Consider the following 57,671-nt stretch of genomic DNA (forward strand, 5'->3'; position numbering starts at 1 on the left):
ATGCTCACGGTTCCAAAGTGGCGATCCAAATCGCTCACGCAGGACGAAAAGCACAGGATGCCGAGCAGCCTGTTGCACCTTCTGTTGTAACGTTCCCTGGGGAGAACTTCAAGACGCCAAGAGCGTTAACGACAGAAGAAGTTGAAGAGATGGTACAGAAATACGCAGACGGTGTTCGCCGTGCGGTTCAAGCAGGTGTTGACGCGATTGAACTTCATGGGGCACACGGATATCTGATGCATCAATTCCATTCCAAGCTGATGAACCATCGGGAAGATAAATACGGCCAGAACTTATCCCAGTTTGGCGTTGAAGTGATTCGTGCAGTGAAAAAGGAAATGCCATCGGATATGCCGCTTATTCTGCGGATTTCGGCAGTAGAATATGCTGATGGTGGATATGATATAGACCATACCCTTGAGATGTCTCGTGCTTATCAGGAGGCCGGTGTAGATATGTTCCACATCAGCTCAGGTGGTGAAGGGCCTACAGGACAGAGAAAACCAGGTAATTATCCTGGCTATCAGGTTCCTTTTGCACGCCGTTTCCGCGAGGAATTGAACGTTCCTGTCATTGCGGTAGGGTTGCTTGATGAGTATGCATTAGCCGAAGCGGTTATCGGTAACGGTGATGCAGACTTGGTCGCTATAGGCAGAGGTATGCTACGTGACCCGTATTGGGCAAACCATGCAGCACTAGCACTTGGCATTACGAAGAACCAGGCTGGAATTGCGGAGCAATACTCTCGCGGGTACTGAGATTTCTAAGGAGGAGACAGTAATGGAATCAGCAAGTGCATTGCCGGATATTCGGCAGCAGGTACTGCTTCATGCGCCGGTAAGCAAGGTGTGGGAGATCGTATCCACAGCACAAGGTATGGGACGTTGGTTCATGCCTAGTGACCTGGAAGCAACTGAGGGGCATGAATTCATACTGGAGGCTGGACCTTTTGGGCAATCCCCATGCAAGGTGATTGAAGTCAAGCCAGAGCATAAGCTTTCTTTTCGTTGGGGAAAGGATTGGACGCTTTCATTTGAACTAGAAGAGCAGTCTGAAGGAACTCAATTTACGTTAATTCATAGTGGTTGGGATGCGGATCAATTGACCGAATTCGGACAAGCGCATGCCATCGTACGTGAGCGTATGGAGCAAGGCTGGGCCGGAATTGTACAGAAGCTTGCACAAGAGGTTCAATAATTCACCATAATCCTATGGAATTATTGAGGAATAACAGCACAAATATAGTCAGAAAGCTGCAAATTCGAAGCGGGCAAGCATGCCGGTAGACGAATTTGCGGCTTTTTGTTTTGCAAAAATAGATGCGCCAACTATTTCCGTCAGCACGAGAAACGTGTAACATGGATTTATAACGATCAAACGACAAATTTAGACGTTCTTCTCTAGAGACGGAAGGATTTAGGATGAAAAAACACTGGATTATGCTCACGATCAGCTTTATATGCATTGTGATATTTCCGCTGGGTTGGGTAGCACATACCTTAATATCCGATCGGACCAATCCAACCGTCCAGGATGGATTCATAGATCTATCTCAATGGGACTTTGACCAAAAAGGGTCTGCAACACTTGACGGTGATTGGAATTTCTATCCGAATCAATTGTTGACACCCGTTGATTTGGAAGCTGATCGATCTGGACGTAAGGCGTTATCGCCTCATTCACAGATGAAGGTTCCCTCACAGTGGAATAAGACCCTTGGTCAAGCACATGGATTCGGTACATATCACGTACGCATTAAGATTAATCCTAATGTTATTAAGAACGATTATGGAATACGCTCTCAGAATATTCGCATGGCTCATCGCATTTTTTTGGACGGCAAAGAAATTGGGGGTAAAGGTCTGCCTGGAATAAACCCAGATATCGATATCCAGCTCAATCTGCCTTTCACCGGCTTTACATCGATTGATGGAGAGAGTGCGGATATTCTTATTCAAGTATCTAACTATAGCTACTCCTCCGGCGGGATTGTTGCCTCAATCTTATTCGGGGATGAACGCAGCATCCAGAATAGCCAGCAATGGAGCTGGCTAACCGATCTTATGGCTCTCTTCGGTTTTCTATTTCCTGCGGCATTCTTCTTACTCTTATTCCGATTAAGGCAGAATGAGAGAGAACTCCGGTATCTTGGCTTGTTCAGTCTCGCCGGTGCGATGTATGCATTGACCCATGGAGAGAAATTATTAGGTACATTTCTACCCTTTCTTCCAAATAACGAGATCCTGCGAATTCAATTCCTTAGTGCAGCCCTTGCGTATTATTATCTGCTTCGGTATATCGATGTTATTGTTTCGGGCGCGGTGCATCAATGGTTTGTTCGACTAGGTGTCATATTGGTTATTCTTCAGTGTGTGATCGGGCTTGCGTTACCACCAGCCGTGTTCTCGCGTCTGACGCCGTATATGTTACTTATTTCTCTCATTGTCATCCTATACTCGCTTAGAGCAATGGTATTTTGGTTGAAAAGGAGAGCTGATGATAGTCATTTTGCATTACTTAGCATGATGAGCCTAATGATGGTTGTGGTGCTGCATACCGTGGGTGCCTTTACCACATGGGATACATCGTTTCTAGCATTGTATGAGCTATTATTATTTATTTTCATACAGATGATTCTAACAGCCATTCGATTTGCGGAATCCTTTCGTGAGGTTGAGGCATTATCTGAGCGGTTGCTTGTTATTGATAGTCTCAAAGATGAATTTATGGCTAATACCTCTCATGAGCTGCGCACGCCACTACATGGCATTATCAATATCGCCCAATCCATGCTGGAGGGTGCGGCAGGTGAGGTTACGAAGAAACAGGCCAAAAATCTCTCTATGATCACCTCTACAGGCAAACGACTCTCCTTGTTAATTAACGATATTCTTGATTTTGCCAAGCTCAAAAATAGTGAAATTGAACTGAAGCGAGAAGCAGTCGATCTGGAATCCATCGCGCGCACAGTAGTGGAGGTATCCGACTTCACCTTCGGAGACAAACCGATCGTGTTGCTCCAGCAGTGGCCGCAGGCTATGCCGCTTGTGGAGGCGGATGAGGATCGTTTACGACAGATTCTGTACAATCTGCTGGGAAATGCATACAAGTATACTCATCAAGGTGAGATTCGCTTATTTGCGACGGTTGAGGGTGAACAAGTGACCGTCTCCGTTGCAGATACGGGTGTAGGTATCGCTGAAGATAAGCTGGAAGATATTTTTCAATCCTATGAGCAGGGGAATGGGACAAGTGAAAATGTCATGGGAGGTACGGGGTTAGGGCTGAGTATCACACGTAAGCTTGTTGAATTAGGCGGAGGAACGATATGGGTTAAATCTGTTCCCGGCGAAGGCTCAGTATTCCATTTTACATTGCCTGTCGCACAGACCCACCTGCTTCGAGCGAGCTTTAAACCCTCAGCCGCACAATATGTAGCTGCCACCCAGAGTGCTGAGAAGACCAATGGGTTCGTTGATGAGCTGGATGAGAACGATCGTGTTTTTGAAGCCGATCACACGATTCTGGTTGTGGATGATGATCCGGTTAATCGCCAGGTATTGATTAACTTGTTATCGACGCAGCGCTATCGTGTCATTGCAGCCGATAGCGGAGCCGCAGCTCTGAAGCTACGGGAGAAACACCCTGGCATTGATCTTGTGGTAACGGATTGGATGATGCCTGGCATGTCAGGGATTGAACTGTCCCGTAGATTGAGGGAGCGTAGTTCATTGTCTGAGCTACCTATTCTGATGTTGACAGCGCGAGGCTTGCCTGAGGATATTAAGCTAGGTTTCCAAGCCGGAGCGAATGATTTCCTGAGTAAACCTGTAGATGCAGGCGAACTCCGCGCCCGGGTCAGAACGCTGATCGAGATGAAAGTCTCCGTACAAGGGGCAATTCGTACGGAGATGGCCTTCTTACAAGCACAGATTAAGCCGCATTTTCTCTATAATGCACTCAATGTCATCATTGCCACATGTGCGGTTAATCCAGATAAAGCAACCGACTTGCTGATTGAGTTAAGTCAGTATCTGCGAGGGAGTTTCGACTTCCAGAATAGAGACCAGCTCGTTCCGCTGCACAAGGAGATGGAGCTTGTTGAATCCTATGTTCATTTGGAAAAGGCCCGATTCGAGGAGAGACTGGTTGTTCTCTACGACGTGGAGCCTGGCATTCATCTCTATATCCCTCCACTGAGTATCCAGCCTCTGGTGGAGAATGCTATTCGCCATGGTGTAATGGAGCGTGCGGCTGGAGGAAAGGTATCTCTGAAGATTGCTAGGATAGGGACTCGTATCCTGGTACAGGTCGAAGATGATGGTGTGGGCATATCGCCAGAGCGGCTAGCACAGGTTCAATCAGGAAGAACCGAAGGGCCAGGGGGCGTAGGCTTGAAAAATATTAATCGGCGCTTGACCTCACTTTATGGCACAGGTCTAGAGATTCAGAGTCATTTGGGAAAAGGGTCAATTATTCGGTTTTATATACCCTTAGAATAGTTAATTAATATAAAATAATAACTATATATTGGACTTTATATGTACATGTCACCAAACCAGTGTTTGGAAGGTTGTTCGGCATTAAAATGTTCCGTGTAAGTCGTCTTTAGTCCATTGTATATAGTTAGGAGGTTAGAGGAACGGTGAGAGCGATTGTAATCGATGACGAGAAACCCGCGCAGCTGCATTTGGAGCGCCTGTTATTGTCGGACGGACGGATTACACCTGTGCAATGTTTTTCGACAGCTCGTGAAGGTATTGATTTCCTGGCTAAGAATCGTGTAGATGTCGTATTTCTGGACATCGGAATGCCTGAGATGAATGGATTGGAAGCGGCTGAATATATACAGCAATTGGAGTATCAGGTTCAGATTATATTTGTAACGGCATATTCTGACCATGCAGTAGAGGCATTTGAATTACATGCCCTGGATTACGTCTTGAAGCCGTTAAGCTCTGCCAGATTAGCGAAGACAGTAGACCGAATTATGAATTTTGGTGCGGCTCATTCCCAGATTGCCGCCGCGGCCGAGATTGTAGAGCCCGATGCTAAGGATACACAGGCTCACACAGATGTCCCTGGGTTACTCACCTTTAAGCATCTGGATATTTACAGAAGCCTAGCGCCTGAAGCGAAGAAGCATAAGTGGCGTACGACGAAGTCGCAGGAGCTGTTTGCTTTTTTGTTTCATCATCGGGGTGAGTGGGTAAGTAAAGAGGTCATACTGGACAAGTTATGGGCGGACGTCTCTCAAGAGAAGGGTCTGACTCATCTACATACATCGGTGTATCAGATTCGCAAGCTTCTGAAGGAATGGCATATGACGGGCAAATTAGAATACAATATGAACCGCTATCGTCTTCTTGCGGGTAATCTCGTAAGTGACATAGAACAGTTCGAACAGGGAACGAGTTATAGTGAAGTCACCGAAGAGAATGTGGAGCAATTACGTGAATTCGCCGCACTCTATCGAGGAGACTATCTTGAAGAGCATGATTACCAGTGGTCTCAAGCCAAAGCGCGTGAGCTTAAACGGAAATATATGCAGCTCGTAATGGATATTGCCAAGTGGAATATGCATCATGGACGGGGTAAAGAAGCGATTGAGCAGTTGATTCAATTACAAGAACGTGAGCCATATGCCGAGGAAATCTGTCGCCTTATGATGGAGGTGTATGCATCTATGGATGATCAACAAGCCATACTCAAATTGTATACCTCGTTCACACTTACGATATTGGAGGATCTTGGTCACCAACCTGAGTTGGAGACGAGTCAACTTTATCATAAGCTGACGACGAAGTAGTGTAGGCACAGCAGGAGGATATCAATGAAATTGTTCATACATCGTAAAGATCTGCGAACAGATGACCTGGTGGGATTCGATTATTTGCGAGATCAGGGAGTAGAGAGTCTACATGTGTTTATCTATGACCCATTTTTGCTGCGTCAGGGCCGTGATGAGGAACACAGTGGTGTGAATTTTCTACAACATGCAGCAGATCTTGGCAATCAGTACCATGAAGCAGGACAGCATTTACATGTTGCATACGGTAAGCCGGCTGAAGTCGTGGAATACATCTTAGAGCAGATGGAAGGCCGTATCGATGAGGTGGTTGCCCATCGAGACATGACCCCTTATGCGATGGAGCGAGATCGTAGTATACGCAAAGTTGCGGAAGAGCGGAAGGTCACGTTTACCCTTCTAACAGATCATCTATTGATGGATCTTGCAGGTTTTGCGGCGTTTACAGGTAAGTCTGAGCCTTACAAGGTGTTTGCGGCATTCCATCGGCGCTGGGTCGAGTTCATGAATGAGCATCCGAACCCACCCTCAGCAACCACTGTTGCAGATCTGAAGGTAAGTGAGCACAAGATGGAATTTCCTGAATCCATGTCTGCGCCTGAGCATCTATTAACAGATACTATGGTGGAAGATCCATTCCCGTTGATGAACGATTTCTTGGCAGAGCGAGTAGTGGACTATGGGGATCATCGGGATGAGTATGAGGCATATGAGCCCAGTCATCTAAGCTCATATGTGGCTGTTGGTGCGATATCGATCCGTAAGATGTATGATGCTGCCAATCGAGCAGAGAATTCCTACGAATGGATTAGACAGTTATGCTTCCGAGACTTCTATTTGTATCGTGCGGTGTATGAGAGTCACTATTTTACGTATGAGAAGGTATACGATCTCTCGGCATTACACAATGAGCATTTTGAGAAATGGTGTAAGGCGGAGACAGGCATACCGATTATCGATGCAGCCATGACAGAACTGAATGAGACTGGGCGTATGCCGAACAGGCTTCGTATTCTGACAGCGATGTTTCTGACCAAAAATCTGCAGTGTCCCTTTACGTTAGGCGAAGCCTATTTCAGACGTAAGCTGCGAGATTACGACAATATCCAGAATCGGGGCAATTGGTTGTGGTGTGCTTCGCTGGGCGAGAACGCTGCTCCCTATTTCAGGGTGAATAATCCAGTAACACAGTCTGAGAAGTATGACCCTCAAGGGGACTATATTCGCAAATGGCTGCCTGATCTGAAGGATTTGCACAGTAAAGATATCCATCAGCCGCGAGAACATGCCATTGTCGATCTGAAAGCTTCGCGTCAGGCTGCCATTGAGGTTTATAAAACGATTCTAACTAGTCGTCCGAAAGAGAACTGAGTTGTTATACTAGGGATTCTTAGAGCTCTTTAGAGAAATACAGTCCCGCAAAAAGCTTGGTGAGACAGGCGATATATAAACTTTACTCCGTAATGATCTCTTGTGATCTTACGGTTTTTTTTGTTTTTAAGATGAATCGTGATAGTGGTTTTATAGTCTTCTGACAGGCGCCAGATCATTTTGAAATTTATCAAAAATTACAGTTATTTCAACTATATTTGATGTATAATTGTGGAGTGAATTACTAATTCCTGGCTGAAAATGAATTATAAATCGTGAAAGGATGAATGTTCATGGAGCAGGTAAATAGTGTGTTTGAATTAGTGCATAAAGAGGCAAGTGTGGTGGTGGGTATGAAGTGGGAAGGGACTTTTGCCGAGGCAGGAGCCGGTGGCATTCGTGCGGTGCAGTCGGAATTTAAACGTCTGTTGGGCGAGATTCAGCATGTGCTGCATCCGGATCAACTCCTCGGATTATCTTATCACATGACGGAGACAGGGTTCACCCATTATGTTGGCATTGAAGTCGATTCTATTGTTGCACAGGAGATTCCCGAGGGAATGGAGCGTATTGAGGTTGCTTCAAGCCATTACGCTAAGCGTAACCACAGGAAAGGCCAGAATATCGAAGCTTCATATAACGAGTTATATGCGGGGATTGAAGCTAGTGAATATCAGTTAGCCGGAGGTGCGCTTACGCATTACGAAGTTTACCCTATGAATCAGAAGGCGGATGAGTCTGATCCTGAGTTTACCATCTTCATCCCGGTCATCCATAAATAATAATACATATACTATCTGACCCTAAAGACCGCGCTGTGGCGGTCTTTTTGCTATGGATGGACATGAAAAACATGTGAAATCTGTTTGAAAATTTAGAAAATGTTAAGAAAATGGACTACCCATATTAAGCTTTATGCTTTTTAATAGAGAGAGTGTGTTTATTGTATTAAGTCATATCTGACATATCGACGAACAAATGAAGGAGAAACGCTAAACATGAGTGAAACAATCAAAAGAGAGCGGATTCCAGAGCTAAATCTGGTACGTGCCATGGCTATTATTGGCGTGCTAAGTGTGCACTCCACTTCATACGCCACCGTAGACATGACCGGCTCAGGATACTACTGGCTGTATAATTTTATTAATATTTTTATGAAATATGGTACGCCGACCTTTATCTTTATGAGTAGCTTTGTGCTGTTCTACAACTATTATTCTCGTCCGCTAGACAAGAAGTTAGTAAGTAATTTTTACAAGAAAAGATTCGTGTATATTTTACTTCCTTATTTCCTGTTTTCGTTGATGTATTTTGTATTGCTGCATTACATCCATTATCAGGGTCGTCCATTTGGAGAGTCAGCCCTTAGCTTCATCACCAAGCTCTTCACGGGTAAGGCATATACGCATCTGTACTTTGTGTTTATTAATATGCAATTCTATCTGTTATTCCCGTTTGTGCTCTGGTTGCTCAAAAAGCACCCTTCGGTCGTGAAGTGGTCTGTGCCGATTGGATTACTTATTCAGTGGGCTTTCATCGTGAGTAATAAGTATGGATTCCAAGTTCCTAACAAAGGTAGCTGGGCGTTCTCTTACTTCTCGTACTTTATGCTAGGTGCTTTCATCGGCGTGTACTTCCCTAAGATCAAACAGTGGTTTGTCATTAGTCGTGCCAATGCAACCAAAGGGCGAGTGGTTTCATGGGTATTACTCTGGGCTGTATGGATCGGTGCCGGTCTTGGGCATGTGTACATTTATTATCTACTGCGCCTGAAGATCGCAACCTATAATACATTGTGGTACGAATTCTTCTGGAATCTGCATACCTTCGCTTGTGCACTGGTTCTGATCCAGATTTCTTATCTGCTCTATCGCAAAGGGTCAGCATTGATCGTTAAGCCACTTAATCGACTGGGTGCGCTGTCCTTCGGCATTTATCTGATTCATCCGTTCTTCTTGCTCGTTTATCGGAATTTCCCTCCACAAACGGGTACATCTTGGCTGCTTCACCTCTGGTATGCTGGAGGGTTCGGGGTTGCCTTGATCGCATCATGGATTGTCGTAGGTTTGACAGCAAGATTCATTCCATTCGCATGGGTCTTCTTCGGTAATCTGCCGAAGCCTAAACCACGCCTCGTGCCACAGCAAAAGTCAGGACAACTGGATGCGTAATTATATTTATTTCCCATCATAGGAATATAGATCCGTTTCTTGGTCGACCTTAGGGTTGAGCGGGAAACGGCTTTTTCGTATGTCATACGATACTGCGATATGGGGAACGAATGTTTCTTTTTCGCGTACGAAGGGTAATGAGACATCGGAACACGATTACAAATTCTTTTTGATGAACAGGAACAAGGTGAGATAAATGACAACATGTCAACAATGCGGGAGACCGATGCAAGATATATTAGAATACGTAGAACATATCCTTCATGAATGCGAGCAACCGCAGGAATTCGTCGCTGAGGAATATCAATCAGGAGCTCATGAGGGTGTTCGTGAGCAGATGTGATACAATAGAAAGAAACCGGATTCATAAGGAACCGAGGTGACGACATGGAGATGGGCACGGCCCCTTTCCGGCAACATATGACTGAACATGAAGCGCAGCAGACGAAGACATGTATGTATTGCGGGCAAAAGCGTCCGTTGTCCGAATTTCGGCGCAGAACCGGGAAACGCGCCGGCCCTGGCGCCAGAAGAGGAGCCTGCCGAAGCTGTCGGAAGTCTGGTGTACAGGCAGCCGTCAGCAACATCTCCATGCCACATGTAAGGCATTCCGAACGAGCGAATAATGAGAAGGACGTTATTACATCTGTGACTGTACCAGCAGTTTCTGCTGTGCGTTCAGTATCCGTGCAAGCGAGCGAGGATAGCTCTGCTTCACCTGTGAGTGAATCCATTTCGGACAAGGAGTCCTTATCATTGACTGAGCCTTCCTCTGGACACCGTAAGAAGAGAAGAAGGAAGAGAAAAGCGAAACGACCTGATGCTATCCTGGAAAAAGGACAAACAAAATCAGAGCCTGACCAACAGTCGGATCAGCAGCTGACTGTAGCGAATCCGGAGCTGAAGAGTTCAAATGAAGACTCAGCTCGTGTGACGATACCGACACATCGGACAAGCTCACATGGGACTCGCAATCGTGGGTTAAGTACAGATCGTCGTCAGCGCCGTCAGAATTCAGCAGAGCCTGTAGCTATTGATCCGGAAGATCCATCTTCCCTTCGAACCAACAGACAGGGACTCATCCGAATGCGTGGCAAAACGGACAAGGGACGCCGCTGGCATCAGGAGATTGATATGGAGCTTGCTGTCACGCTGGTGAAGGAAAAGGCCGCAGTGGTGGTCAACCGATATACCATTCGCAGATTATTCAGCAATAAGGATTTTAAACGGTTTATTCTGAATCGTGATCAGTACACGTGTTATTTCTGTGGATCGTATGGAGACACCATTGACCATCTACTTCCCCGAGCCAAAGGCGGACATACGACACCGCTCAATTGTGTATGTGCCTGTAATCTATGCAATCAATCGAAGGCGGCTATGGATGCGGATGAATTCATGCAGTCTGGAATTCCGGAGTGGAATGCAGCACATCAGGAGGAATTGATTCAGATACAGCTACAAGAGGCGCAGTTGGATTAGTTGGTTATTTAATTTCAATCTATAAACGTTTTGAAGATACGTATAATGTAGAGCACACCTGAACTTGTGTTGGGGTGTGCTCTTTGTGATGTCAACAAGTGTCAGTAAGTGATGAACTGTCCACGATGAACTGTGAATATTTCTTCAAATTAACAACGGTGGGAAGTACATCTGTACGTTATACTGAGAGTAGTATGGTGAGAGCTTTTTGTACGAAAAGAATAGAACAAAAGTGTTATGTAGAATCGGTACCCGAACCAGAAGTAACTTAAGACAGTATAGATTGGAAGGATGCAGATGAGCTTGGTACCCTTGGACATTATGTCCTATATCACGGAAGAAAATATACGTTATTGGTTAGAGCAGTTTCGCTCGCTTGGCCCATTACCAGGGATTCTGCTCACCTTTATGAAGTCATTTGTACCACCGCTGCCCACATTGCTTATTGTCGGAGTGAATGGCGCGGTGTATGGACTATGGGCAGGATTTATATATTCATGGATCGGAATGGTATTAGGTTGTACAGTTACGTTCTTAATTGTAAGAGAAATCGGTAAATCTGCCTTTGTAGAGCGATGGGCGAATAAACCACGAGTACAACGCAGTATGGTATGGATTCGGCGGAATGCGTTTAGTTATGTATTTTTACTTAGCATATTTCCGGTTGGGCCATTTGTTATTATCAATGTTGCGGCAGGTATTGCCCGTATGCGGTTGCTATCATTCTTGCTCGCCGTTGGCTGTGGTAAGGCCATTATGATCTTCTGTGTAACGTATATCGGTTCTAATGTCGAGCAGTTCCTGGAGCATCCTATTCGCTGGGGTGGCGTATTGTTGTTTGTTGCCGCATCTCTATGGGCGAGTCGTAAGTTGGAGCGTCACTTTACTCGTTCGTCGTCCAATTCTGATGGAGCAAAAGGAGAAGTCGTATGATTGAAAATGTATTTGAATTTGATCAAGAATTGCATCGTATGAATGAGGATGAGCTGCGTATATTGTTACGTGAGCTATATCTTCGGGCAGATATGGCAGTCAGTCAAGAAGTAGATACAGGTCGTACGGATGCTTTTGCTGCTAAAGTTCAGTCGTTATTTAATAGATTGAGCGACCAGCGAAGTCAGGATCAGGCTGAGAAGCAGGTATTGGAAGCACAGAAAACGCGTGAAATACACATTGCATTTGGAGACTCACCGTTAGGTAGTATTAAGGTAGCGATGGGCAACGTTCCTGGACGTTCAGGGCGACGGTTTTTCTCGATGAATGACTACTATGCAATTGGACCATTGAGTGATCTAACGAACAAATTAAATGTGCAGCGCAGACATCTGTGGCTGCTTGAGCGATTTCACATGAGTGAACATGGTAGGTATGCGGCTCAAGGGATAGACGAGCTGCTTCACATCAATCAGACGATCAGCTCCATTGAGGAAGAGACACGGATTACGATCTGGTATGCCAATAATGGCCATGAGCGAACAGGGCTCTTATATGCCATGTATTTGCTGCGTGACAGGAAAAGCCCGATTTATCTAATTGAAACGAGAGATTTATATCCGAAATTGTTTAATACACCTGAAATACAGTACGAGGTTCGCGGTACAGGTGAGATTCATTCCGAGAAATTACTGAAGATGTGGCATCACTGCGAGCATGATGAACCGTTATCATCTGAGGAGCGCAGACAAATGGAGCAAGAGTGGCTGCATCTGTCTGCACAGCCTGGACATTTGCGCTTAATGCAAGATGGGATCATCCAAAGTGTCTCTGAGGACGCCATTGATGAGTTCATCCTGCAGAAGTTTACGGAGGTGGCGTCAACAAGACAGCCTGGGGAATTCATTAAGTCAGCTCGTATTGTAGGTGAAGTGCTGGGTCATCTGGAACAAGCTGTCGGCGATACTTTTATTGAGTACCGTATACGTCAGCTTATTCTACAGGGACGATTCGACATGGAGGGCATGCCTCATGCAATGCGATTTTATAGTATAAGACTTGCCGGCAGCTAGTCTAAAGGGGATTACGTTTGATATCCAAGGAAGCCGGGACTTCACCCAATTTGTTTATTTGGGAGTTCGGGAAGTTCTTCAGTCTTGTTTAGCATCTGTACGTTTACCCCATAGTTTCAGCAGTGGACCATCAGATCCGTACACCGGATCGTTATCGGGTACAGGAACCTGCTGAATCTCACGCAGAGCTTGGAGACGTTCGCTTGGATCACCGGTGCGCGTATTATAATTCATGCCAGCGGGATAAGCGCCTGCGATACGGAAATCGAGGCTTGCCTGTAGCCGTTTATGCCCTGTTCCAGCAGGAAGTACGACAACATCACCCGCTTGTAAAGTAACAACGTGGCCATCTTCACCGCCAAGAATGACCTGAACGGAGCCGCTAATGACGGCCAAGGCTTCATGCGCATTACTGTGATAGTGGTGATAATCAAACACGCCATTAATCCAGCTATTGCCCCAGTGATGAACGTTCATCGTCTGTTCTGCCAAGGATGGATTGTCTACCCACACCCCTTGGTATATAAGTACAGGGAGTGTAGGATGGTTAGGGATTACCCCATCATCATGTAGAAATAACGTCTGTACCTGTGAATCGGTCTGCTCCATATATATCACGTCCTTCTGCTATTCATTCTAGGTTACTATACGATTCAATCGTGATAATCAATCTATATCGACTGAGATCGCCTGAGCAAAATCGTAACAAAAAAAGCCAGGGAAGGGGTAGTACGAACACACCTTCCTCGGCTTTTTTGCACCTCTGTCCCAGGACTGACCTGATGCTAGTTATTGTTGGACAGGGGGAGTTATGCTATATCTGTTACCCATCTAGTGAAGACCATGGAATGACTCCTTAAGTCTGATAAACTAGATTGCAGGAATCAGATGTATTAGTGATGTTTTTTCACATCAGCAATTTTGTCCTGAACAGCACCTTTGGCTTTATCCTTTTTACCTTCAGCCTGAAGGGATCTGTTATTCGTTGCATTACCGATCTGATCCTTCACTTCGCCTTTAGCTTTGTTAACGCCTGCTTTGATTTTATCGCCAGTTGAATTACTCATATCGAACATCTCCTTCGTTATCTGGTGTAGTCCTTATTAACCGGGTTGTTGGAATTCTAAACGATGGCTTATTCATAAGAGTCAAACTACATACTAAATTCAAGCTAAATAAAGATGTTCATATCCGGAATAAGGGCGGCTTCCTCGCCGCATAATAATGGGAGTGACCAATTTCGTTGCATAAAAAACGAGGTTTTGGGAATCTTTTCCTTTAAAAAACAAATGAATTGTTCCTTCGTTGCGTACATATCGCACATATGGCCATATGTGATCTCGTCTACATACCACATGTGGTAGAAATGCGGATCTTGGACTGGAGGAAAGGTTCGCTTGACGAGGCCGTAAACCTTGACAAAATAATCGATTTTGTTACAATGTTCACAATATCTTCACAAGTGTAAAAAATTTCTTTTTCATGTTGATGTGTAAGAGGTGTAATATAGGGGTATAGAGTTCGGTTTCGGCCTGCTTGTCGTTTTGTGCGTCAACACATGTTGCACGCAATAGATCCTAGATACAATACATCATGTGAGAGCGGCTTACGGGATTCGCTCATTCTATTGTGTGAAATTTGGTACATTTAGTTGTATTGATGTATTTGTGGTTCGGCTCTGCTTGACAGGCATCATGAAAAGTTGCGGACTTCTATCCCAAAGTAAAGGAGGACTTTCTCTTATGTCACAATCGCCTACTCAACAAGAGGTGCCGGTTACAGAAGGTGCCGACGTTTCCCAACGCCAGTCCTTGGATGTACTGGATCAACTGATGAAGCCTGAGGTACAGGAGTCTTTGACCGTTCTGGTGGAGAACCTGCCTAAATTGGCTGAAATGGTTACTGCAATGACGAAAGCTTATGACTTTGCACAAAGCGTAGCTACAGACAAAGTTCTGATTAGCGACACAATGAGTGCAATGGGTGAATTCGCTAAGCCTGTTGTAGACAAAGCTAAAGGTGTAGCTTCCGCTGCAATCGAAGCAAATGATCGTGCGCAAACAGAGCAAACTTCGGTTGGCTTGTTCGCTATGCTCAAAATGCTTAAAGATCCAAACGTACAACAAACGCTTCGTTTTGCTCAATCATTCTTGAGTGTCCTGAACGAGCGTCAACAACAGCAACGTTAAGATTAGTAGAACGGAGGATGGATATGTCGAAGCAAATTTTGATCTTGGGCGGAGGTTACGGCGGTCTGTTGACTGCGCTGACTGCGCGTCAATACTTGACCCCGGAAGAAGCGACTATTACAGTCGTGAACCGTTACCCTACGCACCAAATTATTACGGAACTGCACCGTCTTGCAGCGGGAAGCATTGCTGAAAAGGCTGTTGCACTTCCACTGGAAAAATTGCTGCGTGGCAAAAATGTTAACTTGAAAATCGATACGGTGGATACAATCAAGCCGGACGAGAAAAAAGTTCTGATGACTAGCGGCTCCACATACTCTTACGATGCACTTGTCGTTGCTCTGGGTAGCGAAACAGCTTACTTCGGAATTCCGGGATTGCAAGAGTACAGCTTCACGCTGAAATCTGTTAGTGATGCAAACCGTATTCGTGCACACGTTGAAGCACGTCTGGATGCATACAAACAATCCGGCAACAAAGCAGACGCTACGTTTGTTATTGGTGGCGGCGGCTTGACTGGTATCGAGCTTGTCGGCGAATTCGTTGACCTTCTTCCTGGCGTATGTAAGGAAAAAGGCATCGACTTCAACGATATCTCCCTGTACACAGTTGAAGCAGGTCCTTCTATCCTGGCTGGTTTCCCGCCAGAGCTGGTTGATCGTGCGAAATCCAGTCTCGAAAAACGTGGCGTTAACTTCATCGTTGGCGTAGCGATTACAGAGATGAAAGAAAACGAAGTTCTGTTGAAAGACGGCAGCTCCATCCCTACGAACACACTCGTATGGACTGGTGGCGTTCAAGGTAACGCGGTTGTTGCTAACAGCGGAATTGAAGTGGATCGTGGCCGTGCTAAGGTTACGGAAGTTCTGCAATCCACATCCCACAAAGATGTGTTCGTTGCTGGTGACAGCGCAGTGGTCTTCCCTAGCGAAGGCGCTCGTCCATACCCTCCAACAGCACAACTCGCTTGGCAAATGGGTGAGACTATTGGTCACAACTTGGGCGTAATGTTCAAAGGTGGCGCAATGGAATCCTTCTCACCAATCTTCTCAGGTACACTGGGAAGCCTTGGACGTAAAGATGCTGTCGGCATGATCGGTGGCAACCAAACTCGTCTTAAAGGTCTGCCTGCAACAATGATGAAAGAAGCAAGTAACATCCGTTACCTGTCTCACATTCATGGTTTGTTTGCACTGGCTTACTAATCAACATATCTTTAAAATGCAAAAGGACGCTCCTACGGGAGCGTCCTTTTTGACATATTTGTTCGTGATGCTTAATTTAAGGAAGAACCTTCATTTTGATATAGTGAACTTTGGGATACGCTGTGGTATCGGCAATCTGTTCAGGAACAATGCCAATGCTAATAGATGCATCTGAATAGGCTGAAGCGAAAATAATATATTCTTTCTCAGACAGGGTCTGTTCAAATACTTTAACGAGCCCTTTGTGGGCAACGGATTTCTTTTGAGGTAAAGGACGGTATATCGTCTTTTTCGAAATGACCCCTCCATTTGAATACAAGAACGTGTAATAAGCATTCCCTCGATCTACATCGCTAAGAACGGTAGTAACCATGTAGGGGGGAATACCGTCCGCATTGTCCACAATCTTATATCTACCCAAATCCTCCTGATGCGTAAGCTCCCCATAGGTGTACTCTTCAAATAAAAGCTCAACGGCTTGATTAACACTGCTGAACTCAATGATAGAGTGGTTATCCGTCGTATTACTTAAAATCTGATTGACTGAATCCTGCGAAGAAATGTATGCCGTATCATCTGGTTTGAAAGAACATCCCTGTTGCAGTATCAACACTAGAGTAAAGATGATAAGCATAATTAAATTTCGATCACTTCTTTTTACCATAATTATGTACCCTTCTGTTTGAAGAATGTAGAAATTCAGACACTTAGAAAAAAATGACATCTAAATACTAATTTTACATGAAATATATGCTAAGCAAAAGTGATTTTGAATCTTTTGTATCTTTTTATTATCTGGAGATGTGTGGAGAATATTAATATCCGAAGTGTGGCTTGTGTCTAGTGAGCTTCCAATCGAATAACTGATAACGTGTAACTTGGAATGACGTAGAAATGATAAGGGTACGTATGCAGCAGGTTAAATTTTTCGACTTTCGTTTAAATTAGAGATATATCGTATGACTGATAAATTACTAAAGGAGCGTGTGACATTATGAACGTATTAGTGATTGGAGCAAATGGACAGATTGGTAAGCTGTTGGTGGAACAACTGGTGCAGGAAGGCAAGCATCAAGTCACGGCGATGATCCGCAAGCCAGAGCAGGCAGATGCGCTGAAGGAGATCGGTGCAAATGTCGTAATGGGCGACCTAGAGGGAAGTGTTGATGATCTGGCTCAGGCGATGAAGGATCAGAACGCGATTGTGTTTACAGCGGGATCAGGTGGCTCCACGGGATCGGACAAAACACTGCTGATTGACCTTGATGGTGCGGTAAAAACGATGGAGGCTGCTGAGCAACAAGGAATCTCCAGATACATTCTGGTTAGTGCATATGGCGCGGATCAGCGTGATAAATGGCCTGATGAGATCAGACCGTATTACGTGGCGAAGCACTATGCGGATCGTGCGTTGTTTGCAAGTGAGCTGAATTATACCATTATCCGCCCCGGCGGCCTGAAGAACGAATCAGGTACAGGTCAAGTTGCCGTTGGCACAGATCTCAAACCGGGAAGCATTGCGCGTGAAGATGTAGCTCGTGTCATTGCTGCTTCCTTGCAGGAGGAAAAGACATACCGCAGAGCCTTTGATCTGATTGTGGGGAATGACTCCGTTCAGGATGCGTTAAGTACGTTATAAAGCGATACGGAAGGTTGTTCTGTTATCGGAGTGCTAAGTGAAAATAAATATAGTTCAATCAGTTCAACTATATTTTTTTACACGGGAACGGAGAGGACAGAAATAACATGAAGAAGCGGAGCGCTCGCCTTTATCACCGGATTTTCCCATGGAAGAAGGGAATCAAAAAAATCTGGGGATAACAGCGATCGGAAGGTTATTCTGTCATCGGAGTAGTAAGTGTAACTATTCTTTAGTTGAACGTGGATATGTTGTATTATACGGGAAAAGGAATGTGGGAAGTGAGGGGGAGCTCTGCATGAATGAAGCTGTATTGGTGATTGAGGATGAACCTAAAATATCGCGCCTGCTTGAACTGGAACTGCAATATGAGGGGTACCAGGTAGGTAAGGCGGGCAGTGGAACAGAGGGACTCGAAATGGTTGCGGACAGGCAGTGGGATCTAATCCTGTTGGATATTATGTTGCCTGGATTGAGTGGGATTGAAGTATTGCGCCGTATTCGCGCGAAGGATGCGAGAATACCAATCCTCATGCTTACCGCTAAAGATTCGGTGGAGGACAAAGTGTCTGGGCTTGATCTCGGAGCCAATGACTACATTACCAAACCATTTCGAATTGAAGAGCTGCTTGCTCGTGTGCGGGCAGCACTGCGATTAAGTGCGGCAGCATCAACTGTCTCATCTACCTCTGAATCGACATCACCGGACATGAATCATGTTTCTTCTGCGAGCTCCCCTGATCTTACTTCAGGCTGGCTTACTGCGGCTGGACTGAAACTACATGAAGGTACACGGGAGGTATCCCGGGATGGTACACAGATTGAACTTACGCCACGTGAGTTCGACCTGCTTGTATACCTGCTTCAGAATCAACGTCAAGTACTCAGTCGGGAGCAGATTGTACAGGCTGTCTGGGGATATGACTATTATGGAGATACCAATGTGGTAGATGTATATATCCGATATGTGCGCAAGAAAGTAGATAACGGCTTCATGCCGCCACTAATACATACCGTTCGGGGCGTCGGGTACGTCCTGAAGGAACAGTTATGAGCTTGAAAAGTAAGATTTACGGATACTCTTCCGTACTGTTTGCTGTGCTGTTAGTTGCTGTTAATTTGTCCGTATATATTGTATTTGAGCGAATGTCGATGAATAACGAGATGAAGCGGATTGAAGGAGAAGCGGAGTCTATTGTAAAAGGAGTGCGTCAGTCTGCCGGATCGATTCCGCCGGACGACTTGTTGCGTGCCTACGCGCCGCTGGACGGCATGCTGCGGATTGTAAATGAGGACGGCACCAGCTCCGCACCGGTAACGACAGAGTCAGGAGAGCAGCTAAGCAAGCTCTCCTATACGTATGAAAGTGAGAAAAGATCCGAGTACCTCCAAATCGGAAAGATCGGATATGTCTGGGTATCACTACCTGTCATTTGGCCGGATGGTGAAGTGGTGAATGTGCAAGTTACCGAGAGCATCGCCGAGACGGAGCGCGGTTTATCTGTGCTTCGAACTGTTCTAGTTGCAGTGACAATCATTGCGTTGATTCCCGCCATCATCTCCAGCCGGATTCTAGCTAACCGGATGACTAGGCCAATCCAACAAATGACACGTACGATGGGGGACATCCAGTCTAGTGGTCAGTTTAAACGTCTTCCACTGGATGCCAAATCCAAGGATGAATTGAACACGATGGGACAGACATTTAATCGCATGATGGATCTGCTGGAATCGAACTTCGAGCGGCAAGAACGCTTCGTTTCCGATGCCTCTCATGAATTGAAAACACCGCTGACCATTATTGAGAGCTACGCGAGTTTGCTCCAGCGGCGAGGGAAGGAACGTCCTGAGGTATTTGACGAAGCGGTTGAAGCCATTCTGTCCGAGTCGATCCGTATGCGGGAGATGACGGAGCAGCTGTTATTGCTAGCAAAGCAGCCAGAGCAGTGGAATGTGCAACTAGAGCGAGTGGATATTAACCGACTCGTGCAGGATTCCACGAGAGCATTCCGTGAAGCCTACCATCGTGAGGTGATCTGTCACGATGCAGGACGTATATGGGCTATCAGCGATGAGAGTAAGCTGAAGCAGCTCTTGTTTATTTTGCTGGATAACGCCCGAAAGTATAGTGAGGAACAGATTGAAGTTCATGTTAAGACACATCATCAGGAAAGCTGGATACAGATTGTGGATACAGGGATCGGCATGAGTGAAGCGGATCTAGCCAAAGTATTTGATCGATTCTACCGCGTTGATCCAGCGAGAACGCGTGGTAGCGGAGAGAGCGGATCGGGTCTCGGCTTGTCTTTGGCCAAGGATATTGCCGGAGCGGTTGGTGCACGTATTGAGTTGACCAGCACAGAGGGTGTTGGGACAACGGCTACAATTATTTTGCCATCTTCTGTACAGCGCGGCTCACTCTCATGAAATTCTCATTCTTCTCTTATATACTGATGACAGGATAACGTCTCGGATAAATAGAGCGTATTGAAGGAGGGAAGAGCATGGAGGAATATCGGAAGGAGCCTGAAATGAAGCGAGAGGAACATCGTCTTTTGAATAAATCGAGGTTCCAGCGTCCGGTATGGTGGAGCCTGGCGGCACTGGTGCTGTTGTTGATATTAGCAGTTAGTTGGTGGAAGCCGTGGCAATCTGGGCGTACAATGTTGACGGCAGAGGCTGCCGAGCAGTCGGTGCTGACTCAATATCCTGGGGGAGAGATTGTGAACTCTACGTTGAAGGATGGGACGTATCTCATGCAGCTTCGAACCGAAACAGGGTTATATGACGTTCAACTTGATGCGGTAACCTCTACGGTGAATTCCATTAAACGACTGGAGTCTAACCCACAAGCCGAAGAGAAAACCTTGTGGAGCCGCGAGCAAATAAAGACTGAATTACAGAAACAAACGGATGGTAAATTGGACTCACTTGAACTGGTTGAACAACAGGGTAGCCCGGTATATAACGCTATATTGATTATGAAGGACAACAGCCGTGAGCAATGGACGGTTGATCCCTATAACGGGCAGAAGCAGTCTTCAAAAGTATTGGATGCTCCTGCGGTAAACGAGCCTGCCCAAGAAAACAAACCACAGTTCTTGAGCGAGAAGCAGGCTGAGCAGAAGGCGCTTGCCAGGGTGCCAGGGGAAGTGGATGATATTGAACTTCGTGGCACGAATAGCGGTAATCCGTATTATCTGGTTGAAATTGACCTGGTAGATGGCAGGGAAGCGATCGTACAGGTGAATGCAATCTCTGGCGCAATCCGTTCCGTAACATGGGACGAGGATGAAGATTAACGGGTTCTCCTCATTTTCTCATCAAATTCTAATGTGTCTCTCGCTGAACTCTCATTCGCACAGGTTATTCTATAACTGTAGACGAGAACGAGAACAACACAACCGAGGAGATGAATGATGATGAACAAAACTAAACTATGGATTGGAAGCTTATCAGCAGCCGTATTATTGGGAGGGTCAGCGGTAGCCGCGAGTGGAAGTGTGAACGGGCAATCCGTACAGACGACACCAACATCTACTTCACAATCGGCAACCCAGAACCAGAGCAATACTGGAAAATTACTGACGGTCACACAAGCCAAAGCAGCGGCTCTAAAAGCAGCCGATGGCAATGGTAAAGTGGACGATGTGGATCTGGAACGTCGCAATGGACAGATCATCTATGAAGTAGAGATCGACAGACGAGGAAGCAATGACGTTGTCGTTCGTTTAGATGCTTACACGGGTAAAGTCCTTGCGGTGGTAAATGACGACGACGATGATGACGATGATTATAAGGGTGCTGTAACCAACAATTCTCCCAGCACATCTGCATCGAATCAGGTTAAATTAACGGTAGCTCAGGCTTCCGACATCGCATTAAAACAAGTGACAGGTAGCAAAGTTACTAAAGTCGAGCTGGATCATGACGATGGTCGTTATGTCTATGAAATCGAGTTGAGAACTGCACAAGGTGAAGCCGATGTGGATATCGATGCAAACACAGGTAAAGTGCTGTCATTCGACCAAGACTTTGATGATGAAGATTAAGAGCTTTGAATCATTTTGATTCTTGGTTTAAATTAAAAGTTGTGCAACAGAAGATACACTTGCAGAGGGCGCTTCGTATGAAGCGTCTTTTTGCTGTGTAGCGGCAGTAGCGTATGTCCACTCGCATTGTGTAGCATGTTGTGCAATAAGATATTGGGTTCACCGTGAACGACTACCTGTCTATACATTATAGTATCGAGTATGTAGTGCAAATGCACATCGGTCTGATCATTTTTGTAATTTAATGTGCATTCGTACATGTTCCGCAGAATTGTTCACTATTCAGTAATGAAAAATATGGATACAATTGGAAACAGGAGGTGGGTGCTGAACCAATATACATGGAGTAAGCTGCGACACACTGAATTGAGGAATTGCACAGGAAGAGGAGGCATCTTAATCTCTTTTGTAAGCGCTTCACTAAAATCATTGGAGGTGTAGCTGTATGCATATTGCTCATCATCAACATATTGATCAAATGAATAAGAAAGGTCGTCGTTTTTCACGCTATTTATGTTATCTTCTCGCTCTAATTCTAGCCTTTCAGGCGCTAGGGGCACTCCTTGTTCCGGGATCTTCTGCTTCAGCAGCTCCAGTCAACATAACAAATGGGATTCAGTTCAAGGATACCAATGGTAACGTGATCCATGCTCATGGCGGCGGGATGATCCAAGCAGATGGCTTCTATTATTGGTTTGGAGAAAACCGCAATCCCAATGGAACATTTAAGGCCGTGTCCGTCTATCGCTCATCGGATCTGAAAAACTGGGAATATCGCAACGATGTGCTAACAAGTCAATCGGCAACAGAGCTGAACATATCCAACATTGAACGTCCCAAAGTGATTTACAATAGTGCGACAGGAAAATACGTGCTCTGGATGCACAAAGAAAATGGGATCGATTACGGCGAAGCCAAGGTAGCGGTAGCCACCTCAAGCACAGTGGATGGGGACTACACTTATGTAGGAAGCTATCGTCCACTTGGTTATGATTCCAGAGACATGACCGTATATAACGATAATGGAACGGCGTATCTCATCTCAGCTACTCGTGTGAATGCAGATCTGAATATATACAAGCTCACCCCAGATTTCCTCGGTGTGGAATCATTAGTGACTACATTATGGCCTGGGCAATATCGGGAGGCACCAGCCATTTTCAAGAAAGATGGCGTGTATTTCCTCATTACGTCTGGAGCAACCGGCTGGAATCCGAATCAGGCCAAATATGCAACAGCTACAAGCATTACCGGTACATGGAGCGGGCTGAGTAACTTTGGAGATAATACCACCTATGGATCTCAATCGACGTATGTACTTCCGGTGGAAGGTTCGCAAGGAACGTCGTATCTTTATATGGGTGATCGTTGGGCTGGTGCGTGGAGTGGTCCTGTCCAGGATTCCAAATATGTCTGGTTGCCGCTATCCTTCCCAAGTGCAACGAGTCTAGCGATGAATTGGGCAGGCAGTATTACGGTTGATACAGCTACAGGAACGATTACGGGGAATAATGCTCCCGACGTATGGGACGCGAATGCTTCCTACCAGTTCGTCAGTCGGAAGAGCAATAAATTGCTGAATGTCATCGGTGGATCGTCTGATAATGGTGCAGATCTGGAGCAGCGTGCAGATCAAGGTAGCACAAGTCAGCAGTGGCAGATCACGGATGCAGGAGGTGGGTATGTCAAAATCATCAATCGTGCCAGTGGCAAACTCATTGGTGTTGAGAATGGTTCCACAGCCGATGGTGCTGTCATTGAGCAATGGAATGACGGAGGCTGGGCGAGTCAGCAGTGGCAGCTCGTCAGTGTCGGTGGAGGATATTACAAATTGAAAAACCGTAGCACAGGCAAATTGCTCGACATCTCAGGACAATCCCTTGCCGATGGTGCAGCCGCAATCCAGTGGACAGATAATGGCGGCACGAATCAACACTTCCAAATTATTAAGGTTCAATAATCATCTAAACTAGTCACCAACGCAACAAGAAGATGAATAACCGAAGAAAAACACACGATTAAATCATCAAATGACCAAATCACCAAATGAAAAATGACCAATGCCAGCTCCTTATCCATTCATGTACAGGATACGGAGGCTGGCATACAAGCATAACTATGTTATTAACGCACGATCACTTCCGCTATGGAGAGGTAGAATGACCGCGATTATATTAGATGGCACCGCACCTCTGCGATGACCATTCACTTGCGCTCTCTGCGAATCCAGAACTGGAATACATCACTTCTCAAGTAATCGAAGGAATACAATACTTCTCGATTCTGCTGATCATAATGCAATTGCTTCATGAGAAGCACAGGAGTCTCTTCCATATGATTCTGCAACCGTCCTACATATTTGTCTTTCTTCGGGGGAACCACCAGCTCCGTGTCTGCTCTAGCGATATGAATCTTGCGCGTATCCTCTAGAAACTTGAATAATGACCCCGAGAAGTCCGTACGTTCAAAAGCATCTCCTACCAATTCCTTAGGCATAATATTAATGGAGTAGGTTACAGCCTCCCCATCTGCATATCGGACTCGCTCAACCTTGATTACTGTGGAGCCTTCTTCGATATTTAGCGCCTCAGCCCATTCTTGCGTGCATGTTACCTCTCCGATCATTTCCTTCGTATCCGTTTCGGTTAAACCTGCCAGCTTAATCATCGTACCAATGCTCTGTAAGAACTCTAGCCGGCTAGGAATGCCCGGGAGTGGTTTAATGACAAAGGTACCTACACCATGCCTCACCAGCAGCTTACCCTCTTGCTCTAATAGCTTGATTGCTGCACGAAGGGTCTCTCTGCTAACGCTGAAATGTTTAGCCAGTTCATACTCGGAAGGCAATTTTTCTCCCACATGCCATACCTTGTTCTCGATCATCATTTCCAGTTCATGCTTGATGTGCTGGTAACCACTCAATGAATCAAACCTCATCTCCTATAGTTTTAACCGCTTCACTTAACAAGTTCCACTGTTCCTTCGGTCACGTCTACACGAACGATTCGATGCTCCGTGGATAGCCCTTCCGTGTAAAATAGCTGTGCATCCGAATGCTCGTGAATCAGTGGCTCCATCGCTGCATGAGGAAGCTGATAAGTCCCTTGATCATCTGCGCTGATAACGACAGCGTGTGGTGTCCATGCCCGAAGGTTATCTTCGGAGAGGTGGCTCGCGTCACCATGATGCGGGGCTTGCAGGGTGTGAACCGCTCCGATCTCATCGGCATAAGGCTCCCAATAATCAAGTCCTACATCCGAGGTAAGCAGTGCTACGGAGTTGCCTTTGTTTTTAATGAGTACCGCTAATGATGCATGATTGAGCATTCGGTCAATGGTGGTTAATCGCTCTTTCTGCTGATCCAGTTGATCCAAATTTAGTCGATCTAATTCCTCGGTGAGCTGTGTCCATTTGTGCTGGCTAGGCGTAAGGATTCGGAACTCCATATCCTGTTCAACAATCGTATGACGTTTCTTGATTTCCGTTTTTTTGATGCCCAGTTCATCTATGCGATTCAAAATGGCAGCATACAGCGTGAACGAGCCTAGAATTGGTGTGGAATAATCGTTTAATGCACTTTGTTGAACGTGCCCAGGCAGAGGTAGATGCAGAATGACCTCCTCGATAGGGACATGACCCAGAATAGGGAGTACACCGCCAACATGATCTCTGTGAAAATGCGTTAGAACGAGCACGTCAATCTTCTTAATCTCATATTCTCGAAGATACTGCTCTAGACTACAACGACGCGGATTGGTCATCGGGTTCACGTCTCCACCGTCTACTACGAGGCAGTAGGTGCAGTGTTCCTCCATCCGCCGAATAACCGTTGCTTCACCGAAGCCAACATTAAGGAAATCAATGAACCATTTCATGCTGTTCCTCCCATCGAACGTTTGATATAGAACACAGAGAACACCAGTACCAGCATCACCATGATCACCGATGCAGCCGCGCCATATCCAATCTGGAGATTGTACACGCCCTGCTTGTAGATATATTGAGTAATGGTCGTTGTTGAATTGGCTGGTCCACCACCGGTCAGAATGTTGACTTTATCGAATAACCGGAACGTATCTATGGTACGAAGCAAAATGACCATAAATAAGGTCGGCATAATGTTCGGCAGTGTAATGTGGAAAAAGATGCGCAGCTTGCCTGCCCCGTCTACTTTGGCTGCCTCGAATTGTGATCGAGGAACGGATTGTAGTCCTGCATATAACAATAGGAAGGCAAACGGTGTCCATTGCCAAATATCAATGAACAAGATGGCATTGAAGGCAATGTTGATGTCCATCAGGAAGTTAAATGGCCCCACACCGAACCAGTGAAGCAGATGGTTGACGATACCGTTGTGATTGCTGAGCATCATTTGCCAGATCAGAGCCACCGTAACCGGCGGTAATAAAGATGGAATAAGCATCGTGATCCGCAATACTTTCTGTCCGCGTCTCATGCTCTCGATGAGCACGGCAATGCCAAGCCCCAGAGCCGTTTCGATGGAAACGGCCAGGAACATGAATTTGAGCGTATTCCAGACGGCTTGACGGAACTGCTCGTCCTGAATGATTTTGACATAATTGCTGAATCCAATGAACTGCTTCGCATCACTTGCCAAATAATAATAGTCCGTGAAGCTGTTGGTCACGGTATAGATAAATGGGAATACGGTCACGCAGATTAACAGCAACGTTACAGGTGCCAGCATCGCCCATTGAAAGACTCGTTTACTTGCCAAGTTCATTGCACTCCTTTCCGATGAATGAACCTTATTGCATAATGTCATCCATTGCCTTATTGGCGTCTGTCAGAGCCTGCTCCACTGTCTTCGTTCCAGCAATAGCTGCGGACAATTCAGCACCGAGTGCTTCTTCAACTTGAGACCATTTGGCTGTTCTTGGTCTTGCTACCGAGTTCTGCAATGCTTCTAACATGACAGGGAAGTGTTTATATTTTGCAGCAAGCTCTGCGTCCTGATAGACACTTTTGCGAGTAGGTACGCCGCCGTGCTCAACCATCAGCTTCTGTGTGTCACTGCTGGTGATGAACGTCAGGAACTCAGCAGCAAGCTCTGGGCTTTGTGAATTAGCAGCTACTCCCATCATCCAGTTGCCAATCATACCTGTGGAGACGGATGCAGCATCAGATGAAGCTTTGGACGGAATTGCCGTGTAATCTGCACTAGCTGTCTCGCCTTTAATGAACCAAGACGGCCATCCGAGTGCCATTGCGGCACGGCCTTCCGATACGGAGCCGACAATATCAGTATTTTCATAGTTTTCGCCAACAGCAAGCAGTCCAACATAGGTGTCTAAAGCTTTGCGGCCTGCCTCAGAGTTAATCTGTGCTTTCCAATTATCATCGAAGATCTGTCCGCCGTATGCCCAGAACAGAGGCAAGAAGTCAGAAACGATAGGGTTACCCTGTTGACCACGAATCACGTAGCCTGCAGAACCATCCTCTGCTTTGATTGCTTTTGCGGTCTCAAGCACATCTGTCCAGTTCGTTGGAACTTCATGGTTATGACGTTCAAGTAGCTCTTTGTTATAGAAGAACAACTGCACATTACCTGAGAAAGGCAAGGCATATAGATCTCCTGTCGCATATGGAGACTTACCGAGAGCAAGAGAGGACTCTTCAAAGTCAGAATCTTCTTGGATTCCAAGGTCGGATAGCTTAGCGAAAATTCCTGCTTCACTGAATTGAGGCATCCATGGATCGTCGGCCATAATCAGGTCATATGCACCTTTGCTGTTCTTCGCATCAAGAGAGATTTTCTGCTTCAAATCTGCCGCTTCCAGCCCAATAATATCTACCTTCACATTATGTTCCTTCTCAAAAGACTCCTTTACGGCATTCATCGCATCCACATGAGAGCCACCTCTGGCGGCAATGACTAGCTTGTCTGTCCCCTGACTAGAACCTTGTCCCGAAGCCTGCCCCTGAGACTGACATCCAGTGAACAGTACCGCGGTTGTTAACAGCAAGCTCAGCATATACGACATCTTTTTTCTCATTTTCTCTCATCTCCTATTCTTTAACTGCACCGGCGGTTAAGCCGCTAATTAGATGTTTCTGTAGAAAGATCGCTGTGAGTAGTACAGGCAGCACGGATACGAGACCGCCACCCGCAACCTTACCCCACTCCGTTAACTCTTGCTCACTGTTCAGGGTGGCGAGTTTGAGTGGAATAGTGAAGCTGTCAGGGCTCTGAATGAAAATTACGCTGTACAGGTATTCGTTCCATGAAGCCATGAAGGATAAGATGGTTACGGCAGCTATGCCCGGTACGACCAGCGGCAGCATCACTTTGGTAAAAATCATGAACTCGGATGCACCATCCATACGGGCACTTTCCTCAATCTCACCCGGTACACCGTAGAAGAATGCCATCATGAACCAGATGACGAGCGGCAAATTCACCAGGACATGTGCGATAATAATCGGAATCTTGGTGTTCAGCAATCCAGCATCATTCATCATGATGTATAACGGGAGTGCAAATGTAATTGGTGGTAGGACACGAACGAGCAAAATCCAGATCATCAGCGAGCTTTTGAATATTCGGTAATGGCTTCGGAACGTTCTGCGCCCAAGCACATACGCCGAGGACAATCCGAACACAAGGACAATCAACAACGAGCTGACGGTGATGATAAAGCTATTGATTAACGGACCCATGTACTGGTCTTGCACAAAAATGTTAACGATATGTTCCAAGGTGAATGATCTTGGAAATATGGATACTTTTGTGAACAAATCAGAAGATTCTTGCGTAGTAATGACGAGCATCCAATAGATTGGAAACAGCGTCCATAGGAGTAGAGTGATGAAAGTTCCATATTTTAGACCTGCGCTTAATCTGTTCAATCTGTTCTCCTTCCCCCTTATATGTCTAGACGTCTATACGACTACTATAAATTTGATTTATTTGCTGAATATCATCGAAATATTAAGCAGTGTTAATTTACGGTGGATTTCTTGCGCATCTGTGCCATAATCCAAACTGTGGTAAACTAGTAGAATTGTAGAAACGAATGTAAAAGTGAACGTTCAAAAAGGACGGTTTTCAGTACCGCCCTCTAAAAGACGATACCAATCAAGATGGGAGCGAGTAACAAGATGAGAGAAGAACAAGTGCTATCCATTGAAGGCTTACGAATGAGATATGATGGACGATATGTATTGAACGGGATTGACCTTGAAGTGAAGCGTGGCGAGATGATTGGATACATAGGTCCGAATGGTGCGGGCAAAAGCACAACCGTTAAGATACTGCTTGGGCTGGTCGAGGGGTATTTGGGCACGGTGCGTATTTTTGGCAAAGATATCGAAGATAGTGGTGTGGAGTATAAACGTAGAATAGGGTATGTCCCAGAAGTTGCCGAGTTATATGAACAGCTTACTCCAGCAGAATATCTAACCTTTACAGGAGAACTGTATGGGTTGTCCTATGAAGACGCAGATTACAAAGCGAAGCAGCTAATGGAATGTTTCGGTCTAGCCCAGTCGTACAATGCTCGTATTGCCTCATTCTCCAAAGGAATGCGTCAGAAGGTGCTGCTTATTTCGGCATTATTGCATGATCCGGATCTATTATTCCTTGATGAACCACTTAGCGGACTTGATGCAAATAGTGTGATGGTGGTGAAGGAGATTTTGTCTCAGTTATCGGCAAAAGGGACAACCATCTTCTATTCATCACACATTATGGATGTCGTTGAGAAAATCAGTAGCCGCATTGTGCTCATTGCGGAAGGCCGCGTGATGGCAGATGGCACATTCCAGCAATTGCAGCAGCAGTCGATGGAGGGGTCACTGGAGGAAGTGTTCAATCAACTGACTGGCTTCAATGAGCATAAGGCGATTGCAGAGCGGTTCGTCTCGATCGTGCAGGAGGTGTACTGATATGGCGGAATCCTCCGATTTCCGCTCGCTCAAGGTTCTGGATCGTTTCCGGCATGTGATCGCGCGAACCGGAGCGGATTACGATGTGTTGCGACTTATTTTGCGAGTGAAGTTCCAGATGGATCAGCGCCGTGTACCTACAGTTTTGTCGTCTAGTTATGGGAACAAGAAACAAAAGGAGGGGAATCTATACCTTCGTTCGTTATGGTTATATGCCTTAATGGGATTGATTATGGTGCCCTTTATTGTCTGGGATACGGGACATTACATGCTTCAGATGAGTATTGTTACGGCGATGTTGATGTTCATGATTATGACATCTATGGTCTCTGATTTCTCTTCCGTGCTACTGGATATCCGGGATCGGAATATCATCATGACTAAGCCAGTCAAAGCTCGTACCATCGGCATGGCTCGCGCCATTCACGCCGGAATCTACCTTTTTCTATTAACAGGTTCGCTTTCTATTCTTCCACTGGTGGCAACGCTCATTCGTTATGGGATTGGATTCTTCTTATTGTTTGCCGTGGCGCTTATTCTGATCAATATGCTGATTCTGGTGACCACCTCACTGGTCTATCTGTTCATGATGAAGTTCCTGGATGGGGAGAAGCTGAAGGATATGATCAACATGGTGCAGATTCTATTATCTGTCGGCATTGCCGTTGGGTATCAACTGGTCATTCGTTCATTTAGCATCGTTGACTTCAACATGGTATTTACTCCGGAATGGTGGCAGCTATTCCTTCCTCCAGTATGGTATGCGGCTCTGTTCGAGTGGATCTTTGGCGGGGGTGGAAATGCATGGCTGTATGTCTTCTCGGCGCTAGCCATTGTCGTTCCAATCATCAGTCTGATGATCTACGTGAAGCTTATGCCGTCCTTTGAATTATATCTGGAGAAAATGGCTCACGCCGGTCAGACCTCAGGTCGCAGACGTGGAGGGTGGGATCGGATCATGGCTAGAATATTCTGTAGGACGCGGGAGGAGCAAGCGTGCTTCCGATTGTCTGCCAACATGATGCGTAACGAGCGTGAGTTCAAGCTTAAAGTGTATCCTAGCATTGGCTTGTCTCTCGTATTGCCATATATATTTTGGTTTACGTTTATGCAGGACTCCTCATGGGCTGAATTAAGGGAGAGTGCACTCTTTTATACCTTATATATTATGTTGTTTGTCGTAGTAACTGTGGTGATGATGCTGAAATTTTCAGGACATTACAAGGCGTTCTGGACGTTCCGCGCGGCTCCACTTGCTAATGACCATGTACTTTACAGTGGGACGTTAAAAGCCTTTTTGTGTAATATGTTTATGCCTGTCTTTATGATCAATGCGGTTGTGTTCCTCTGGGCGTTCGGTTTGCGAATTGTACCGGACATTGTGATCATCCTGTTGATAGGTACAGCGCTCATTCCGTTAACCAGCAAACTGTTATTACGTAAGCCTCCGTTCTCGGAATCATTCAGTATGGCACAGCAAAGTGATGGGTGGCTTGTGTTGTTGGCTTTACCGGTACTCGGTTTGTTAGCGGGGTTACATTTCTACGTTCAATCCTTACCCGCAGGAATCTGGATATATATTGCGTTACTCGTTATAGCGAATACGATGCTCTGGACGATGTTATATCCGGTGAAGGGCGATCGTAAAGTGACAGCTCATTGAGATGACATTCGTAAAGAAAGAGAAGCCAAGGATGGATTGTTCGAATCCGATTGGCTTCTTTTGTTAGTATAAAATTTATTACTTGTCAGGGCACTCGCCCCAGAGTACGTGAGTCAGTATTTATGAGCTCAACGTTGGGGAGCTTTCCTAGGATATACCGCTTTTGCTAGAGGAAGCTACACACAATAGTCGAATGGACGCCGTGAACTGAACCTGACAACGTTGATCACCTTCAATATAAAATAAAGCGCTGTGTGCTGGTGCTTCACTTAGATCATGAACGGGGAGTCTTGCCACTTAGTCTGGCTTCAGCCAGTTGATCTGCTGCATTAACAGTGGATATACCACTTGTTGCTGCGGCGCGGTAGGCCGCGGAGAGCGTATCCGCAATACCCGCCACCTTCTGGCGGATTGTATCCGGCTGCGCGCCTTCCAGCTCGTAAGCAGTGCTGATGATGCCTCCGGCATTCAGCACATAGTCAGGCGCGTACAGAATGCCGCGCGCCTGCATCCGGCCAATAACCAGTTGCCGCTGGCTAAGCTGGTTATTGGCCGCCCCGGCAACGATGGAGCAGCGCAGCTCCTCCACCGTTGCCGGGGTTAACACGCCCCCTAGGGCACAGGGGGCGAACACTTTGCAGTCAGCAGCGTGAATATGGGCCGGATCGGCCGAGGTGGCGCCGCTGAACTGCACAAGGGCACGTTGTACACGTTCCGGTACAACGTCTGCCACAATGAGCCGTGCCCCGGCTGCATGCAGGTGACGGCACAGGGCATACCCGACCTTGCCCAGTCCCTGGACAGCAATGGGAATGCCCTGCAATGTGGCGATGCCCTGATGGCGGAGCGAGGTCACGATGCCGGTGTACACACCGTAAGCGGTCATCTCGGCGGTGAAGTCATCCTGTGCGCCCAGTGATCCGGTCATATCGGTCACATAGGCAGTCTCCAATCGGATCTGATCCATGTCAGTGGACGTAGTGCCTAGATCAAGACCGGTAATATAGCGACCGTTAAGTCGTTCAAGAAAACGTCCAAGAGCTCGAAAGATATGGGCTCGCCCTGTGTTAGTGTTGGGAATGATGAGTTGATGGGAACTAGAATCGGAATCCACGACGTTCTTAATGGGGAACGAAGAACTGGCTTGGGATTGAGACTGTGCAGGGGAACTGCCCACCTTCCACTCCGTAGGGATATTCCAGACCACCGCTTTTCCGCCGCCATAGGGCAGACCGGATACGGCTGATTTATAAGTCATTCCTTTGGCAAGTTGGATGGCGTCGCGAATGGCATCTTCTTCTGAAGCATATGTCCAGCAGCGACATCCGCCGAGTGCTGGCCCGAGTGCCGTACTATGAATCGCGACCACTGCTTTCAGCCCACTACCTGGGTCGTGACAAAATAGGAGTTCTTCCATCCCTTCCTGCTCCATCTCCTGCCATAGCTGCATGGATGCTCCCCCCTTTGATTTATCGTTGATGGATATCGATTATTCGCATAATGTGTCCCATTGTATTCGGCGATTACTGATGTTTCAGCATATTCAACGATAGAGCCTTTCGCCCCTAGGTCTGTTGCCGGGTTGATAATCGCAGTAAACAATTCTATAATGGCAGTTCTGGCACTGTACAGATTGAAAGTAGACCGTTTAAAATGACCCCATAAAGTCCAATGATGAAGATAAGAGATAATAATACTTGGCTAGCATGAGATTAAATGTTGGATCAGGAACTTAGGCTGGCAGCAACAGGTCTGATCATTAGGACGTGTCTAAAAACTCACTGAAGTGCATCTTTCACCGCCTTTTCGCTCCCTGCTGCGTCAGTTTCCCTTGACGTGCCCCGGCACGCCTGCGGAAAACTTCCTGACTTGGAACGAAAATTCGGCAAAGTCTGTGTCCTTCGAAGCTTTCGAACACGCCCTAGGAAAGAGGGATGCAAATTGTTCAAAATACTCGTTTTTATTTTTCTGATTCAAATTGTCTACGTATCGGCATACACGCTGCGTATGATACTGACGCTTAAGGGTCAGAAATACATCGCCGCACTGATCAGTACGGGAGAGATTGTGATCTATGTACTCGGATTGAATCTAGTGCTCAATTATCTGGATCAGACGATTGCACTCATTGTTTATGCGGTGGGATATGGGCTTGGTGTGTTACTAGGTGCTTGGATTGAGGAGAAGATTGCGCTTGGCTATGTTACCGTGAAGGTGATCTGTAATCAAATGGGCGGAGATGTAGCGAATGCGCTGAGAGACAAGGGATATGGTGTTACCGCTTGGGTAGGTAGTGGTCGTGATGGGGACAGGCTAGTTATGGAGATTTTGGCGAAACGCAAAAACCAAAAACTGCTCTACCAGACGATTCTCGGGTTAGACCCCAAAGCCTTCGTCATTACGGTCGAGCCGAAACAATTCCATGGCGGCTTCTGGACACGTTCTATCAAAAGGTGAATTAAAAAATGTAAAATGGAGCAGGTCTGCAGCAGATGCAGTCCTGCTTTTTAGTTTCATTCATTTTGCATTCCCCATCACGGTAAGTCGATGTTACTCGTGTGGAATAATCAGGTTAACTAAGTACGATTCAAGGTTGCTTCTGGTACAGTTGGCACTACATCAAGCTGTATAACCTGAATGTGATGTAGAGATTATTGTTGTAATCGCTTTCAAAATATACAGTGAGGACATGTCCTTCATGACACGACGTGGCAGCAGGGCACGAGCCTTATCACATATAAAATGGGAGGAATGAATGGGATGAAAACAAAATTAAGAAGCTGGTGCAGTGCAGCCTTGGCTGTAACGTTGGGGCTCACACTAATATCGGGTCCTGCAAGTGTGCAGGCAGCAGGGGATGCAGACTACAATCTCACAGGATTCTCCCAAGGTAACACGGGAGGTGGCATCATCAGTGAGTTGAACACGTCCACGTATAAGAAGGTATACAATGCAACTGACCTTGCACTGGCGTTGAAGAAGAACTCCGGCGTCAAAGTCGTGGAGATCATGAATGATTTGAATCTAGGGTGGAACGAAATTCCGAGTGCAGCGCAGAAGTCACCTTTTGCCAAACACAATGATGCGTTGACGCATCCTGTATTGAAACAGACCGGCGTAAGTAAGCTTACGATTGACGGTTTTAACGGGCTCACTATTTTCTCCGCCAACGGCTCCAAAATCAAACATGCTGCGATCAGCGTGAAACGAAGCTCCAACGTCATTATCCGTAATCTTGAATTCGATGAGCTCTGGGAGTGGGATGAGTCCACCAAAGGTGACTATGACAAGAACGACTGGGATTACATCACCCTGGAGGAGAGTAGCGGTGTATGGATTGATCACTGTACATTTAACAAAGCCTATGACGGACTCGTTGATTCGAAAAAAGGAACCAGCGGTGTGACCATCTCCTGGTCTACCTTCAAGGGCGATGACGGCAGTGCAAACAGCTGGGTTACACAGCAGATTAATGAGCTGGAAGCCAATAAAGCTTCCTATCCGATGTACAATTACCTGCGCAGTAGTGCAGTGGGTCTCAGTAAAGCGGATATTATCGCCATTTCTGGACCACAGAAAAAGGGGCATCTTGTTGGTTCAACGAGCCTTGAATCGGCGAACGCTAATCTGTCCATGACGCTGCATCATAATCTGTACAAGGATATTCAGGATCGGATGCCGCGTCTGCGCGGAGGCAATGCACATGCCTATAACATTGTGATGGATGCTACAGCAGCGCGGGCTGCCAAAGCCAAAATTACGTCTGCGATGGCAACTGCCATTGCTTCCAAAGGGTATAAATTTGATATCATCAGCAATGGTGCCATCTCGACTGAAAGCGGAGCGGTTCTCGTTGAGAAATCGGTCATCAAGGATGTGCAGTTCCCCGTTCGCAACAATCAGACCAATCCAGCAGATGCAACATATACGGGCAAAATCCGTGTAACGGATACGATATATGCGCTGGATGGAGGCTTGTTCCGTGGCGACAGTGATACTTCTGGCAGTCCACTCGCGCCAATTCCAGCCGTGGTGAAGATTTTCTCTTGGAACGGCTTCGCGACTCTTCCATACAGTTATCAGGTGGATGATCCCTCCACGCTGAATGCACGCCTCACGGGCTCCAACGGCGCTGGTGCAGGCAAGCTCACCTGGTCCAAGGATAATTGGCTGAAGACTACCTATTAAGCTTCAGGCATTTGGCGAGCAGCAAACAAGCTACCCGTAGTTCTTGGCGAGGTAGCTTGTTTATTCTTATGACCGTTGCACGTACAAACCTGACTCATGACGGCATTACAGTCTAATTTAATTCTTCAACTAATACAATATTCCTTTCACGCACCTTAAGAAGAATATCTGCTTTGCTCTTGAAATTCATATCATTCGAGATAATAAATTTGGTAGCTTTCGTATTTCTTATTTTTTCGAAAATTTCATATCTATTGTTTTTATCAAGATAACTGAATGCATCGTCCAACATGAGAAAATCCTTACCATGATGAACAGCTCTGGCGATGGCCACACGCTGTCTTTGACCTTCTGAAATCATATTACCTGAGACTCCCAAATATTGTTCATCAGAAATATTAAAAATATGATCTGTTCTTATATTGGCAATATGAAGTGCTGGTTGAGCCTGATCCGCATTTTTTAGAAGAGTAATGTTATCGATTAGAGGTAGATTGAATAAGTTATAGCGCTGAGGTACGACCCCTATTTGATACTCTGATAAATTGTCCACAATTGTCCCATCCACGATGAGTTGACCACTATATGATGAGAAGCCTAAGAGGGCATTGATGAACGTGGATTTCCCCATCCCAGTTTCTCCAGAGATGACTACTAAAGAACCTTTTGGGATAACTAGATTGGGGAGGGGCTCATGATTTGAATTCATTGCAAAGTTTCTAAAAATTAAATACGAGTGGTGCTCTATTGTGTCGTCTTGATAACCGACGTTTAGTTTGCTAAAGGTACCTAGGCTACTGTTTTCAACCAAATGATCAACTTTATTCACAATATGCTCGGTTTGTTTATGTGAATTCAGTACGGCTGCAAATAAGTCTAGATAAGCAAACCCAAAGCCAATATAACTAATAAAGAGTGTAAGGTCACCAATGGAGAGCTCGCCACTTTTTAGATAACGAATAGACAGCATTAAGACGACAAAGATACTTAGGTAATTAACAAAGGTAACCCCTGTAGTAATAGAGAAGGAGAACAGAGTTTGTTTCAACTGGGTGGATAAACTTTTCTTCCCCAACCATTTCAATCGATTACTCAGTAAATTCTCTTGATCCAGATACTTATACGTATCCCTATTGGACATGACGTCATGTACGAATTGTTGATAGTTAAGAGCGGCCGTGCGATTATCTGCAAACTTATCTTTCCATTTGTTTCTGACAAAATAAATGCCGATATTAAACAAGACAAGCGGAAGGATCGAATACAATGTTAATCTCCAATTAATCGTGCACATGATCATTAAAGCTACGATAAAAAATATAATTTTATTTACCAATTCCAGTATGCTGCATAGCTTGTATTCAACTAATTTGAAATCGCTGTTAGTTATTGTTAATGCGGTTGAGGCTGTTACATCTGCTTTATTTTCGTTAAGTAAAATTCTATTGATGAAAGAGACCACCATAGTTTTGCTTGCTCGAAAACGAATCTTGGTTTCAAGTAAGCCCAGTCGGTAGAATAAGAAGTTTTGAAGCACAATCAGAAGTAAAATGACTAACAATAGTAATGACAAAGACTTGAAATGATTATTATTTAATTGATCAAATACAATTTTAATAACCCAACCGAGTAATAGAGGGATCAGACTGCTAACTAACCCCAATATAAAAGTAATTGTGTATTGCTTAGGCGTGATTAAAAGAAGCGACTTATTAATAGAATCCTTTGTACTACTCATGCTTCTCCCCCTGACAAATGCAAACCATGCCGTTGTCTATAAAGTCTATCTAATACAGTGTGTGCTTTATCGTTCGCAATGACCTTCCCTTTCTCCATAACAATGATATTGTTGCAATTTCTCAGTCGCTCAACGTTATGTGAAATCATAATTAAAGTCGTATCCTCACTAATTTCCTTCAAAATATCAAAAAAATAATATTCAATTTTCTCATCAATGTTAGATAACGCCTCATCGAAGATTATTAGTTTCTTTGGTTTGAAAACCAACCTAAAAAGATAAATTAATTGCTTTTCGCCTACTGATAATTCCTGTAACTCTATTTTTTTGTGTAGCAAATCATTTTGCTCAAATGGCTTAAAATAAGGGCTTATTTGCTTGAATTTATACTTTTCTATGAAGTGCAGTACCTGGTGATCTGAGATCCCATCATCAAATAAAGTTAGATTATCTTTTAATGAACCTTCAAATAACTTATCGTTAATGCTCATCAGACAAATATGTCTTTGGATCTCTGTCATACTTAATTCATTGATATCAACGCCAGAGATATACACACTATGATTAGGGCAAGGTAGTTGCTTGGTTAGCAACAAACTTAGCGTACTTTTCCCGCTGCCAGAGACACCGATAATACCCATGGATTCACCGGCCTCAAGAGTGAAGTTAATATCTTCTAGTACGGACTTGTCGTCGTAGGAAAACTTTAACTGCTTTACAGTTACATTAACTAATCCTTCAGGTAAATTATAATTCCCCTGAGCTACACTACTTTGATATTCCAAAATATCAGTTAACCTACTCATAGCTTGCTTTACGAGTAGATAATTATTGATATGATACTGGATGGTCTCAAGAGGTTGCTTCAGTTGTTGACTGTAGTTGTACACCAGATATACGGTGCCTAAAGAAATAACCCCAAAGAAGTAGAGTGTCCCACCTAGTCCCAAAGCTAATACGTTGGTTAATGAAATGAAAAATAGAGAGATAATCCAAATCGTATAAATATACTTTTGCGAAGCTAATTTGTAAGGAAATAATCCGTCCATAGAAGAAGCAAGCTTGGATGTGAAAGCATTAACTCCGTTCATGGATTTGATTTCCTTCCTTGCTAATACAATTTCATTGATCAGACTTGAAATCTCAGATTCAACCGCTCTTTCTTTGCCCAATACATTGCTTTTTTTATTTTGTGTTCTATAAATAACAAAGGCTGCAAAACTAAAGTAAGTGATAAAGAACAGGCCTAGAACGAAGCTTTCGTTAACAACTACGATCACAATCGCAAGCATAGTAACCGCATCTATAATTGTGGGCAATAATGTTCTAGTAATAAAATAATTAATTTCCGAAATGTCTGTTGAGAGATAATCCATTATTTTGCCAACACCGTATTTTTGTTCAAAAGCTTTGTCGTAATGTTTCATTCTATTAAGGCATGTAATACGAATTTCTTCGCAAATGTTCCAAGTGACCCTATTGGAGTAATAAGCGTTTACTATTTTCAATACATAATTAAAAAAAGTAATGACTAGAAAACTGATGGCTAACTGAAAAAGCTGCAAGACCTCTGCGCTTGTTGTTGCATTGTCTATAAATCTTTGAATGATGATTGGAGTGATTGTTTCACAAACACCAATAACGATAAGTAAAAGAAGTAATGCACATAATTGTAGTTTGTTTTGTTTTAACAAGCTTTTGAACCAACGGGGTAGAATAACTAGTTTTTTCGCCACGAACCTTGTTCTCCTTCTCTTTACATGAAATTGGGATCGGATATGTGCTAATGAGATTGAAGTATGTAATAAAATATTAAATTTAAATTAAAATCCAATATATACTATTATTGTTAATATGAGAGTCATATACCTAATTTAGACTTGATACAATGATTAGTCAATGTGAGATTTAGAATATTTTCATTTCAAACTACAAACCAAAGATATCTATGCACGGTAATCAAGAGAATATATGAACCCACTAAAAAAGTGCTCCCAGCCACTATGGCCGGAAGCACTTTTTATCTTTTATAACGAAGATGGAGATTGAATTTTCAAAGTTTCAGGCGCAGCACTAACGGAATCCCGATAGATGATGTTGCCCTTCACATGTACGCGGCCGAAATTGCGGTTCGGGTTGTCGACTTTCTTCAGCATCGACTGAACAGCAGTGCGTGCCATCTGTTCTACATCCACCTCAACGGTTGTCAGTTTTGGTTCGGAGAGCAGGGCATAGATATCGTTATCGAATCCAACGACGGAGCATTGCTGAGGCACCTGAATGCCCAACGATGTCAGCTTCTGAACAAGCAGATGAGCGACCTGATCACAGTTGCAGACAAAAGCTGTAGGCAATGAGTCAGGAAGATCGATCTCGATGAACGTCCCGCGTTCGTCCCGATCATTCAGGATGAGGTCAGGGTTCATCGGCATACGATGCTCCAAGAGTGATTTGTAATACCCCAGGAAACGATCTTGAATACTGCTGGTGGAGTATAGATTACCCACATAAGCAATACTGCGATGTCCTTGTTGTACCAGAACATTCGTCAGTTCATAAGCAGCATAGAAGTTATCGGTTACAACAGAATCGATATCAGAATGCTCATCATAGAAGTCGAGGAACATTTTGGGGACATCCATTGAACGCACCAGTTCAATGTACTCTTTGCTGATCTGACCGAGCACGATGAAGCCATCAACCTTATTGTCACTGTACAGCTTCGGCAACGTTAATCCTTCTTCATCCTCTTCATTGAGAATGTGCAGAATGCCGTAGTAGCCCTGATCCTCTAAGTGCCTTGTGATGCGTTGGAACACGCGTACATAGAACGATTGCGTAGGCCCGGTAAACCGTTCGGGGATAATTACCCCGATATTATGAGTTAGGCCTTCCTTCATAGAGCGGGCAGTGGCATTATACCGATAGCCCATCTCTACGGCAAGCACCTTAATCTTTTCTTTTAATTCGTCACTGACACCATCTTTATCATTCAACGCTTTCGAGACGGTCACACTGCTGACCCCGAGCCTGTCGGCGATATCCCGCATGGTGATATTGTTCTTCAGCTTTGGTCGCCTCCTTCAAGCTGGTCTAAGTACAATGTGCTGTCATTATGAGGTTTCGCTCTTTTAAACATAATAACAATCCATACTAGAGGTAGTTCAAAAAGTCCGCTTTTGATTACGAAGGATGCCTGACGGCATCTCAGCGTCGAAGTTGGAATTCAGCCGAAATGTCCGTTGCTCACGTAGCTCCATCTACGCTCCGCTACTCCATTTCTAGCTTTATCCCATCTTCTCGGTACTAAAAACCGACCTTGTTGAACACGCACTAATAGTATACCCTGTTACTTCCTTCGAATAAAGCAATTTCCGGTCGTTCTATTATGATTTTTAGCATAAATGGAGTCCCGATGAAGGCGGTTGCACTCAATTGAAGTTTATTGCTTCTGTAGAAGTGCTGGTATCCAAAGCTTACTTTTGAACAACATGTAGAAGCTTCTCATTCTGTTCGATCAGATCAGCACGCTGGATAGCACAGTCCAGAGAACGATACGGATCAGCAGGTGTGTTGAATGTGTAATCTACCAGTTGTTCCAGCGTTGTTGTTGCCACATGACAACGTGTATCGCTGGACGCGTAATAGATAAAGACTTCGTTCTTCTCATTTACGACAGCACCATTGCAGAAAATGACATTGGATACATCGCCTACACGCTCGTCGTCATAAGGTGCGATAAAATGTCCGCCTGGCTTAGCGATAATTTTAGCTGGATCAGCTAGATCTGTGGCAAAAGTGTACAACACATAACGTAAGCCAGCTGCCGTATTACGCACGCCATGTGCAATATGAATCCAGCCACGATCCGTTTTGATAGGGGCAGGCCCCTGTCCGTTTTTGACTTCATACACGGTGTGATACTTACGCTCATCAATGATGGTTTCTTCATCAATAACGGGATTCAAGATGTCATCACACAGACCGAAGGCAATGCCGCCACCGCTGCCTGTCGAGATGAATCCGTCCTGTGGACGAGTATAGAAGGCATATTTGCCACCAACGAACTCGGGATGGAGCACGACATTTCGCTGCTGAGGGGAGTTGGTTGTAATGTTAGGCAGGCGTTCCCAGCTTACCAGATCACGAGTACGTACAAGCCCAGCTTGAGCGACCGCACTGGATGTGTCGAAGGCAGGGGCATCCGGGTCTTTGCGTTCTGAGCAATAGATTCCGTAAATCCAGCCATCCTCATGCTGAACGAGTCGCATATCGTATTGATTGGTCTCATCTTTATCGATATCTTCCCAAACTAACGGCTTACCCGTAAACCGAAACCCATCAATCCCGTTATCACTTTCGGCAAGCGCGAAGATCGACTTGCGATCAAGCCCTTCTGTCCGAATCACCATAACGTATTTGCCATTGAAATAGATGGCTCCCGGATTCAATGTTGCATTGATGCCCAGACGCTCCATGAAATGTGGATTGGTCGTTTCATTCAGATCAAATCTCCAGTGCAAAGGCACGTGATGGCGGGTGATTACGGGGTAAAGGTACCGATCATATACGCCGTTATAGAAGGATGAATCGATTTCATTCGAACGTGACAGAAGCTGCTCCTGTTTCTCCAATAGCTCATTGTATTTCGGGTGTATCATGCTTATCCCATCCTCTCAATTAGTTCAATGCAAAATCGGCTGTTGTGATACGGGCATTTCCAAGGTCCGGCAACCTCGTGCTGATCGGGTGTACCGTTTCCGTCGACTGACCAGTGCCATTCCCCACCTGCGCGATGATCAACGATGTGTTCTTTGGTGTAGGCCCACAGCCGTTCGACTCTCTCTAGAAACTGCGGATCACCCGTGCGCTGATATGCGTTATAGAAACCAACCATAGCTTCGGCCTGAACCCACCAGATTCGCGTCTCATCGACATGCTCGCCCTCTTGTTCATTCATTAGCGATCCATCTGCTTGCACAGCGATGTTCGAGATATTGTAGGCGATATCTGTAACCATCTCAGCATATGTGGGGTGTTGTTCGAGTCCCAGCACGGTTAGGGCGTCGTCAATCAGCCAGCTTGCTTCAATGTCGTGTCCGAATGAGCGTAGGTCAATGATGGATTCCCACTGTTTGTTGAAAAATACCCCGAGAAACTTCGTATCCTGGTCATATACACGTTCATACAGAATAGCGAGCAGGCGCTCCAACGCCGCCTTCACTTGTGCATCCGGCCATACCCTGTAGAGGGTGGTGTAGGCTTCTAATACATGGATATGTGTATTCATCGTATAATCCGCAATGACCCCGTTTTCGCTTAACATTTCATTCGGTTGTTCGTTCCAGAATCGATCAAATTGCTCTCTGTAGGCAGGTATATCTGCGTGCAATCCCTTCGTTTCAATTAGGACAAAAAGCGTTTTCGCAAGTTCCAGCGCTGAGTCATCTCCAGTCGCCCGGTAGTACTCACTCAATGCGTACACACCAAACGATTGCGTATAGACATGTTTGCTCGTGTCCAGTGGTTCTCCTACAGCATCAACCATCCAATACATCCCGCCATACTCCGGATCCATCACATGGTCTGCGAGAAAACGATAAGCATGTTCCGCATGATCGCGCCAGATGTCTTGCCCGGTTACCCGGTAGGCTGCTGCAAACGACCAGAGCTGCCGTGCTGTAGCAATCCCGCCCTTGGGGGCCTGGCGATCGACTTGAAGATCGTTACCCACCCAACCGTAGAACCCACCGTTCGTTGTATCCTTCAGATTAGACCAGAAAGGTAAAATTCTCTGTTCCCAATGCTCCGTTATCTCGGATTGAAGCTGAATCATATTTACAGTCATTCAGAGCGCTCCTTCAATAGCATACATAATATAAAAATAAATGAATTAAGTTATCGTTAACTTTATACGTTAATATTAGTGCGCTTAAATTTGCTTGTCAACGGATGAGGGTTTAAATTTTCTATAAAAGATATGAAATAAATCAATTGACAGGTAAGCGTTACCATAATAGAATCGAACTTGTAACCTTAACGATAACTTAACAGATTCATGAAAGGGGTCGAAACAATTGAGAAAAAACAAAGGCTGGATGATGCTGCTGACAATGCTGCTCATTACTTCGCTACTTGCTGCATGTTCATCGGGAGGTGGATCTCCACAAGCGGGAGAGGAGATTAGTACAGATCCGGCGGATATCAAAGGCGAAATCACCGTGCTGACGCAACGTACAGATATTGTTGATACCGTATTCAAGGATTACGCAGCTGAGTTCAATAAGGAGTATCCGGATGTGAAAGTAAACTTCCAGGCTCTGGCGGACTATGAGGGACAAGTGAAGATTCGGATGAGCACCAAGGATTACGGTGACGTACTGATGATTCCGACGAGTGTTCCTATCGCTGATATCCCAGACTTTTTTGAACCGCTCGGTACTTACGATGAATTGAAAGATAAATACACAGCGATCGAAGAGCGTATGGTGGATGGTCAAGTGTATGGTATTCCTACGGTCATCACATTCTCCGGCATTATCTATAACAAGCAAGTATTCAAAGATGCAGGTATCGCTGAAGTACCTAAAACGCCTGAGCAATTCCAGGCAGCGTTGCAACTAGTGAAAGACAACACGGATGCAGTTCCGCTGTATACGAACTATGCTTCTGGCTGGGCACTGACACAATGGGAAGCTGATCTGCCAACCGTTGCAGGCAGCATCGATTACGTTAACGTGGATCAACCGAATACAGATGATAACTTTGTTGCTGGGCAACCGCACTATGAGTTGTACAAAGTACTCTATGATGCAGCGAAGAGTGGCCTGATCGAGAAGGATCCAACGACGACAGACTGGGAAAGCTCCAAAGCAGACTTGGCTAATGGCAAAATTGCGACGATGGCGCTGGGTTCATGGGCAATTACACAGATTCAAGGGTTGACGGATACACCGGATAACATCGGATTCTTGCCTTTCCCTACGAACGCTAGTGATGTCATTGTTCCGTTGTCAGCGGATTACAACATCGGTATGAACGTGAACAGCGAGAACAAACCTGCTGCCAAAGCATGGATTGACTGGTTCCTTGAGAAGTCCAATTATGCAGTTGAACAAGGTGGAGGTATGAGTGCAGACAAGAGCGCTGAACTGCCACCAATCTTGGATCAATACAAAGATGTACAATTCTCTACGCTGACTCCTGCCAAAGAGGGTCAAGAAGGCTTGATGGACAAAATTGACAACGAAGCTGAGATCGGTCTCTGGCAGCCTGACTTCAAGAAACGCATTATCGAAGCAGCCATCGGCAACCGTAGTGAATCGTATGACGACATCATGAAAGACCTCAATGACAAGTGGGTAAAAGCACGTGCAGAAGTCGCGCAATAAAGTCCGCTTTTGATTACGAAGGATGCCTTGCGGCATCTCAGCGTCGAATATGGGATTCAGCCGAAATAAGTCGGATGCTTACGTAGTTTGTTTCCAGCGGAAACAATGTAGTTGCTCACGTAGCTTAATCTACGCTCCGCTACTCCATTTCTATCTTCATCCCATCTTCTCGGTACTGAAAACCGCCCTTTTTGAACGCGCACTTAGACGGAGGCAAGTGTAAGAGTAGCAGATGTACTGTGGGGAGTATACGGTTAAGGATAGGCACCGAGAAACTTGAAGGTTGTTTTTCTATAAACTGCTCCCCGCAGTTATTCCGCATATTATAGAGAGTTTTTGATACAAAGCGGTAGAACCGCTTGGAGGTGTGGAGAGAATGAAATACTTGAAGTTATCCAACTGGGGCTACTCAGCGCAACGCATATTTATTATATGTGCCTTCTCAATCATTCCACTGGCACTGTTGTTCACGTTTGCCTACTTGCCTGTTATCAACATGTTCAAGTACAGCTTTACGGACTGGAATGGATACAGTAAACGATTTGACTACGTCGGTTTTGAGAACTATACCCGAATTTTCAAAGACCCCGAGTACTTTAAAGTATTTATTGTCAGCCTGTACTATTTCGTAGCCACGTTTGTACAGATGGGTCTGGCGCTTTATTTTGCAACGATACTAAGTTTCAAAGTTCGTGGTAAAAACTTCTTCAAAGGTATTTTATTCTTCCCTTACTTATTAAATGGTGTTGCGATCGGATTCATCTTCCTGTTCTTCTTCAAACCGGACGGTACACTCGATACCATAATGCAAGCCGTTGGACTTGGACAATACACCCAGCTATGGCTCGGTAATCCGAACATCATTAACGTATCTCTCGCAGGTGCATCCGTATGGAGATACATGGGATTCAACTTTATTATTTTCCTGGGTGCCATCTCTTCCATCCCGAAAGATGTATACGAAGCATCGGATATTGACGGTGCCAACCGTTGGCAACAGTTCCGCCATATTATCCTGCCGAGTATTACTCGCATCCTGCAGCTCAATCTGATTTTGGCGATTAGCGGCGCAATCAGTGCGTTCGATATTCCATATATTATGACTGATGGTTCAAATGGCAGTATGACCTTTGTGATTCAGACGGTTCATCTGGCCTTTAAGTACGGCAAACTGGGACTCGCATCAGCCATGGCCGTTGTGCTGCTTCTGATCGTTATTCTCGTTACGCTCGTTCAGCGTGTCACCATGAAAGGAGATGAATAAACGTGCACCAATTCAAATACACACTTGCAAGCATCGTTAAGTATGCTTCGTTAATTCTCGCAGCGTTTATTGCGCTTCTGCCCATCGTGGTGATCCTGTTCGCATCCCTCAAGACCAATGCTGAATATGCGACTACCAGCCCGCTTACACCGCCAGCCGACTGGCTGAACTTTGCCAACTATTCCAGAGCGTTTGTGGATGGCAATATGCTCGTTGGTTTCAAAAATACAATTATTATCCTTCTCATCTCGATTGTGGGTGCAACCTTAACCGGCTCCATGATTGCGTATGTACTGGATCGATTCAAATTTAAGGGCAAAAAAATTATGGTTGCTGCATTCCTGCTGGCTACCCTGATTCCAAGCGTAACGACACAAGTCGCCACGTTCCAGATCATTAACGCACTCGACCTGTTCAATACACGCTGGGCAGCCATTGTGATGTATCTGGGTACAGATATCATTGCCGTATACATCTTCCTGCAATTCCTGGGCTCCATATCCAACTCACTCGATGAATCCGCGATGCTGGACGGGGCTTCATACTTCACAATCTATTGGAGAATCATTCTGCCACTGCTGAAACCGGCTATTGTCACGGTCATCATCGTAAAAGGTGTAAACATCTACAACGACTTCTATACACCGTTCCTGTATATGCCGAAGGACAGTTTGCAGGTTATATCCACCGCCTTGTTCAAGTTCAAAGGGCCCTTCGGATCACAGTGGGAGGTTATTAGCGCCGGTATTATGATCGCCATTGTTCCAACCATGATCATCTTCCTGATGCTCCAGAAATACATCTACAACGGCTTCGCGCAAGGTTCAGTTAAATAAAAATCGTGAATGAATGCTGAAATAGAATCTGAAGGGAGAAATGAGAAATGACAGTTGCTGAAACGAAAAAGGTACACATTGTTGGGGATGCTTTGCCAAACATGCCGTGGGAGGAAAAACCGGAGGGCCTGGATGCACCGGTGTGGAGACACTCGGCGAATCCGGTTATACCGCGGAATCCGGTGAAGGGTGTTGCCCGTATTTTCAACAGTGCTGTGGTTCCATATGAAGGGAAGTTCATCGGTGTATTCCGCGCTGAGACCATTAATGGTCGCCCTCATCTGCATATGGGCTCAAGTGAAGACGGATTGTCATGGACAATTGAAGAGGAACGCATTGCTTTTGTCGATGAGGACGGTAATCCGTTCATGCCGAACTATGCCTATGATCCACGTCTGGTGAAGGTAGAGGATACGTATTACATCATCTGGTGTACAGATTTCTACGGCGCTGCTCTGGGACTCGCGAAGACTGACGATTTCAAAACGTTTGTACGTCTGGAAAATCCGATGCTGCCGTTCAACCGCAATGGTGTGCTGTTCCCGCGGAAAATCAATGATAACTATGTGATGCTGTCCAGACCAAGTGATAGTGGACATACACCGTTCGGAGATATTTTCCTTAGCGAAAGTCCGGATCTCGTATATTGGGGCAAACATCGTCACGTCATGAGCAAGGGCGGCCAAGGTTGGTGGCAATCAGTCAAGATCGGCGGCGGGCCTGCACCGATTGAGACGTCTGAAGGCTGGCTGATGTTCTACCATGGTGTAACGGGAACTTGCAATGGCTTTGTATATAGCATGGGTGCGGTGATTCTGGATTTGGATGAGCCGTCCAAAGTTAAATATCGTTCATCTAACTTCGTGTTAACTCCAGAGCAATGGTATGAGGAACAGGGTTTTGTTGATAATGTTGTCTTCCCGTGCGCAACTTTACATGACGCCGAAACTGGACGTATCGCAATCTATTATGGTGCAGCCGATACATATGTTGGCGTAGCTTACACAACTGTCGATGAGATTGTGAACTATGTGATTGAGACGGATGAAGTTATCGCTGGAGATCGTGAGGAAGGCAAGCTGTAATTGACATGAAAGGGGCTTTACCTTAGCAATGCATATGGATTACATCAAGGGATTTACATTTGGTTGGATGAGTGGCAAGGGAGCTTTTCGTAAGCCGGAAGCCAAAGAGTCCTTGCGTCTACTGGCTGAGCGAACAGGCAGTTCACATGTTATTTTTGCACTAGCGGCACATCAGGATCATCCACAAGCTGTGGAGGTGAAGTATCGAGGTGACCATCTGGTCGAGGATGACGAATTAGTCGATATGATTCGATATGCCCGCACCCTAGGGTTGCAGGTCATTCTGAAGCCAACGGTTAACTGTACGGACGGTACATGGCGTGCGCATATTAATTTTTTTGATATCGATGTGCCTTGTGAGCCGAAATGGAAGGATTGGTTCCGTAGTTACACTGCATTTCAGCAGCACTATGCAGCCATTGCAGAGCAGGAGAAGTGTGAGATGTTCATCGTTGGCTGCGAGATGGTGCAGTCTGAGCGTCGAGATCAGGAGTGGCGTGATGTCATTGCAGCTGTACGCGAGGTGTATACAGGCCCAGTGTCGTACAACACGGACAAATATCAGGAAGGTCATGTGAAATGGTGGGATGCCGTGGACGTGATCTCCTCCAGTGGTTACTATCCCATCGGGGATTGGGAGGCACAGCTCGATCGTATCGAACGACAGATTGCTCCTTATGGCAAACCTTTCTTCTTCGCAGAAGCTGGATGCCCCAGCCGTAGTGGCTCGGCACAGGTGCCGAATGATTGGGGACTTGAAGGTGAAGTGAGTAGCGAAGAACAGTCGCGATTCTATGAGGCTATGTTCCGGCATGTGAGTCAGCGCCATTGGGTACGCGGATTCGGTCTGTGGGATTGGAGCGCACATTTATATGCAGAGAAGGACGCCTTGACTGATGATGGTTATGGCGTGTATGGCAAGCCGGCAGAGCGGGTGATCCAGCAATTTTATCAAGGAATTCCTACGCAGGTGTGAGCATGTGAATTGAAACATGACTAATGTTCTGAACGATCATGACAGAATTACAGAATGGAAGTATAGAGTTAGAGTGCAAGTGGAAGGCGTATGTGAAGATGAATCTCAGCGATATCCTCATATGCGTCTTTTCTTTACGCTTATAGAGGTATTTCAAGAAGTTTGCTTATGAACATGTACTTATATGAATGGAGAGGAACAGATGGGTGAGACAACGTTAGAACAATTGAAAAAATACAACGGAAGCAGTCCGAAACCGGATGATTTCGATGCTTATTGGAGCCGTGCGCTCGCGGAGCTAGATGCGCAATCGCTTGAATATGAACTGGTGCCCGCGGACATTACATCACCGCTTGCAGAGTGCTTCCACCTGTATTTCACAGGTGTAGGAGGCGCACGCATACATGGTAAGCTGGTTCGGCCTATGGCTGCATCCGCTGATGCCAAAGGGCAAGCCATGGGTATGTTTCACGGATATTCCAGTGATAGCGGCGATTGGTTCGACAAGATTGCTTACGCTGCCCATGGCATCACGGTACTCGCTTTGGACTGCCGTGGACAGGGCGGGCTTTCCGAGGACAACCTGCAAGTAAAGGGCACAACCATTCGTGGACACATCATCCGGGGCATCGATGATCCTAATCCGGATAAGCTGTATTTCCGTAATGTTTTCCTCGATACAGTGCAGACGGTACGCATTCTGATGTCCATGGAACACGTTGATGAAGAACGTGTAGGTGTGTATGGCTGTTCTCAAGGTGGGGCATTAGCCACAGCTTGTGCATCCCTTGAACCGCGCGTGAAGTTGGCGGTGCCAGTATATCCTTTTTTATCGGATTATCGACATGCCTGGGAGCTAGGCGCCGCAAGTTCAGCTTATGAAGAGCTGGTGTATTATTTCCGGTTATTTGACCCAAATCATGAGCGGGAGGATGCTATCTTCTCCAGACTCGGGTATATCGACATCTCTAATCTGGTAGAACGAATTCAGGCTAAGGTGCTGTTCGTAACTGGGCTTGCAGACACGATCTGTCCACCGTCCACTCAGTTTGCCGTGTACAACCGGATTCAATCATCCAAGGAGCTGCTTGTTTATCACGAGTATGGTCATGAGTATATTCCGCGTTTATCTGATCGAACGTTGCAGGCGTTCCTGGATCTGTAGGTGATTGTTCTGTTGTCTGGAGAATAGACGGGATCTAAGTTCTAAATGGTATTGCTCGATTTCCGATGTGTCTCTCCAGACCAGCAGAACAGAGGAGTTTTTCATAATAAGATCAGCAGTATTCGTGCACCACAACCGAGGAGGAGATAGAGCGATGAAGAAGGCACAGGTCGTTATGCGTACAGCACTTAGTGTAGTATTACTTGGATCAACAGCATTACCTGCATTTGCAGATGTGAACGTAGAGGGTGAGGCGGTTGGTGGTAACCGTGTAAATACAGTGCAGTCCGCTGCGGAATGGTCAGGACATTGGGCTGAGCCACTAATCAATAAATGGTTAACCGCAGGATGGGTCAGTGGGTACCCGGATGGTTCATTTCGACCGGATCAGCATGTTAGCAGGAGTGAATTTGTAAACGCTATCAATACCATCTTCGGGTATTACGTCTTGGATCAAGAAGAGCCCTTTGCGGATGTGCAAGCAGGTAACTGGTATGCTTCCGCTCTGTCTATCGCCCGTGAAGCAGGATATTACAAGGGATACCCTAATAATACAGCCAAGCCTGACAAGGAGATTACCCGTGAAGATGCAGCGGTGTTACTTGTTCGTGCCTTTGGACTGGAGAAGGTAGCAGAAGGAACAGACTCATCTACGTCTTTCTTGGATGAGTCGGATATCCGCAGCTATGCCCGTGAATCGGTTCGTGTCTTATCCGGTGTTATTGAAGGATATCCTGATGGATCATTTAAACCGGAAGGTGCGCTGACCCGAGCTGAAATGCTGTCCTGGTTGGATGAGTTGGCACCCGTGATTAATTCGATGGATACATCAGCAGGTCGAGTGATCCAAGGTAATGTGGTTATCAACCAAAATGGGATCAAACTGAGTGATGTCGTCATTAACGGCAATCTATATATTGCTCCGGGCGTTCGTGAAGGAGATGTTGATCTATCCGAGGTTGCGGTCAAGGGTGCCACTTACATTCAGGGTGGAGGTACGCACTCTGTAACCGTTACGGATTCCGCTTTGGATAATATTTTCGTTGATCGTCGTGAGGGTGAGGTGCGACTTGAGCTTACAGGTACCACGACAACAGGACAACTTCAAGTGGAGCGTCCAGCAACCGTTTCGTTAGGTTCGGGAACGGTAGTACGCTCCGCTAAGCTATCGGCACGTACTACATTACAACTGGATAGTGGTTCCAGTGTGGGAGAGTTGCATATGACCAAGGAATCGAAGGGTACCTCTGTAACGGGAACGGGCAAGGTAAGTAAGGTGGATATCCAGGCTGACGGCGTGCTTCTGAATGGGAAGGCTGTCACGCAAGATACATGGCTGGCACAGGGCGGTTCGGATACAGGGACAGCTTCAGGAAGCGTAAATAACAGTAGCAATGGCAGCAGTAATGGTACGGCTAAGAGTGGAAACGGTAGTGGTGGGGTAAGTAACCCTAGCAATGGGGGTGGAAGTGGCGGCGGCTCGAATGGTAATACCGGGGGTAATTCAGGCGGTGGCACAACGACGCCAACCAATCCAACGAATCCTTCTAATCCAGGTTCGGGTGTCACGCCTGATCATAATCAAACGCCGATTGATACATCTACTTTTGACCTGAGCCCAGTGAAGCTGGTGGATGAACAGGCTTCCCCAGCTACCAAATCATTGTTTGCTTACTTGAACAATGTGCGCGGCGAAGCCATTTTATTCGGACAACAACATGCTACAACAGAAGGGGTAACCATTACAGCGAAGGATGGTACACAATCGGATGTGTTTAACGATGTAGGTGCGTTTCCTGCGGTATTCGGCTGGGATACATTGAGTCTGGAAGGGAATGAGAAGCCAGGATCATTGGACGCCAGCCCAGAAGAGAACACAGCCAAGCTTGCGGCAGTTATGAAGAAGGCATATGAGCGAGGTGGTATTGTAACCCTCAGTGCACATATGAAAAATTTTGTGACAGGTAATGACTTCTATGATACGAGCGGTTCGGTGGTATCTCACATTTTACCTGGTGGGGATAAAAATGCTGAATATAACATCTATCTCGATCAGATTGCGGATCTAGCTCATCAGTTATCAGATGGTCAGGGCAATGACGTCCCTGTTATCTTCCGTCCATTCCACGAAAATAACGGGAACTGGTTCTGGTGGGGGGCTGCATTTACGTCGAAGGAGCAGTATGTGCAGCTATATCGCTATACCGTGGAGTATCTAAGAGATACCAAAGGCGTGGATAACTTCCTGTACGCGTTCTCGCCAAATGGGTTCTTCAGTGGCAACGAGAGCGAATACCTGAAGACATATCCGGGTGATGACTATGTGGATATTCTTGGGTTCGATATCTACGGTTCAGCAGAGGGCTCAGAAGGATGGTTTACCAAATTGGTACAGGATGCAGCGATGATCTCAAGGATTGCCGATAGCAAAAACAAAGTGGCAACCCTCAGTGAGTTCGGGTATAGCACCAAAGGCATGAAAATTTCCGGCAACCATGATAAAGCTTGGTTTACGAACCTGCTCAAGGCACTAGAGTCCGATCTCGATGCCAAACGGATGGCGTATATGTTGACTTGGGCAAACTTTGGAACCGAGCAGGTCTTTGTTCCGTATCGCAATGCACCAGGCGGGCTTGGTAATCATGAGCTATTAGATGACTTTGTGCGGTTGTACAATGCACCATATACAGCGTTCAATGATCGTCTGCAAGCCGTCTATACTCTGAATGTATCTACTCAGCCGAACGAATCGAAGCTAAATATTGTCTCACCGCTAAACCAGCAACAGATTAAGGAGAATGAGGTGACGATACGTGCACGGGTGCTTGGGCAACCAGCAGATCGAGTAGTCTACACCGTGGGGCAGGAGACGGAAGAGCATGAAATGACACTGTCGACGCAAGACAACTATTATACGGCTGTATGGCATCCAGATTCAGAGTTGGATCAACAGAGTGTGAAACTGCATGTGAAGGCGTATGTAGACGATAAGATTGTGATGCAGGATGAGGTTGCCGTTAACTTTAATTTTGATGCGAGCAGATTATATACGTATACCTTCGATAGTGATACAAATGGGGTATCCAGTGGCGGGGCCTACCAGGCGGAGATTACCTCTGTGGAGCAGGCTGAATTCAATGGTAGTGGTATGTTGAAGATCAACGCCAAGATTGAGGATGGAACACATACCTGGCAGGAACTGAAGCTGACGCTGGATGCCATCGTACAGAAGGTAAAGCTGGCTGATGTCAGCAAAGTGACGCTAGATATGTATGTTCCGCTGAGTGCTGGTGTGAGCAGTGCGCCATCAATCTATGCAACAGCCACGTTGCCAGATGATTGGGATACGAAGTATAACATCAGCAATGCCGTGGCATTAAGCGATCTAGAGAAGGTAACGGTGGATGGTGTAGATTACGGGAAGTATACCGGCGAAATTGTGCTGGATAATCCCGAGAAGTCAGCCGCAGCTACATCCATGATGCTGTCGATTGTAGGCAGTGGTTTGCAATACACAGGCCCAATCTATGTGGATAATATTCAATTGATTCATGTGAAGCCAGAGCCTATCTTCGATAAAGACCTGGTGGATGATTTTGAGAGTTATGCAGGCAATGACACCACGCTCAGCAATGCCTACACCCCTAATGCACAGGGGGATAAGATTACAATTAAGCTAACTCAGGATCAGAAGGGTGCAGGGGAGTATGGTTTACAGTATGACTATGCGCTGAGTAGTTCCGGGTATGGCGGGGTAACTCGTGTGATGGACGGCGTGGACTGGTCGGATCGGGACACATTGAGACTGTGGCTTGCACCAGACGGCAAAGGGCAGAAGTTGGTATTGCAGGTGAAAGCAAGCGGTGTATCGTTCGAGGCGTATCCTTCACTTGCTGGGACAGAGGCTGGGTGGGTCGAGATTCCGTTCAGTGAATTCAAGCCTGCGCCGTGGGATACGGTCAATGCGGGTGCTACATTTGACGCGGTTAAGGCCAAGAACATTCAGGAGTTCTCTATCTATATTAATGCCACTGATCCAAGCCAGCCTGTTTCGGGTACGTTGTACACGGATAATATCCGGGCGATAAGTAAGAAATAACAGTCAAATGTACAGGTTCGTTCGGGTAAAAATAACTGGGTTCTGATCAAGAAACTCTTCCTCGTGCAGGAAGGGTTTCTTTGACATGTTTGAGGATATGCTGAGGGATGTCGAATTATGTTGACAAAAGGGAGGCGCCTGAATATTCTTAATGGATGAATATGATAATCATTATCATAAAATAGAGAAAAGGGGTTCTCCAACTATGTTTGTACAACATCGCAAATTTTCTACCCTCATGCTGGCAACAACATTATTGTTGCTGCTGGTTATCGTGGGTTGCAGTAATACTGGAAGTGGCTCGGACTCCTCTTCTGCCGGTTCGGATCAAGCCGCTTCTGCGAACGAGATTACGATGTCATGGCCACGTGATATCGGTACGATGAATCCGCATACGTATAACCCATCGCAATTGTTTGCCCAATCCATGCTGTATGAGCCACTGGTCAGTTACCAGAAGGACGGTAAACTGGCACCTGCTCTCGCGGAGTCATGGACGATCTCCGATGACGGCAAAGAGTATACATTCAAGCTTCGCCAAGGTGTGAAGTTCTCAGATGGTACGCCATTTAATGCTGAGATCGTGAAGAAAAATTTTGATGCGATTATGAAACATAAAGATACCCATAGCTGGTTAGGTATTATAGGCGTCTTGGACAAGACAGAGGTCGTGGATGACAACACCTTCCGCATGACTCTCACTGAGCCGTACTACCCTGTTCTTCAGGACTTGTCTGTAGTTCGTCCGTTCCGCTTCCTAGGCGAAGCCGGATTCCCGGATGATGGTGATACGTCCGTAGGCATCAAAGAGCCTGTAGGTACTGGCCCGTGGATGCTGGCTGATTACAAGCAGGATGAATATGCCGTCTTCAAGCGCAACCCGAATTATTGGGGAACAGCACCGAAGGTGGAGCAGATTACAGTCAAAATTATTCCTGACGGTGAAACGCGTGTACTTGCCTTTGAAAAAGGCGATCTCGACCTGATCTACGGTGAAGGTGTAATCAGTCTGGATGCGTTCCAACAGTTACGTGATAACGATGAGTATGTAACACAATTGTCTGACCCGGTAGGAACGCGCAGTATGTTGCTGAACTCTTCCAATCCGAAGCTATCTGATGTCAGAGTACGGATGGCACTACAGCAAGGCTTTAACAAGAAAGCTATGGTTGAAGGAGTCACTTCCGGTTTGGAAGAACCAGCCGATACGGTATTGTCCAAAAACTATCCATACACCAATGTAGACCTGGAACCAATCACGTATGACGTGGAGAAATCCAAAGCATTGCTCGATGAAGCTGGCTGGAAGCTGCCAGCAGGAGGTACAGTACGGGAGAAAGATGGTCAGCCGCTTGAATTCGAGATGATTTTTGACAAAACAGACCCGATTCAGAAAGCAATGGGAGAAACGATTCAGGCTGAATGGAGCGAGCTTGGGGTGAAAGTTAACCTTACTGGGCTGGAACTGACCGTACAGATCAAGCGTCTGAAAGCTAACGATTTCGACCTGTATTTCTGGTACAACTATGGGGCGCCGTATGATCCACATTCCTTCATTAACGTTGTGGCGAGCCCTGGATTCGGAATTTCCGAGACCCTGAGTGCATTGCCGATGAAAAAGGAATTGGACGACCAAGTGCATGCAGCACTGTCATCTACAGACGAGACGAAACGCCAGGAACTCTATGGCTCCATCCTGAAAACACTTCAGGAGCAATCGGCAATTGTACCGATCTCTTATATTAAGAAAACAGCGGTGTATCAGAAGAAGATCTCCAACTTTATTTTCCCGGCTAACCGCGATGAGAATCCATTTGTAGGGATCGAATTGAACGGCAAGTAATTGGGGAACAACATGTAGCTTAATAAAAGGGAGGAAGGTTTGGTGATCGGTTATATCGGGAAACGAATGATCGCGATCATTCCTATCGTTATTATCGCTACACTTGTTACATTTGCGCTGATTCATATCTCGCCAGTTGATCCAGCTGAGGCGTACCTAACGGCAGCACATATCTATCCAACGCCGGAATTACTCGCAGAGAAGCGGCATGAATTCGGCTTGGATCAGCCTTTGCTCACGCAATATGTCAACACGCTTCAGCGAATCGTGCAATTGGACTTCGGTACCTCATATCTAACGAACAAACCTGTCTGGGATGAGGTGAAACTGAGGCTTCCAGCGACGGCTGAATTAGCCTTATGGAGCATGTTGTTCTCAGCAGTAGTGAGTATACCGCTAGGGATTCTGGCTGCGGTGTACAAGAATAGCTGGATTGACATGGTCAGCCGAGCGATTTCCTATTTCGGTGCGTCGATCCCGCAATTCTGGCTCGGCTATCTACTGATTTTCTTTTTCTCTGTGAAGCTGGATTGGCTGCCTGTGGAGGGACGGGGATCGTGGGAGAATCTAGTATTGCCTACGTTTACGCTCTCTTTGGTACTGATTGCCGTGTATACCCGGTTGTTGCGTTCAAGCGTACTGGAGCAGTTGGGGGAAACGTATGTGCAGTATGCGCGAACACGCGGTATTCGTGAACGGGTTATAATGCTGAAGCATGTGCTGAAGATTGCCATATCGCCACTTATTACAGGGATGGGAATGAATATGGGCAAGCTGCTCACAGGAACGATTATTGTGGAGCAGGTGTTTTCTTGGCCTGGATTCGGACGATATTTCGTGGAAGCTATATTTAACCGGGACATTCCCGTTATCCAGTGTTATGTCTTCTTTGCGGCATGTCTGTTCATCGTATGCAATTTGCTCGTTGATCTGGTGCAGCTCTATATGGATCCGCGGATTTCGGCGAAAGGACGGGCAGAACATTGATAAACAAATGGCGTGCGGTGTTCAGAGGACAAAGAGCCATCATGATATGCTCGGTGGTTATATTATTTTTCTTCGGAGTGGCGTTATTGGCGCCTTGGATTGCTCCCCATGATCCAGTGAAGGTGAATCTGCTGCAAAAGCTAGCGAGTCCTTCGCTTGAGCACTGGCTAGGAACAGATCACCTCGGAAGGGACAATCTATCCAGGCTAATCTATGGGGCGCGGGTGTCTTTAGGTTTTGCAACACTTATCTTCCTGTCTTCTTTAATCATTGGTGTGATTGTAGGTTCAATCTCCGGGTACCTAGGCGGCTGGGTAGATAGTCTGTTAATGCGCTTCTGTGAAGGTATCATGGCTTTTCCAAACCTGGTGCTAGTGCTTGGGATTGTGGGTATCTTCGGCCCTGGTCTGATGCAGGTTCTACTCGCATTGATGCTGGTACAGTGGGTGTATTATGCACGCATCTGTCGGAATATGGTTGTCAGTCTCAAGGAACGGAATTTCATCGCGGCGGCGCGTATTAGCGGGTCATCTTCGTGGACCATTATCCGTAAACATATTATCCCTAACGTGCAACGTCCCATTGTTGTCATGGGCACACTGGA

General features: G+C 45.9%; 46 protein-coding genes (2 of these 46 cut by a window edge). 32 read left to right on the forward strand and 14 right to left on the reverse strand.

Annotation, left to right across the window (positions count from 1 at the left end):
* From MH215_RS14755 to MH215_RS14800, 10 genes are all read left to right on the forward strand, one after another.
* Window positions 1-758 carry the 3' portion of an NADH:flavin oxidoreductase/NADH oxidase gene (locus MH215_RS14755; RefSeq protein ID WP_239291129.1) on the forward strand. Its footprint begins 277 nt before the window's first position, so the window shows 758 of its 1,035 coding nt (coding positions 278-1,035); its start codon lies off the left edge, out of view; the stop codon is at window positions 756-758.
* Between the two features lie 22 nt (window positions 759-780).
* A complete protein-coding gene (locus MH215_RS14760; RefSeq protein WP_239291130.1) occupies window positions 781-1,197 on the forward strand; it encodes an SRPBCC family protein in 417 nt (138 codons plus the stop codon).
* Window positions 1,198-1,421: 224 nt separating this feature from the next.
* Window positions 1,422-4,502: a hybrid sensor histidine kinase/response regulator gene (locus tag MH215_RS14765; RefSeq protein WP_239291131.1), complete on the forward strand. Its 3,081-nt coding sequence runs from the start codon at window positions 1,422-1,424 to the stop codon at window positions 4,500-4,502.
* 143 nt (window positions 4,503-4,645) lie between these two features.
* The gene (locus MH215_RS29245) at window positions 4,646-5,809 is read left to right on the forward strand and encodes a response regulator (protein ID WP_239291132.1); all 1,164 of its coding nucleotides are present in this window, start codon (window positions 4,646-4,648) and stop codon (window positions 5,807-5,809) included.
* Window positions 5,810-5,833: 24 nt separating this feature from the next.
* Window positions 5,834-7,180, forward strand: coding sequence for a cryptochrome/photolyase family protein (locus tag MH215_RS14775; RefSeq protein WP_239291133.1), 1,347 nt, complete (start codon window positions 5,834-5,836; stop codon window positions 7,178-7,180).
* Between the two features lie 293 nt (window positions 7,181-7,473).
* Entirely contained in the window at window positions 7,474-7,962 is a 489-nt protein-coding gene (locus MH215_RS14780) for a GyrI-like domain-containing protein (RefSeq protein ID WP_239291134.1), read from the forward strand.
* Between the two features lie 216 nt (window positions 7,963-8,178).
* Complete coding sequence (locus tag MH215_RS14785; RefSeq protein WP_239291135.1) at window positions 8,179-9,351, forward strand: acyltransferase; 1,173 nt, start codon at window positions 8,179-8,181, stop codon at window positions 9,349-9,351.
* Between the two features lie 393 nt (window positions 9,352-9,744).
* A complete protein-coding gene (locus MH215_RS14790; RefSeq protein ID WP_239291136.1) occupies window positions 9,745-10,833 on the forward strand; it encodes an HNH endonuclease in 1,089 nt (362 codons plus the stop codon).
* 297 nt (window positions 10,834-11,130) lie between these two features.
* Window positions 11,131-11,766: a TVP38/TMEM64 family protein gene (locus tag MH215_RS14795; RefSeq protein WP_239291137.1), complete on the forward strand. Its 636-nt coding sequence runs from the start codon at window positions 11,131-11,133 to the stop codon at window positions 11,764-11,766.
* The gene (locus tag MH215_RS14800; RefSeq protein ID WP_239291138.1) at window positions 11,763-12,839 is read left to right on the forward strand and encodes a DUF1835 domain-containing protein; all 1,077 of its coding nucleotides are present in this window, start codon (window positions 11,763-11,765) and stop codon (window positions 12,837-12,839) included. The genes MH215_RS14795 and MH215_RS14800 overlap by 4 nt, the downstream gene beginning before the upstream one ends.
* 78 nt (window positions 12,840-12,917) lie before the next feature.
* Here MH215_RS14800 and MH215_RS14805 read toward each other — a convergent pair whose 3' ends face one another.
* Together MH215_RS14805 and MH215_RS14810 are read right to left on the reverse strand one after the other, a co-directional pair.
* Window positions 12,918-13,448, reverse strand: a complete 531-nt coding sequence (locus tag MH215_RS14805) for a cupin domain-containing protein (RefSeq protein WP_239291139.1) — start codon at window positions 13,446-13,448, stop codon at window positions 12,918-12,920.
* 284 nt (window positions 13,449-13,732) lie between these two features.
* Window positions 13,733-13,906: a CsbD family protein gene (locus tag MH215_RS14810; RefSeq protein WP_082560610.1), complete on the reverse strand. Its 174-nt coding sequence runs from the start codon at window positions 13,904-13,906 to the stop codon at window positions 13,733-13,735.
* Window positions 13,907-14,581: 675 nt separating this feature from the next.
* On the opposite strand from MH215_RS14810, the gene MH215_RS14815 reads away from it, so the two are divergent.
* Entirely contained in the window at window positions 14,582-15,028 is a 447-nt protein-coding gene (locus tag MH215_RS14815; RefSeq protein WP_056703434.1) for a DUF1641 domain-containing protein, read from the forward strand.
* A gap of 23 nt (window positions 15,029-15,051) precedes the next feature.
* On the forward strand, window positions 15,052-16,233 hold the full coding sequence (locus tag MH215_RS14820; protein ID WP_056703437.1) for an NAD(P)/FAD-dependent oxidoreductase: 1,182 nt from the start codon (window positions 15,052-15,054) through the stop codon (window positions 16,231-16,233).
* A gap of 76 nt (window positions 16,234-16,309) precedes the next feature.
* Here MH215_RS14820 and MH215_RS14825 read toward each other — a convergent pair whose 3' ends face one another.
* Window positions 16,310-16,897, reverse strand: coding sequence for a hypothetical protein (locus MH215_RS14825; RefSeq protein WP_239291140.1), 588 nt, complete (start codon window positions 16,895-16,897; stop codon window positions 16,310-16,312).
* A 330-nt stretch (window positions 16,898-17,227) separates the two neighbouring features.
* Between MH215_RS14825 and MH215_RS14830 the strand changes: the two genes are divergently transcribed.
* From MH215_RS14830 to MH215_RS14855, 6 genes are all read left to right on the forward strand, one after another.
* The gene (locus tag MH215_RS14830) at window positions 17,228-17,872 is read left to right on the forward strand and encodes an SDR family oxidoreductase (protein ID WP_239291141.1); all 645 of its coding nucleotides are present in this window, start codon (window positions 17,228-17,230) and stop codon (window positions 17,870-17,872) included.
* A gap of 298 nt (window positions 17,873-18,170) precedes the next feature.
* Window positions 18,171-18,926: a response regulator transcription factor gene (locus MH215_RS14835; protein ID WP_239291142.1), complete on the forward strand. Its 756-nt coding sequence runs from the start codon at window positions 18,171-18,173 to the stop codon at window positions 18,924-18,926.
* Window positions 18,923-20,299 carry a sensor histidine kinase gene (locus MH215_RS14840; RefSeq protein WP_239291144.1) on the forward strand — a complete coding sequence of 459 codons (1,377 nt, stop codon included), beginning with the start codon at window positions 18,923-18,925 and terminating at the stop codon, window positions 20,297-20,299. Before MH215_RS14835 ends, MH215_RS14840 begins: the two co-directional genes overlap by 4 nt.
* A gap of 77 nt (window positions 20,300-20,376) precedes the next feature.
* Complete coding sequence (locus MH215_RS14845; RefSeq protein ID WP_239291146.1) at window positions 20,377-21,174, forward strand: PepSY domain-containing protein; 798 nt, start codon at window positions 20,377-20,379, stop codon at window positions 21,172-21,174.
* A 114-nt stretch (window positions 21,175-21,288) separates the two neighbouring features.
* Window positions 21,289-21,924, forward strand: coding sequence for a PepSY domain-containing protein (locus MH215_RS14850; protein WP_239291148.1), 636 nt, complete (start codon window positions 21,289-21,291; stop codon window positions 21,922-21,924).
* A 445-nt stretch (window positions 21,925-22,369) separates the two neighbouring features.
* Window positions 22,370-23,884, forward strand: a complete 1,515-nt coding sequence (locus MH215_RS14855; RefSeq protein WP_239291150.1) for an RICIN domain-containing protein — start codon at window positions 22,370-22,372, stop codon at window positions 23,882-23,884.
* A 245-nt stretch (window positions 23,885-24,129) separates the two neighbouring features.
* On the opposite strand, the gene MH215_RS14860 is transcribed toward MH215_RS14855, so the two are convergent.
* The 5 genes from MH215_RS14860 to MH215_RS14880 are packed head-to-tail and all read right to left on the reverse strand — an operon-like array spanning window position 24,130 to window position 28,794.
* The gene (locus tag MH215_RS14860) at window positions 24,130-24,846 is read right to left on the reverse strand and encodes a GntR family transcriptional regulator (protein ID WP_239291152.1); all 717 of its coding nucleotides are present in this window, start codon (window positions 24,844-24,846) and stop codon (window positions 24,130-24,132) included.
* 35 nt (window positions 24,847-24,881) lie between these two features.
* Window positions 24,882-25,799, reverse strand: a complete 918-nt coding sequence (locus MH215_RS14865; RefSeq protein ID WP_239291154.1) for a ComEC/Rec2 family competence protein — start codon at window positions 25,797-25,799, stop codon at window positions 24,882-24,884.
* Entirely contained in the window at window positions 25,796-26,662 is an 867-nt protein-coding gene (locus MH215_RS14870) for a carbohydrate ABC transporter permease (RefSeq protein WP_145044748.1), read from the reverse strand. Before MH215_RS14870 ends, MH215_RS14865 begins: the two co-directional genes overlap by 4 nt.
* Window positions 26,663-26,693: 31 nt before the next feature.
* Entirely contained in the window at window positions 26,694-27,941 is a 1,248-nt protein-coding gene (locus tag MH215_RS14875) for an extracellular solute-binding protein (RefSeq protein WP_239291155.1), read from the reverse strand.
* A 13-nt stretch (window positions 27,942-27,954) separates the two neighbouring features.
* Entirely contained in the window at window positions 27,955-28,794 is an 840-nt protein-coding gene (locus tag MH215_RS14880; protein ID WP_239291156.1) for a carbohydrate ABC transporter permease, read from the reverse strand.
* 252 nt (window positions 28,795-29,046) lie between these two features.
* On the opposite strand from MH215_RS14880, the gene MH215_RS14885 reads away from it, so the two are divergent.
* On the forward strand, window positions 29,047-29,832 hold the full coding sequence (locus MH215_RS14885) for an ABC transporter ATP-binding protein (RefSeq protein WP_239291157.1): 786 nt from the start codon (window positions 29,047-29,049) through the stop codon (window positions 29,830-29,832).
* 1 nt (window position 29,833) lies between these two features.
* On the forward strand, window positions 29,834-31,495 hold the full coding sequence (locus MH215_RS14890) for a hypothetical protein (RefSeq protein WP_239291158.1): 1,662 nt from the start codon (window positions 29,834-29,836) through the stop codon (window positions 31,493-31,495).
* A 274-nt stretch (window positions 31,496-31,769) separates the two neighbouring features.
* Here the strand turns inward: MH215_RS14890 and MH215_RS29095 are convergent, their stop codons facing one another.
* Window positions 31,770-32,945, reverse strand: coding sequence for a Leu/Phe/Val dehydrogenase (locus tag MH215_RS29095; RefSeq protein WP_275446155.1), 1,176 nt, complete (start codon window positions 32,943-32,945; stop codon window positions 31,770-31,772).
* A gap of 491 nt (window positions 32,946-33,436) precedes the next feature.
* Between MH215_RS29095 and MH215_RS14905 the strand changes: the two genes are divergently transcribed.
* Together MH215_RS14905 and MH215_RS14910 are read left to right on the forward strand one after the other, a co-directional pair.
* Complete coding sequence (locus tag MH215_RS14905; RefSeq protein WP_056703478.1) at window positions 33,437-33,952, forward strand: DUF2179 domain-containing protein; 516 nt, start codon at window positions 33,437-33,439, stop codon at window positions 33,950-33,952.
* A gap of 303 nt (window positions 33,953-34,255) precedes the next feature.
* Window positions 34,256-35,683: a pectate lyase family protein gene (locus tag MH215_RS14910; protein ID WP_239291159.1), complete on the forward strand. Its 1,428-nt coding sequence runs from the start codon at window positions 34,256-34,258 to the stop codon at window positions 35,681-35,683.
* Between the two features lie 112 nt (window positions 35,684-35,795).
* On the opposite strand, the gene MH215_RS14915 is transcribed toward MH215_RS14910, so the two are convergent.
* From MH215_RS14915 to MH215_RS14935, 5 genes are all read right to left on the reverse strand, one after another.
* The gene (locus MH215_RS14915; RefSeq protein ID WP_239291160.1) at window positions 35,796-37,421 is read right to left on the reverse strand and encodes an ATP-binding cassette domain-containing protein; all 1,626 of its coding nucleotides are present in this window, start codon (window positions 37,419-37,421) and stop codon (window positions 35,796-35,798) included.
* Complete coding sequence (locus tag MH215_RS14920) at window positions 37,418-39,157, reverse strand: ABC transporter ATP-binding protein (RefSeq protein WP_239291161.1); 1,740 nt, start codon at window positions 39,155-39,157, stop codon at window positions 37,418-37,420. The genes MH215_RS14915 and MH215_RS14920 overlap by 4 nt, the downstream gene beginning before the upstream one ends.
* Window positions 39,158-39,448: 291 nt before the next feature.
* Window positions 39,449-40,471, reverse strand: coding sequence for a substrate-binding domain-containing protein (locus tag MH215_RS14925; RefSeq protein ID WP_239291162.1), 1,023 nt, complete (start codon window positions 40,469-40,471; stop codon window positions 39,449-39,451).
* A gap of 426 nt (window positions 40,472-40,897) precedes the next feature.
* The gene (locus tag MH215_RS14930; protein WP_239291163.1) at window positions 40,898-42,082 is read right to left on the reverse strand and encodes a glycoside hydrolase family 130 protein; all 1,185 of its coding nucleotides are present in this window, start codon (window positions 42,080-42,082) and stop codon (window positions 40,898-40,900) included.
* 2 nt (window positions 42,083-42,084) lie between these two features.
* A complete protein-coding gene (locus MH215_RS14935) occupies window positions 42,085-43,257 on the reverse strand; it encodes an AGE family epimerase/isomerase (protein ID WP_239291354.1) in 1,173 nt (390 codons plus the stop codon).
* A gap of 241 nt (window positions 43,258-43,498) precedes the next feature.
* Here MH215_RS14935 and MH215_RS14940 point away from each other — a divergent pair, with 241 nt between their 5' ends.
* From MH215_RS14940 to nikC, 10 genes are all read left to right on the forward strand, one after another.
* Complete coding sequence (locus MH215_RS14940; RefSeq protein ID WP_239291165.1) at window positions 43,499-44,812, forward strand: ABC transporter substrate-binding protein; 1,314 nt, start codon at window positions 43,499-43,501, stop codon at window positions 44,810-44,812.
* 376 nt (window positions 44,813-45,188) lie between these two features.
* Window positions 45,189-46,076: a carbohydrate ABC transporter permease gene (locus MH215_RS14945; RefSeq protein ID WP_056703492.1), complete on the forward strand. Its 888-nt coding sequence runs from the start codon at window positions 45,189-45,191 to the stop codon at window positions 46,074-46,076.
* 2 nt (window positions 46,077-46,078) lie between these two features.
* Window positions 46,079-46,912 (forward strand): carbohydrate ABC transporter permease, encoded by an 834-nt coding sequence (locus tag MH215_RS14950; protein ID WP_239291167.1) that lies wholly within the window; start codon window positions 46,079-46,081, stop codon window positions 46,910-46,912.
* A gap of 47 nt (window positions 46,913-46,959) precedes the next feature.
* The gene (locus MH215_RS14955; RefSeq protein WP_239291169.1) at window positions 46,960-47,997 is read left to right on the forward strand and encodes a glycoside hydrolase family 130 protein; all 1,038 of its coding nucleotides are present in this window, start codon (window positions 46,960-46,962) and stop codon (window positions 47,995-47,997) included.
* A 34-nt stretch (window positions 47,998-48,031) separates the two neighbouring features.
* On the forward strand, window positions 48,032-48,973 hold the full coding sequence (locus tag MH215_RS14960; RefSeq protein WP_239291355.1) for a glycoside hydrolase family 113: 942 nt from the start codon (window positions 48,032-48,034) through the stop codon (window positions 48,971-48,973).
* A gap of 202 nt (window positions 48,974-49,175) precedes the next feature.
* Window positions 49,176-50,138, forward strand: a complete 963-nt coding sequence (locus tag MH215_RS14965; protein ID WP_239291171.1) for an acetylxylan esterase — start codon at window positions 49,176-49,178, stop codon at window positions 50,136-50,138.
* A 154-nt stretch (window positions 50,139-50,292) separates the two neighbouring features.
* Window positions 50,293-54,237, forward strand: a complete 3,945-nt coding sequence (locus MH215_RS14970) for a glycosyl hydrolase (protein ID WP_239291173.1) — start codon at window positions 50,293-50,295, stop codon at window positions 54,235-54,237.
* Between the two features lie 205 nt (window positions 54,238-54,442).
* On the forward strand, window positions 54,443-56,080 hold the full coding sequence (gene nikA, locus MH215_RS14975) for a nickel ABC transporter substrate-binding protein (RefSeq protein WP_239291175.1): 1,638 nt from the start codon (window positions 54,443-54,445) through the stop codon (window positions 56,078-56,080).
* 42 nt (window positions 56,081-56,122) lie between these two features.
* Entirely contained in the window at window positions 56,123-57,067 is a 945-nt protein-coding gene (gene nikB, locus MH215_RS14980) for a nickel ABC transporter permease subunit NikB (RefSeq protein ID WP_239291177.1), read from the forward strand.
* Window positions 57,064-57,671, forward strand: the 5' portion of a protein-coding gene (gene nikC, locus MH215_RS14985; protein ID WP_239291179.1) for a nickel ABC transporter permease subunit NikC. Its footprint extends 223 nt past the window's final position; only the first 608 of its 831 coding nucleotides appear in the window; it begins with the start codon at window positions 57,064-57,066; its stop codon lies off the right edge, out of view. Before nikB ends, nikC begins: the two co-directional genes overlap by 4 nt.

The organism is Paenibacillus sp. ACRSA (assembly GCF_022346845.1).
Lineage (GTDB): Bacteria > Bacillota > Bacilli > Paenibacillales > Paenibacillaceae > Paenibacillus.

Excerpts from the sequence above, each read along its gene's own strand:
- MH215_RS14760 (WP_239291130.1), top strand. The coding sequence starts at position 781 with ATGGAATCAGCAAGTGCATTGCCGGATATTCGGCAGCAGGTACTGCTT.
- MH215_RS14765 (WP_239291131.1), top strand. The coding sequence starts at position 1,422 with ATGAAAAAACACTGGATTATGCTCACGATCAGCTTTATATGCATTGTG.
- MH215_RS14775 (WP_239291133.1), top strand. The coding sequence starts at position 5,834 with ATGAAATTGTTCATACATCGTAAAGATCTGCGAACAGATGACCTGGTG.
- MH215_RS14780 (WP_239291134.1), top strand. The coding sequence starts at position 7,474 with ATGGAGCAGGTAAATAGTGTGTTTGAATTAGTGCATAAAGAGGCAAGT.
- MH215_RS14785 (WP_239291135.1), top strand. The coding sequence starts at position 8,179 with ATGAGTGAAACAATCAAAAGAGAGCGGATTCCAGAGCTAAATCTGGTA.
- MH215_RS14790 (WP_239291136.1), top strand. The coding sequence starts at position 9,745 with ATGGGCACGGCCCCTTTCCGGCAACATATGACTGAACATGAAGCGCAG.
- MH215_RS14795 (WP_239291137.1), top strand. The coding sequence starts at position 11,131 with ATGAGCTTGGTACCCTTGGACATTATGTCCTATATCACGGAAGAAAAT.
- MH215_RS14800 (WP_239291138.1), top strand. The coding sequence starts at position 11,763 with ATGATTGAAAATGTATTTGAATTTGATCAAGAATTGCATCGTATGAAT.
- MH215_RS14805 (WP_239291139.1), bottom strand. The coding sequence starts at position 13,448 with ATGGAGCAGACCGATTCACAGGTACAGACGTTATTTCTACATGATGAT.
- MH215_RS14810 (WP_082560610.1), bottom strand. The coding sequence starts at position 13,906 with ATGAGTAATTCAACTGGCGATAAAATCAAAGCAGGCGTTAACAAAGCT.
- MH215_RS14815 (WP_056703434.1), top strand. The coding sequence starts at position 14,582 with ATGTCACAATCGCCTACTCAACAAGAGGTGCCGGTTACAGAAGGTGCC.
- MH215_RS14820 (WP_056703437.1), top strand. The coding sequence starts at position 15,052 with ATGTCGAAGCAAATTTTGATCTTGGGCGGAGGTTACGGCGGTCTGTTG.
- MH215_RS14825 (WP_239291140.1), bottom strand. The coding sequence starts at position 16,897 with ATGGTAAAAAGAAGTGATCGAAATTTAATTATGCTTATCATCTTTACT.
- MH215_RS14830 (WP_239291141.1), top strand. The coding sequence starts at position 17,228 with ATGAACGTATTAGTGATTGGAGCAAATGGACAGATTGGTAAGCTGTTG.
- MH215_RS14835 (WP_239291142.1), top strand. The coding sequence starts at position 18,171 with ATGAATGAAGCTGTATTGGTGATTGAGGATGAACCTAAAATATCGCGC.
- MH215_RS14840 (WP_239291144.1), top strand. The coding sequence starts at position 18,923 with ATGAGCTTGAAAAGTAAGATTTACGGATACTCTTCCGTACTGTTTGCT.
- MH215_RS14845 (WP_239291146.1), top strand. The coding sequence starts at position 20,377 with ATGGAGGAATATCGGAAGGAGCCTGAAATGAAGCGAGAGGAACATCGT.
- MH215_RS14850 (WP_239291148.1), top strand. The coding sequence starts at position 21,289 with ATGATGATGAACAAAACTAAACTATGGATTGGAAGCTTATCAGCAGCC.
- MH215_RS14855 (WP_239291150.1), top strand. The coding sequence starts at position 22,370 with ATGCATATTGCTCATCATCAACATATTGATCAAATGAATAAGAAAGGT.
- MH215_RS14865 (WP_239291154.1), bottom strand. The coding sequence starts at position 25,799 with ATGAAATGGTTCATTGATTTCCTTAATGTTGGCTTCGGTGAAGCAACG.
- MH215_RS14875 (WP_239291155.1), bottom strand. The coding sequence starts at position 27,941 with ATGAGAAAAAAGATGTCGTATATGCTGAGCTTGCTGTTAACAACCGCG.
- MH215_RS14885 (WP_239291157.1), top strand. The coding sequence starts at position 29,047 with ATGAGAGAAGAACAAGTGCTATCCATTGAAGGCTTACGAATGAGATAT.
- MH215_RS14890 (WP_239291158.1), top strand. The coding sequence starts at position 29,834 with ATGGCGGAATCCTCCGATTTCCGCTCGCTCAAGGTTCTGGATCGTTTC.
- MH215_RS29095 (WP_275446155.1), bottom strand. The coding sequence starts at position 32,945 with ATGCAGCTATGGCAGGAGATGGAGCAGGAAGGGATGGAAGAACTCCTA.
- MH215_RS14910 (WP_239291159.1), top strand. The coding sequence starts at position 34,256 with ATGAAAACAAAATTAAGAAGCTGGTGCAGTGCAGCCTTGGCTGTAACG.
- MH215_RS14915 (WP_239291160.1), bottom strand. The coding sequence starts at position 37,421 with ATGAGTAGTACAAAGGATTCTATTAATAAGTCGCTTCTTTTAATCACG.
- MH215_RS14925 (WP_239291162.1), bottom strand. The coding sequence starts at position 40,471 with ATGCGGGATATCGCCGACAGGCTCGGGGTCAGCAGTGTGACCGTCTCG.
- MH215_RS14930 (WP_239291163.1), bottom strand. The coding sequence starts at position 42,082 with ATGATACACCCGAAATACAATGAGCTATTGGAGAAACAGGAGCAGCTT.
- MH215_RS14935 (WP_239291354.1), bottom strand. The coding sequence starts at position 43,257 with ATGATTCAGCTTCAATCCGAGATAACGGAGCATTGGGAACAGAGAATT.
- MH215_RS14945 (WP_056703492.1), top strand. The coding sequence starts at position 45,189 with ATGAAATACTTGAAGTTATCCAACTGGGGCTACTCAGCGCAACGCATA.
- MH215_RS14955 (WP_239291169.1), top strand. The coding sequence starts at position 46,960 with ATGACAGTTGCTGAAACGAAAAAGGTACACATTGTTGGGGATGCTTTG.
- MH215_RS14960 (WP_239291355.1), top strand. The coding sequence starts at position 48,032 with ATGGATTACATCAAGGGATTTACATTTGGTTGGATGAGTGGCAAGGGA.
- MH215_RS14965 (WP_239291171.1), top strand. The coding sequence starts at position 49,176 with ATGGGTGAGACAACGTTAGAACAATTGAAAAAATACAACGGAAGCAGT.
- MH215_RS14970 (WP_239291173.1), top strand. The coding sequence starts at position 50,293 with ATGAAGAAGGCACAGGTCGTTATGCGTACAGCACTTAGTGTAGTATTA.
- nikA (WP_239291175.1), top strand. The coding sequence starts at position 54,443 with ATGTTTGTACAACATCGCAAATTTTCTACCCTCATGCTGGCAACAACA.